Here is a 56885-nt window from a genome sequence, read left to right on the forward strand (position 1 = left end):
CTGCTCTTCGTCTACATCTTCGGCGACGTGATGAGCGCCGGCATGGGCGGCGGGGACCGCTCCGACTACATCGCCTACCTCGTCCCCGGCCTGCTGATGATGACCATCGGATCCACCGTGATCGGAGCCGCGATCTCCGTCTCCATGGACATGTCCGAGGGCCTCATCGCCCGCTTCCGCACCATGGCCATCCACCGCGGCTCTCTGCTCATCGGGCACGTCGTCGGCAGCGTGCTCCAGGTGCTCGCCAGCCTGCTCCTCGTCGGCGCCGTCGCCGTCGCCATCGGTTTCCGCTCCACCGACGCCACCGCCCTGGAATGGCTCGCCGCCCTCGGACTGCTCGCACTGTTCGCCCTGGCCCTCACCTGGATCGCGGTCGGCATGGGCATGGCCAGCCCGAACGCCGAAGCCGCCAGCAACATGGCCATGCCACTGATCCTCCTCCCGCTCATCTCCAGCGCCTTCATCCCGGCCGACACGATGCCGGGCTGGTTCCAGCCCATCGCCGAGTACCAGCCCTTCACCCCCGCCATCGAAACCCTCCGCGGCCTCCTCCTCGGCACCGAGATCGGCCACAACGGCTGGCTCGCCCTCGCCTGGTGCGTCGGCCTGTCCGCCCTCGGCTACCGCTGGTCCATGACGCAGTTCAACCGCGACCCCCAGTAGTCCACCTCAGCCACGCACCACCCCGAACACGCAAGGGCGGCGCACCCCGACACCATGTCGGAGTACGCCGCCCCTTTCGCGTTACCCGGCCGCCCGCAGGCGGCCGGGACGCGTACGACGTCAGCCTGCGGCCACCGAGGCCAGGTACGCGTTCGCCTTCTCCGGGTCGAAGAAGAAGTTCTCGAAGTCGGCCGGGTCGTCGAAGCCGTTCGCGAAGCGGTCGGCGACGGGCTGGAGGCCGCCGGCCGCACCGAGCAGGTTCAGGACGTGCTCCGGCGGCGGGGCCAGCATCGCGTTCGTCCACTTGGTGACGTGCTGGGCCGTCTGCCAGTAGCGGTCGAAGGCTCCCCGCATCCACTCCTCGTCGAAGGGCCTGTCGCCGTGCTCGACGATGGCGGCGAGGTACGCGGCGGCGCACTTGGACGCCGAGTTGGAGCCCTGGCCGGTGATCGGGTCGTTGGCGACGACGACGTCGGCGACGCCGAGGACCAGGCCGCCGCCGGGGAGCCGGCCGACGGGGTTGCGGACGGTCGGCGCGTACCGGCCGGCGAGGGTGCCGCCGGCGTCGGTCAGTTCGACCTTGGTGGCCCGCGCGTACTCCCAGGGCGTGAACTTCTCCATCAGCTCCAGCGTGAGCGCCAGGTGCTCGGAGGGGTCCTTGACGCCCTGGAAGGCGTCGAGCGGGCCGCCCGGGACGCCCTCCCAGAAGAGGATGTCGGCCCGGCCGCCGGTGGTCAGGGTCGGCATGACGAAGAGCTCGCCGACACCCGGGACGATGTTGCAGCGGACCGCGTCGAACTCGGGGTGCTCGGGACGCGGGCCGAGGCCGTGGACGTACGCGACGGCCAGCGCGCGCTGCGGCTCGCTGTACGGGGAACGGGACGCGTCCCGGCCGAACATCGTGACCAGCTCGCCCTTGCCCGCCGCGACGAGCACCAGGTCGTAGCTGCGGGAGAAGTAGTCGAGGTCGCCGACGGCGGCGCCGTGGATGACCAGCTGGCCGCCGCGCTGGGCGAAGGTCTCCATCCAGCCGGCCATCTTCACGCGCTGGTCGACGGACTGGGCGTACCCGTCGAGCTTCCCGACCCAGTCGATCGCCCGGCTGGAGTCCGGCGCGGCCACGGAGACCCCGAGGCCCTCGATGCGCGGGGCCTGGGACGCCCAGAAGTCGAGGCCGAGGTCGCGCTCGTGCTGGAGCGCGGTGTCGAACATGCACTGGGTGGACATGACCCGGCCGGACCGGATCTCGTCCGCCGTCCGGTTCGACATGAGGGTGACGTCGTACCCCTGCGACTGGAGTCCGAGGGCGAGCTGCAGGCCGGACTGGCCCGCGCCGACTATGAGTATCTTCCGCATGGGTGGTGCTCCTGGCGTGACGGTCGTGTCGGTCGTGACGGTGAGGACTATTCGGGGGTGGATTCGAGCGCGTGCGCGACCATCGCGAGCAGGCTCTCGACGACGCTGTACCGTTTGCGCGCGTCCATGATCACCACAGGGACGTGCGGCGGCACGGTCAGGGCCTCCCTGACGTCCTCAGGCTCGAACAGCTCGGTGCCCTCGAAGTGGTTGACGGCCACGATGTACGGAAGTCCGCAGCTCTCGAAGTAGTCGAGGGCCGGGAAGCAGTCGGTGAGTCGGCGGGTGTCGGCGAGCACGATCGCGCCGATCGCCCCGCGCACCAGGTCGTCCCACATGAACCAGAAGCGCTGCTGTCCCGGCGTACCGAAGACGTACAGCACCAGGTCGTTGTCGAGCGTGATCCGGCCGAAGTCCATCGCCACGGTGGTGGTGAGCTTGTCCGGGGTGGCGGTGAGGTCGTCGGTGTCCTCGCTCGCCCGCGTCATCAGGGCCTCGGTCTGGAGCGGGGTGATCTCCGAGACCGCGCGGACGAAGGTGGTCTTGCCGACGCCGAAGCCGCCCGCGACGACGATCTTGGTCGCGATCGGGGCGCGGGTGTGGTCGAGCTGCCAGTCCTGACCGCCGTCCTCGATGTCCGGGCCGGCGGTATCCCGTTCGAACGGATCGGCCTTGGGCTGCGCGGGGATGCCGGCGACCGACGGAGAATCGGAGACGGCGGAGGCGTCAGAGACGACGGAGTCCACTCAGCACCCTTTCGAGGAGCGCGCGGTCGGGCTGGCCGGTGCCGTGACCGGTCCCGTACACACGGATCTTTCCCTGGTCGGCCAGGTCGCTGAGCAGCACCCGGACGACCCCCAACGGCATCTTCAGCAGTGCCGAGATCTCCGCGACCGTCCGCATGCGGCGGCAGATCTCGACGATGGCCCGCATCTCCGGCATCAGGCCGCGGGCGCCGGGCCCGCCGTCCGTCAGGACCTTGCGCACGGCGGGCGCTTCGAGCGCCGCCACGAAGGTCTCGACGAGCAGCACGTGGCCGAAGCGGGTACGGCCGCCGGTCAGCGAGTACGGGCGTACGCGCGCGGGGCGCCGCCGTCCGTCTCCGCGTACCGGCAGACGATGGGCGTGATACCCCGGGGAAGCTGACGTCACTGGGTGCTCTCCATCGATTTGCGCAGCTCGCTGCGGACTTCGGGGGTGAGTACGTGACCGGCGCGGCCCACGAAGAGCGCCATGTGGTACGCGACGACGCTCATGTCGCAGTCGGGCGTGGCGTGCACGCCGAGCAGCGAACCGTCGCTGATCGACATCACGAAGACGCTGCCCTCCTCCATCGCCACCATGGTCTGCTTGACCCCGCCGCCGTCCATCAGGCGGGCGGCGCCGATGGTCAGGCTGCCGATGCCGGAGACGATGGTGGCCAGGTCGGCGCTGGAGCCGCGCGGCCCGTCGGAACGGCCGGCGCCGGTGGCGGCCGTCGTGCTCTGCTGGATGGCCGGGTCGGACGAGAGCAGCAGCAGGCCGTCGGAGGAGACGACGGCGACCGAGCGGACCCCGGGTACCTCCTCCACCAGGTTCCCCAGCAGCCATTGCAGGTTGCGGGCTTCCGTGCTCAGTCCGAACGTTCCCGTCGCAGTCAACTGCGTGCCTCCTCGACTGTGTCCCCCGTCATCTCCTCTGTACGTGCAGGCCTTACGTCTTCTGTCCGCGCCGTGTCCCGCTCCGCCTCCACGTCGCGGCGGCCGGCCTCGGCGCCCTTGTGGAAGCCGCCGAGCCGGCGGCGCAGGGCCTCCGCGTCCACGCCGCCCTTGCGGGGCGCGGTGGCGGGACCGGCCGGGCGGACCACCTGCGGGGTGCGCTTGGGCAGGCCCTTGTCCGTGATCCGCTCCCACTGGGCGGGGCGCGGGCCGGGAACCGGCTGGTCGGTGACCGGCTCCGGGTCGGACGGGGCGGGCGGCTCCGCGAGCGGCGCCTCGGCCACGGGGGCCGCGTGTACGGGCTCCGCGTACGGCGCGGGGTCGGCGTACGGCGCGGACTCCGCGTACGCCTCGGGGTCGGCGGTGCGCTCGTGGGTGTCGGGCTCCGGCGGCGGGTCGGGCAGCCGGACCTGGAGCGTGGTCTCCGAGACGGTCTCGCCGAGCGGCTTCTCGTACGACGGGTCCGGCTCGCCGTAGGCCGGTGCGGGCTCGGCGTGCGAGGCCTCGGGCTCGGCGTAGGCCGGCTCGGGTGCCGTCTCCCCGTGCGCCTGCCCGGGCTCGTGCGGAGCCCCAGGGGCCGGCTCCTGCTCGCGCCGTCCCTTCGCCGCGTCCACCTCGGCCGCCAGGAACGCCCGCTCCGCCGCCTCCACGAGCGGGTCCCGGGTCCGGGACGGCAGCGTGTTGGAGTTGGCCTCCGCGGCCGAGCCGGGCAGCTGGAGCGCGGGCGCCGCGCCCGCCACCCGTACCGGCTCCGGCACGGTGGTCGGCGGGGCGGTCGGCAGCAGGGGCTGCGGCAGGACCACGACGGCCGCCGTGCCGCCCGGCTTCTGCTCCCGCAGCTCGACGCGGACGCCGTGGCGGGCGGCGAGCAGCGCGATGACGCGCATGCCCAGGCCCTCGCCCTCGAAGGCGGCCGGATCGGCCTCGGCCAGGCGCTCGTTGAGGTCGGCCAGGCGGGAGGCGGTCATGCCGATGCCCGAGTCCTGCACGGAGAGCATCACCTCGCCGGACTCCAGGAGCCAGCCGGAGAGCTGGACCTCGGCGTCGGGCGGCGAGAAGGAGGTCGCGTTCTCCAGGAGTTCCGCGATCAGGTGGCTCAGGTCGTCGGCGGCGAAGCCTGCGACCTGGGCGTGCGGCGGGAGGGACTGGATGGTGACCCGCTCGTACCGCTCGATCTCGCTGACGGCGGCGCGCAGCACGTCGACGAGCGGGACGGGCCCCGCGTGACCGTGGACGTGCTCGTGGCCGGCGAGGACGAGGAGGTTCTCGCTGTGGCGGCGCATGACGGTCGCCATGTGGTCGAGCTTGAAGAGGGTCGCCAGGCGGTCGGGGTCCTGCTCGCGCTCCTCCAGCTTCTCGATGACGCCGAGCTGCCGCTCGACGAGCCCGAGGCTGCGCAGCGAGAGGTTGACGAAGGTGTGGTGGACGGTGCTCCTGAGCCGTTCGAGGTCGGCGGTGAGGAGGGCGACCCGGCCCTGGAGTTCGGCGCGCTGGGTGGCGAGCTCGGCCCCGAGGGCCTCCTTGGCGGCGGCGAGGTCGGCCTGGCCCTCGGTGAGCCGCTCGGTGTGCGCGGCGAGGCCGGAGAGCTTTCCGTGCAGGGTGTTGAGGGAGCGGACGACCTGGGCGAACTCGTCGTTGCGGCCGGTGAAGCGGACCGGCTCCTCGGTGTGCGGCGCGGGCGCTCCGGCGAGCCTGGCGGCGCCGATGCGGAGCACGGCGAGCGGCCGGGTGAGGGTGCGGGCGACGTAGGTGGAGATGCCGATCGCGACGAGCAGGCAGCCGCCGAGGAAGGCGATGCGCACTTCGAGGGCGGTGACGTCGTCGTCGCGGAGCGCGCCGAGCCGTTCGACCCGCTGGGCGGCGAGGGCGGACTCGACGCCCCGCATCTGCTCGATACGGGCGGAGAGGGCGGCCTCCAGGCCGGCCCGGTCGGTCTCGCGCTCGGTCTCCGTCAGCCGGGGCTGGTCGGTGAGGGAGGCGAGGAGGCGCTCCGCGCTCTTGACGTCGGGCCCCGTGACGGTGGCGGCGAGGGAGTCGCGGGCGGCGGAGCCCGCGGCCTGGTCGAAGTCGCCGAGGGCGGCGAGTTCGCGGACCCGGGCCTGCTGGGCGGCGGCGGTGAGGAGGTCGCGGGCCCGCTCGGCCTCGGCGGTTCCCTCGGGGACGTCGGGCACGTAGGTGCCGGTCTCGGGGTCGTAGTGGACGTCCCCGGTGGGCTCGGGCTGCGGTACGAAGAGCGCGGCGAGGAGCAGGCCGCGGGTGGTGGAGGCCTGTTCGACGGCGCGGCCGAGGGCGGCGGGGGCGCGGGTGGACCCGGTGAGCGCGGTGTCGGAGGCGCGGGCCGGGGTCTCGTCGGCGAGTTCGTCGGCGAGGGCCTGGAGTTTGGTGATGATCTCCGAGTACGCCCGGTGGGCCTCGAGGGCGGTGCCCTTGCCGGTGAGGGCGGCGCGGCGGACGGAGGGCACCCCGGCGAGGTCGCGGCGGAGCTCGGCGGAGGCGCCGGGCCGGATCTCGTCGATCTGGCGGTCGACCCGGGTGGACCGGACGCTGGTGACCTGGCGCTTGTCCTTGGCGTCGCCGGTCTGGGCGTCACGGCCCGCGGCGATGTAGGCGACGACCTCGTCGCGCTCGTCGGCGAGGGAGTGGGCCAGGGTGACGGCCTGCCGGTCGAGTTCGGCGAGGGTGACGAGGCGCTGGGACTCGGTGAGCTCGGTGGAGGCGGCGAGGACCGCGGGGGCTCCGGCGGCGAGGACCGTGATGCCGACGAGGGCGACGCCGGCGACCAGACGGTTGCGGACGCGCTTGGACCGGCCGGCGGGGGCTGCGGCGGGGGCCGTGCCGTGGGTGCTGATGCCGGTGGGGGCCGTGCCGGGCACGCCGGCGCCGGCCTGGCCGGCAATGCCCGCGGTGGCGGTGCCGCCGGTGGGCGCCGTGGCGCTGCCGCCGTCCGGGGTCGTCGTCACACCGGGCGTCCGGCTCCGCGCGCCGTTCTTGCTCCGAGGCCGCTTCATCTGCACCGGTGCTCGCATTCTTGACTCGTCCGCCCACAAAGCAGAGGTGACGGCCGGTCACATGGAGCGCCCCCACCCCTGGTACGGCTTCCGACCATTCCAGCGCTTCCGGGAAGGGGGCGTGCATCGGCCGCTCCGCCACCCGAACGAGTGAACAACACTCTTGAGTTGGGGAACAACTTCTCCGACCGGGGTCCCGGGGCCCCGGCGGGCCCCCGGTTGGATCTTCCGCGCGGGCTTTGGCAAGATGCCCGCCCGCAGCTCCACGGAGGTGGCCGTTCCGCCTCTCGCGCCGCCGCCGCCGGGTTGGTACAGGCCTTTTCCGGTCATTTGCAGGTCTCGTGAAGGAGCGCGCCGGGCAGTTCGCCGGGGCGGGCACACTGGTCGTCATGCGCAGCGACGTCGCCTCCCTCCCCGGCAGCCCCGAACGCCCCAACGAGGACTGGGTGGCCGCCGTTCTGCCCGCCTCGGGCGGCGGAGGAACCGTCGTCCTCCTCGACGGCGTCACACCACCCGCCGGTGATGACGGTTGTGTGCACACCGTGCCGTGGTTCACCGCGCGACTGGGTGGAGCTTTGACCGAACTGTCCGCTTCCCGGCCGGACATGCCGCTGTCCGCGATCCTGTCGTCGGCAATCCGGCGCACTGCGGACGCCCACCGCGAGACCTGTGACCTTTCTCACGTACGCACGCCACAGGCAACCGTGGTCCTCGCCCGCTGGAACGAGACCTCGGTCGAACACCTCGTCCTCTCCGACTCCGTCCTCCTCCTGGAGTCCCCCGACGGGGCGGTACGGGCCGTGCTCGACGACCGGCTCGACCGGGTGCCGGTCGAGGTCCTGCGTTCCCTCGCGGCGACGGACCGGCTGCGGAACCGGGAGGGCGGCTTCTTCACCGCGGCGGCCGACCCGGCGGTCGCGGAGCTGGCGGTGACCGGGACGACCCCGCGTGCGGAGGTACGGTCCCTGGCCGCGCTCACGGACGGGGCGAGCCGCTGGGTGGAGTTGTTCGGCGAGGGCGACTGGGCGGACTGCTTCGGCGTCCTGCGCGAGGAGGGGCCGCTCGGTCTGCTGCACCGGGTGCGGGCCCTGGAGGCGGCGGACGGGCTGGCGGGCGGGGTGCGCCGCTGGAAGCCGCACGACGACGCGACGGCCGCCTTCGTGGAGCTGCCCGACCGCTGAGCGCTCAGCCCTCGGCCCGGACGCCGGACCGGCCCGGCCGCTGAGCGCTCAGCCCTCGAACCGGACGTTGAAGTGGTTGAGGAGGCGGGCGAGTTCGGCGACCTCGGCGCGGTCCCAGTCGGCGAGCTTGCGGACGTACCGCTCGCGCCGGGCGTCGCGTACGCGCCGGAAGCGGCCCTGGCCCTCCTCGGTGAGCCGGACCAGCGAGGCGCGGCCGTCGGCGGGGTCGGGGTCACGGGCGACGAGCCCGAGGTCCTCCAGGGCCCGGAGCTGCCGGCTCATGGTCGCCTTGCCCACCCCGAAGTACCCGGCGAGCTCGGTGGCCCGCTGGGGGCCGGCGTCGTCGAGCCGTACGAAGAGTCCGTAGGCGGCGGGCTCCAGCTCGGGGTGGACCTCACGGGCCATCTCGCCGGACTGGGCACGGGCGCGGCGCAGGAAGACCGCCAGCTCGCGTTCGAGCGCGAGGAAGACCCGGTCGACACCGCCGGCGGCCGGGTGACCGGGCTCGGCGGCACCGCCCGGCGAGGTGAGCGGCTCGGCACCGCCGCCCGGCGCCGCACCCGGTTCCGTACCACCGGAGGTCGGGACACCCCGGCCGGCACCGCCTCCCTGCGCCGCACCCGGCTCGGCACCGCCGAGGGGCGGGACACCCGGCTCGCCGCCGCTGCCCCGTGCCGCATCCGGCTCGGTCACGTCGGCGGGCGGTGCGACCCCGCCTTCGCTTCCCGTACCGCTTCCGTGCACGTCAGACCTCCCACGCGTTCTCCGACGACCCTCCGGCAGCTTTCCGGCCGCTGAAAGTTTCTTCCGGCCGGGGCCATCGCCGCAGCTCCCTCAGTATTTCGCAGGCGTAGACCAACGGCGGCGTCCGGGCCCTCTTCCGCCGTCCCGGTCTACGTGCGTAGCGTCATCCCCGGCAATCGCTGACATGTCCACACCAGGGACCTGTCGACCTCGCTCCCCCACCGATCCTTTCGGAGGCACGGAATGCGTGTGCACAGATCCGGAACGACCGTCGCCGGTGCCGCCCTCGCGGCCCTGGCGCTCCTCCTCCCCCTCGCCGGGTCCGCCGGCGCCGCCCAGGACCCGGGCGGCCGGGTCGCCCCCGCGCGCGGCTCCGCCTACATGGGCATGGGCGTGATCGCGCACGACGGCAAGGGCGTGAAGCCCGGCGGCGGGGCCACGACCCTCGCCACCCAGACGGAAGGCGTGGACGTCTCCAGCCACCAGGGGAACGTCGCCTGGTCGACGCTGTGGAACAGCGGCGTCAAGTGGGCCTACGTCAAGGCGACGGAGGGCACCTACTACAAGAACACCTACTTCAACCAGCAGTACACCGGCTCGTACAACGTCGGCATGATCCGCGGCTCGTACCACTTCGCCACCCCGGACACGACGACCGGCGCGGCCCAGGCCGACTACTTCGTCAACAACGGCGGCGGCTGGTCGAGGGACGGGAAAACGCTGCCGGGCGTGCTCGACATCGAGTGGAACCCGTACGGGGCGACCTGCTACGGCAAGACCCAGGCCGGGATGGTGGCCTGGATCCGCGACTTCGTGAACCGCTACAAGTACCGGACCGGCCGGGACGCCGTCATCTACACGGCGACCAGCTGGTGGACGCAGTGCACCGGCAACTACTCCGGCTTCGGGTCGACCAACCCGCTGTGGGTCGCGCGGTACGCCTCCACGGTGGGCGAACTCCCGGCGGGCTGGCCGTACTACACGATGTGGCAGTACACCTCCTCCGGCCCGACGGTCGGCGACCACAACCACTTCAACGGCGACCTGTCGCGCGTGCAGGCGCTCGCGAACGGCTGACGTCCCCGCCTCGGCGCAACGGTCTCCGCCCCGACGCGGCGGACCCCGTCCTGACGCGGCGGTCCCCGGGTGTGCGGCACCCCGGGGGCCGCCGCTTCGGCTTTTTCGGTCCACCCCCTTGCCCATTGGTATGGACCAATGCGAGGCTCTTCGACGATCACACGGAATTCAACTTCCGTGCGTTCAGCGCGCGTTGCTCGTCCCGTCCTCCCCCACGCACGAGAGAGAGCCCCCGCATGCCGTCCTCCCGCCGCACCGCCACCGGCGTCGCCGCGCTGTCCGCCGCAGCCGCGCTCGTCAGCCTCACCCCCACCACCGCGAGCGCCCACGGAGCCGTCTTCAACCCCGTCAGCCGGGTGGCCGCCTGTTACGCCGAGGGCCCCGAGACGCCCAGGTCCCAGGTGTGCAAGGACCTCGTCGCCGACTCCGGAACCCAGCCGCTCTACGACTGGAACGAGGTCAACATCGCGAACGCCGCAGGACAGCACCAGGCCCTCATCCCCGACGGCAAGCTCTGCTCCGCGAACCGCGAGAAGTACCGGGCCCTGGACTGGGCCCGCACCGACTGGCCGGCCACGGCGGTCACCGCGGGCTCCTTCGACTTCAAGGTCCGGGCGACGGCCGCCCACTCCGGCACGATGACCGTCTACGTCACCAAGCAGGGCTTCGACCCCACGCAGCCCCTGAAGTGGTCGGACCTCGACACGACCCCGGTCGCCGTGTATCGGACCACCCGCACCGCCACCGACGGGTACTACACCTTCACCGGCGACCTGCCCGCCCGCACCGGCCGCCACATCGTCTACAAGGTGTGGCAGCGCAGCGACAGCCCCGAGGCCTTCTACAGCTGCTCGGACGTCACCTTCGGCGGTACGGCGGCGCAGCGGACCACGGCCCAGGCCCCGACCGAGGCGAAGATCGCGGCGGGCGCGGAGCTGTCCACCGTGAGCCACGCGGGCCACGGCGGTGACGAGCGGGCACCGGCCCTCTCCGCCGAGACCGCCGCCGCCCCGTCCTCGCCGCTCCCCCTCGCCCTCGCGGGCGCGGGAGCCCTCGCCGCCTTCGGGGCGGGCAGCCTGCTCCTCGGCCGCCGCCGGAACTCCTCCGCCTCCTAGGAGCCGGAGGTCCCGGACGGGAAGAGGGCGGTGAGCCGGGGGAGCGCCGTCCCCTCCGCGCGAGACCCCCGGGGCTCGCCGCCCTCTCCCCGTCCCCCGGAGACCCCTCTCGGGAACTCTCCCGTGAACTCGTCCGGCAGGCCGTCGAACTCGCCCGGGTGCTCCCCCGGGAACTCGTCCGGCACGTCGTCCGGCAGCCTGTCCGACCGATCGCCCGACAGGCCGTCGAGGAGCTCCCCGAGCTCCTCCGCGAGCTCCTCGGCGGCCTCCTCCACGGCGTCGAGGAACTCCTCGCCGTCGTCGTCCTCCTGGCCCGTCAGCTCGTCGTACGCGTCCTGGGCCACGTAGTCGAGCTCCTCCCACTCCGGCCACTCGTCGTCGTGCCATTCGTTCCGGTGGCGTCCCACGACGGCCCGCACCTCCGGCACGTCGGCCAGCGCGTCCGGGTCGGCGAGGACCGACTCGTACACCTTCCGCCCCTGCCCCACCAGCCACAGCGTGAAGTAGTGGAAGCCGTCGTCGCTGCAGCCACCGCTCTCGATCCGGTCCGCCGCCCGCCACAGCGCGCGCGTGTCGGCCCGCCCGCACGCCCGCTCCAGCCGCACCTGGAATTCCACGATCTCGGGGAGCGGCCGGCGCATCAGCTCGCCGTGCAGCCACTCCTGCCGCTCCTCCCGGTCGCCGGGTCGGCGGCTCAACTCGTCGATGAGAGCCCAGAAGGCGTCGTCGTTCATGCGTACGAGCATGACAGCCTCCAGTGACATCCGGTGACATGCGGGTACGTACGCCGGAGCGGGGCGTCCGGGAAGGACGCCCCGCTCCGGCGTACGCGCCGGGCCCCTGCCGTCACGGCGTCAGGCGGCCACCTCCACCGGCACCGAGGCCGGCGCCAGCGCGATCTCCAGGACCTGCCGGACGTCCGTCACCGGGTGGACCTCCAGCTTCTCCAGGATCTCGGCCGGGACGTCGTCCAGGTCGGCCTCGTTCCGCTTGGGGATCACGACCGTCGTGATGCCCGCCCGGTGCGCGGCGAGCAGCTTCTGCTTCACGCCGCCGATCGGGAGGACCCGGCCGGTGAGGGAGACCTCGCCGGTCATGGCCACGTCCGTGCGGACCAGGCGCCCGCTCAGCAGGGAGGCCAGTGCGGTCGTCATGGTGACGCCCGCGCTCGGGCCGTCCTTGGGGACCGCGCCCGCCGGGAAGTGGATGTGCACGCCCCGGTCCTTCAGGCCGGTGACGGGCAGCTCCAGTTCCGCGCCGTGCGAGCGGAGGAAGGAGAGCGCGATCTGCGCCGACTCCTTCATCACGTCGCCCAGTTGGCCGGTGAGGGTCAGCCCGGCGGCGCCGGTCTCCGGGTCGGCGAGGGACGCCTCGACGAAGAGGACGTCACCGCCCGCGCCGGTCACGGCGAGCCCGGTGGCGACACCCGGCACGGCGGTGCGGCGCTCCGCCGGGTCCTGGGCCGACTCCGGCACGTGGTGCGGCCGTCCGATGAGCTCGCGCAGGTCGTCCGGGCCCACCGTGAACGGCAGTTCCCTATCGCCCAGTTCGTGCTGGGCGGCGACCTTGCGGAGCAGCCGGGAGATGGCCCGCTCCAGGGTGCGGACGCCCGCCTCGCGGGTGTACTCGCCGGCGAGCCTGCGCAGGCTCGCCTCCTCCAGGACGACCTCGCCGGGCTCCAGGCCCGCGCGCTCCAGCTGCCGGGGCAGCAGGTGGTCGCGGGCGATGACGACCTTCTCGTCCTCCGTGTAGCCGTCGAGCCTGACCAGCTCCATGCGGTCGAGGAGGGCCTCGGGGATGGCTTCGAGGACGTTGGCGGTGGCGAGGAAGACGACGTCGGAGAGGTCGAGCTCGACCTCCAGGTAGTGGTCGCGGAAGGTGTGGTTCTGCGCCGGGTCGAGGACTTCGAGGAGCGCCGCCGCGGGGTCTCCGCGGAAGTCGGAGCCGACCTTGTCGATCTCGTCGAGGAGGACCACCGGGTTCATGGACCCGGCCTCCTTGATGGCGCGGACGATACGGCCGGGCAGGGCGCCGACGTAGGTCCTGCGGTGGCCGCGGATCTCCGCCTCGTCCCGTACGCCGCCGAGGGCGACCCGGACGAACTCGCGGCCCATCGCGTGGGCGACGGACTCGCCGAGGGAGGTCTTGCCGACGCCGGGCGGGCCGACGAGGGCGAGCACGGCTCCGCCGCGGCGGCCGCCGACGACGCCGAGGCCTCGGTCGGAGCGGCGCTTGCGCACGGCCAGGTACTCGGTGATCCGTTCCTTCACGTCGTCCAGGCCCGCGTGCTCGGCGTCGAGGACGGCGCGGGCGCCGCGGATGTCGTAGCGGTCCTCGGTGCGCTCGTTCCACGGGAGTTCGAGGACGGTGTCCAGCCAGGTGCGGATCCAGGAGCCCTCGGGGGACTGGTCGCTGGACCGCTCCAGCTTCTCGACCTCCTTGAGGGCGGCTTCCCTGACCTTCTCGGGCAGGTCGGCGGCCTCCACGCGGGCGCGGTAGTCGTCGGACTCGTCGCCCTCGGCCTCGCCGTTGAGGTCGCTGAGCTCCTTGCGGACGGCTTCGAGCTGGCGGCGGAGCAGGAACTCGCGCTGCTGCTTGTCGACGCCCTCCTGGACGTCCTTGGCGATGGTCTCGGCGACGTCCTGTTCGGCGAGGTGCTCGCGGAGCTGGGCGGTGGCGATCTTGAGACGGGCGACCGGGTCGGCGGTCTCCAGGAGCGCGACCTTCTGCTCGACGGTGAGGAAGGGCGAGTAGCCGGCGTTGTCGGCGAGGGCGCCGACGCCGTCGATCTGCTGGACGCGGTCGACGACCTGCCAGGCGCCGCGCTTCTTGAGCCAGCTGGTGGCCAGCGCCTTGTACTCCTTGACCAGGTCGGCGACCTGGCCGGGCAGCGGGTCGGGCAGGGTCTCCTCGACGGTGCTGCCCTCGACCCAGAGGGCCGCGCCGGGTCCGGTCGTACCGGCGCCGATGCGGACACGGCCGAGGGCGCGGATCAGCGCGCCGGGGTCGCCGTCGGACAGCCGGCCGACCTGCTCGACGGTGCCGAGGACGCCGGTCGCGGCGTAGGTGCCGTCGACGCGGGGGACGAGCAGGACCCGCGGCTTGCCCGCGCCGGGCCGTGCGGCGGCCTGGGCGGCCTCGACGGCGGCCCGTACGTCGTTGTCGGAGAGGTCCAGCGGCACCACCATTCCGGGCAGCACGACCTCGTCGTCGAGCGGCAGTACGGGCAGAGTGAGCGGCACGGACGCGGACTCAGAAGCCATGATCTCCCCTTCGGCAGTCAAGTTGAGTTATGTGGACTCAATGCATGTGAGCCGATGAATGTTCCCGGACGCCCGTTCGCTCTGAGCGATCACTCTCCCCTCGATCGGCATCCAGCCGCTGTAATGCCTCCATGGATATAGCGTCTATTACTTCTGCCTGGGTGGCGGGTTGGACCGTCTCCCGGGGAACCCCGGCCGCCGTCACCGAGCCGTGGGGGTACCGGATCGACGTGGGCCTCCCCCGGCACGTCGTACGGCACGTCCTGCCCGCCCCCGACGCGGCCTCCGTCGGCGCGCTCTGCGACCGGCTCACCGCCCCGTACAGCTGGCTCAAGGTCATGGCGGGGCCCGAGGACGTGGCCCCGTGGATCACCGAGGGCTGGACGGTCCCCGACGACCCGGGCTTCATGATGGTCAAGCCGCTGGACCCCGGCGCCCGGCCCGCGCCGCCGGAGGGGTACGCCAGGACCACCGAGGTCAAGGACGGTGTCATCCGGGTCCGCGTCCTCGCCCCCGACGGCACCCTCGCCGCGCGCGGCCAGATCGCCCCGACCGGCTCCACCGCCGTCGCCGACCAGATCGAGACCGACCCCGCGCACCGGCGGCGCGGCCTCGGCGCCAACGTCATGCGCACCCTCGAGGCGGCCGCCGCCCAGGCGGGCGCCGAGACCGGGGTGCTCTCGGCGACCACGGACGGCCTCGCGCTGTACGACTCGCTGGACTGGCGTTACCGGGGCCCGCTGACCGGCATCGTCCGGACGGAGGGCTGACCACGGGGCCGCACGGCCTCGGCCATGGTCCGCCGGACACGGCCTCGGGCGTCCGGCTGCGCGCGGAACCCCGGACGGGGCATGCTCGGACCATGGTGCGAGGCATACGGAAGACAAGGCGCGGTGCCCTGCTCCTCGCGGCGGCCCTGACCGTCGGCGGCGTCGGCGCGAGCGGCTGCGGCTCCGGAACCCCACCGGCACCCGGCGGACCGGCGTCGGACGTCACCGTGCCGCCCCCACCGGCCACGTCCACCGCCCCTCCCGCCCCGGCCGGGACGGTCACCCCCACCGAGGAGCCGCGCGGGCAGGAGGTCCTCGTCGAGGTGGTCGTCAACGGCGGCCTCGCCGGGGTCCGCAACCAGCTCGTCGTCCACTACGACGGCACCTGGACCAGCCGCTCCGGCACCCGACCGCCCCGCACCGGCCGGATGACCCCCGCGCAGGCCGCCGAACTGCGGGCTGCGCTCGAAGACCCCGCCTACGCGCGCGTGCCGTCGCGTCCGACCGGCGACCCGGTCCCCGACGGCTTCCAGTACTTCGTCACCCACCGCCACCGGCTCGTCGTCGCGGGCGACGGCGAGCGCCCGCCCGCCCTCCAGCGGGTCTTCGCCGCCCTCCCGGAGGGCGGCCCGCCCACCGGTCCGTGAGCGCGTGAACCGTCCGGTGCCCACCCGGCGATAGAGAAGGCGTGAGACTGTCGCGCCCCACAGGGGGAGGCCCCTCCGGGGGCGACGAGGACGACTCCGCGCTGCTGCGCGCGGTCGCCCGGGGGGACACCGAGGCACTCGCCGTCCTCTACGACCGGCACGCCGGCTGGCTGCACGCCCGTCTCGCCCGGCGCTGCCCCGACGACGAGACCGTACGGGAAGTCCTCCAGGACACCTTCGTCACCGTCTGGCGCTCGGCCGGCGGCCACCGCGGCCGGGGCGAGGCCGGTGGCTGGCTCTGGGTGATCGCCGCCCGGCGCCTGGTGGACGCGCAGCGGGCCGGCGCCCGCGCCGACCGGGCCGCCGCGCACGTCGCCGCCCGGGCCGCCTCGCCCTCCGAGGTGCCGGCCGCCGCCCCCTCCGCCGAGGACCGGGTCCTCGCGGGCCTGGAGTACGGGGAGGTGGGCGCCGCCCTCGACCGGATCTCGCCCGAGCTGGCCGAGGTCCTGCGGGCGACGGTCGTCGACGGCCTGACGACCCGTGAGACCGCCCGGCTCCTCGGCATACCCGAGGGCACCGTCAAGACCCGCGCCCTGCGCGCCCGCCGCGAGCTGCGCGCCGCCCTCGCGGCCGGGCACCCCGGGAGCCCGCACGCCCTGGGAGGCACCGCATGACGGCACCCCGCCCCGCACCCGGATCCGGCCCTGGACCCGACCATGGATCTGGACCCGGCCACGGATCCGGACCCGCCCATGGACCCCGACCCGCAGCCGTACCCGGGCCCGACCACGGCCCCGCACCCACGCCCGGCCACAGCCCCGCACCCCGATCCGAGCACCGACCCCCACCCCGGTCCCCCCGGCCGTCCTGGCACGTCACCGACGCCCTGGCGCTCCGGTACGCGGAGGGCACCGCGGCCGAGACCGACGCCTGGTCCCTGGAGAAGCACGTCGAGTCCTGCGCCGTCTGCGCGGCCCGCGTCTCGGCCGCCGTACGCGCCGGTGCCGCGGGCCCCGCCCTCGCGGCCGTCCGCACCGAACTCCTCGCCTCGCTGGGACACCGGCCCGCACCCGCCGCGGCCGCCGGAAGCCCCCTCGGACGGTGGGCGCGGCTCTGGTGGGCCGTCGGGCCCGCCCTCCGCGGGTCCTGGGTGATGGCCGTGGTCCTCGTCGTCGGCGGGGCCTTCGGTCTCGCCCACGGCGCCGGGTTCCGGGGCGCGGGGAGTCTGCTGCTCGCCGTCTCCCCCGTCCTTCCGCTCGCCGGTGTCGCCGTCTCGTACGGCCCGCACGCCGACCCCCTGCACGAGATCACCGCCGCCAGCCCCTCGGGCGGACTGCGGCTGCTGCTCACCCGTACCGCCGCCGTACTCGCCGTGTGCGTGCCGCTGCTGACCGCGGGCGGGGCGCTGCTGCCGCCGGTGGCCGGGGTGCCGGGAGCCGCCGCCTGGCTGCTTCCCGGACTGGCGCTGACCCTGGCCGCCCTCGCGCTCGGCTCGTTCGTCGGCTGCCGTGCGGCGGCCGCGACGCTCGGCGGCGGATGGCTGCTCGCCGTGACGGGTCCGCTCCTCGGCGGACCCGACGCGGACCCGGGGGCGGGGGCCGCCGCGCTCGCCCCGTACTTCTCCGGCGCCGCCGTGCAGGGGGGGTGGGCCGCCGCCGCGCTCGCCTGTGCGGCCCTCCTCGCGCTGCGGCGCCGTTCCTTCGACCACCTGGAGCCCCGTTGAACACCTCGGCCGCCGTCGCGGTGACCGGACTGACCGTCCGTCACCGCCGTACCGTCGCCCTCGACCGCCTCGACCTGACCCTGGGGCCCGGCGTGCACGGCCTGCTCGGCCCGAACGGAGCCGGGAAGACCTCTCTCATCCGGGTCCTCGCGACCGTCGCCGCGCCCTCCTCCGGCCGGGTGGAGCTGCTCGGCGGGGACGCCACGAACCACCGCGACCGCACCGGCGTCCGGCGCCGGCTCGGCTATCTGCCGCAGGAGTTCGGCTACTACCCGGCCTTCACGGTGAGGGAGTTCGTCGCGTACGTCGCCTGGCTCAAGGAGCTGCCCGCCGACCGGGTCCCGGCGGCGGTGGAGCGCGCGGTGCGGCGGGTCGGGCTCGCCGACCGGATCGACGCGAAGATGAAGACGCTGTCGGGCGGCATGGTCCGGCGCGCCGGGATCGCCCAGGCCATCGTGAACGAGCCGGACCTGCTGCTGCTCGACGAGCCGACCGCCGGCCTCGACCCGGAACAGCGGGTGGACTTCCGTGAGCTGCTGCGGGAGCTGGGCACGGAGGCGACGGTGGTGGTCTCCACGCACCTGGTGGAGGACGTGGCCGCCGCGTGCGGCGAGGTCGCCCTCATCGAGGCGGGGCGGCTCGCCTTCCAGGGCACGACGGCCGAACTCACCGGGCTCGGCGGGGAGTCCGGAGGGCCGGACGACTCCACGGCCCACGCCGTGGAACGCGGCTACACGGCCGCCCTGCGCGCCCACCGGGTCACCGTAGGGGGCCACCCGGAAGAGGCACTCCGATGACCGCCGCTCCCCGCCCCACCCCGTACCCGGAAGGCACGCCGACAACCGCCGGGGCCCCCACCCCGCCCGGCTCCGCCCCCGGCCCAGCCCCGTACGCGGGAAACGCCCCGCTCCGTACGCAGGAGGCACTCCGATGACCGCCACCCTCACCCCGCCCCGCACCGGGGGGACCACGCCCGCGCGTGCCCCCTCCCCGCTCCGCACCGAGCTGCGGCGCGGTCTCGGGCCCTGGACCGGCGCCGCCGTCGCCCTCACCGTCCTCGTCACGATGTACGGCAAGGCTCCCGACTGGCAGGGCCGCTGGGCCGATGCCACGAACCTGCTGCACGTCGTCGCCGGGCTGCTCGCCGGGCCGCTCGCGCTCGCGGCGGGCGGCTGGCAGGGCGGCCGCGACCGGCGGCGGAGCACGACGGACCTGTGGGAGTCCGTTCCCCGCTCCCCCCTGCGCCGCCTGCTCGTCGCCGTCGCCCCGTCCGCGCTCTGGCCGGCCGCCGGACTGCTCCTCGCCGACGCCGTCTGTCTCCTCGCGACCTGGCCGTACGTCTCCGCCGGCCGCCCCTACCTGGAGCTCGTCGCCGCCGACGCCGTCGCCGTCGCCGCCCTCGGCGCGCTCGGCCATGTCGTCGGGCGGGTAATCCGTTGGCGGCTGACCGCCCCGCTCCTGGGGATCGTCGGGTACGTCGTCCTGGGCTTCGGCGCCTACCGGGAGGGCCCGGCGCGCTGGCTCGGTCCCGCCGGCGAGCACCAGTTCTTCTGGGACCGGCCGGTGTGGTGGTTCGGTCCTGTGTCGATGGCGTGGACGGCGGGGATCGCGGTCTCCGTACTCCTCGCGTACGGGCTGCGCCCGGCCCGGCTGCGGATGCTCGCCCTGGTCCCGCTGGCCGTGGCGGTCGCCGCCGCCGGCCTGGTCCTGCGCCTGCCGCCGGACGAGGGACCGTGGCGCCCGGACCCGGCCCTGGCCCGGCAGGTCTGTGACGACGGCACTCCGCAGGTGTGTCTGACGGCCGTGGACGAGAAGCTGCTGCCGGACGTGTCGGCGGCGCTCGCCCCGTTGAACGCCCGCCTCGAGGGGCTGCCCGGCGCCCCGGTCCGCTGGGTGAGCGGACTCGGCGACACCCGTCCCGGGGACGTCGCGCTGCCCAACACCGACCAGGAGGCGGTGCGCGGCCGGCTCGTACGCCCCGACCTGTATCTGAACTCGGCCGTGAACTGGCTGTTCTCGGACACCTGCCGGCCCGGTGAAGGCACCGGCCCGAACATGGAGCGGGCGAGCGTCATCCACCTCGCCGTCGCCGAGTGGCTGGCGCCCACCCCGGACGGCTACGGACCCGATCCCACCGCCGCCCGGCCGTACATCGACCGGCTCGAGACCAAGTCACCCGCCGCCCAGCGCGACTACCTCGCCCGCTACCTGGCGGCGGACGGCTGCCGTCCCGACGAGGTGCCGGTCCCGTGAGGCTCTATCTGCGCTCCCGCGGGATGCCCGGGGCACTCGCCGCCCTCGCCGGGACGGCGGCGGCCGCCGCCTGGGCGGCCCGGTGGCTGGTGTCGCTGCCCGGCTTCGACCACACGGCCCGGCTGCCGGTCGTCGTCCTCGGCCCGCTGCTCGCCGCGGCGGCGGTCGGCGCGGGCCTGTACACCCCGAGCGACGAGCTGGACCGTACGGCGGTCCGGCCGTGGTGGCCGCGACGGCTCGCCCAGGTGCTCGCCCCGGTCGTGCTCGCCGCCGCCCTGTTCGCCCTCGCGCTGCCGGACCACCCGGAGGCGTACGGGGCGCCCGCCGCCGTACGGAACACGCTGGGGCTCGTGGGGGTGGCGGCGGGCGCCGCCGCCGTCGCCGGCGCCCGGCTGAGCTGGCTGCCGCCCGTGTTCCTCGTGGGCGTGGTCTATCTCGCGGCCCCGGCGGCGCCGGGTGGCGCGGCGCAGTGGTGGGCCTGGGTGATGCAGCCGGGTCCGCAGGCCGGCGCGTGGACGGTGGCGGTCGCCGTGTTCGTGACGGGCACGGGCGGGTACGTGTGGTGGGGTGCGCGGCGCGCGACCGGTGAGTCCTGACGGCCCGGGGGCGTAACCCGGGAGCTCCGTAAGGTGTTTGTCCGGGTCGGCCCGTCCCGCCGGGGCGGGCGGGCCGACCGCCGACCACGAGACGACGAGAACGGAGTGACGAACGATGTCAGGACCCGTGACCCTCGACCGCCGCGAAGGGCCGTACGGAGAGGTCGTGCTGCGCCGCCGCGACGAGCACTACGAGATCATCGCCAACGGCACCTTCCTGATGGACACCTCCGACGGGCGCTCCGAGCGGCTCCTGATCGACGCGGCGCAAGGCGCCCTGCCCGAGGAGGTCCGCACCGGCGCCTCCGTCCTGATCGGCGGGCTCGGTGTCGGCTTCTCCCTCGCGCACGCCGCCGCCGACCCCCGCTGGGGCCGGATCGCCGTCGCCGAGCGTGAGGAGGCGGTCATCGACTGGCACCGGCAGGGGCCGCTCGCCGCGATCTCCGGGAGGGCGCTCGCCGATCCGAGGACGGTGATCCTGCACACGGACCTCGTGGAGTACCTCCTCACCTCCACGGACACCTTCGACGCACTCTGTCTGGACATCGACAACGGCCCGGACTGGACGGTCACCGAGGACAACGAATCCCTTTACGCGGCCGAGGGGTTGGCGCTGTGCGCGGCCCGGCTGAACCCGGGCGGAGTGCTCGCCGTGTGGTCCGCCCGGCCCTCCGGCGATTTCGAGCAGACGTTGCGGAATGCCGGATTCAGCGGGGTACGGACGGAAGAGGTCCCCGTTGCCCGGGGCGTCCCCGACGCGGTCCACCTCGCCGTCCGTCCCTGACAGCTCCGGGGCGGCCCCCGGACGGCTCCTGGATAGCCGGGACGCCGCCGGTACCTCTAGGCTGCTGCACCGACATCGGCGACGCGAGGCGGGGCAATGGAGCAGACACACACCACTCACCACGGTGCGGCGGCCACTCCGGGGGCTCAGCGACGTGTCCTGGTGGTCGAGGACGACGCGACGATCGTGGAGGCGATCTCCGCGCGGCTCCGCGCCGAGGGCTTCCTCGTGCAGACCGCGACCGACGGCCCCGCGGCCGTCGAGGCGGCCGAGGCCTGGCAGCCGGACCTGATGGTCCTGGACGTCATGCTGCCCGGTTTCGACGGCCTGGAGGTGTGCCGCCGGGTCCAGGCCCAGCGCCCCGTCCCGGTCCTCATGCTGACCGCCCGCGACGACGAGACCGACATGCTGGTCGGTCTCGGCGTGGGCGCGGACGACTACATGACCAAGCCGTTCTCGATGCGGGAGCTGGCCGCCCGGGTGCACGTGCTGCTGCGCCGGGTGGAGCGGGCCGCGCTCGCGGCGGTCACCCCGCGCAGCGGCATCCTGCGCCTGGGCGAACTGGAGATCGACCACGCGCAGCGCCGGGTCCGGGTGCGCTCCGAGGACGTGCACCTGACGCCGACCGAATTCGACCTCCTCGTCTGCCTGGCGGGCACGCCGCGGGCGGTCCTCTCCCGCGAGCAGCTCCTCGCCGAGGTGTGGGACTGGGCGGACGCCTCGGGCACCCGGACCGTGGACAGCCACATCAAGGCGCTGCGCCGGAAGATCGGGGCCGAGCGCATCCGCACGGTCCACGGCGTCGGTTACGCGCTGGAGACCCCGGCGCTGTGAGCCGGCCGGGGCCCGGGGGGCCGCAGGGGCGGCGGGAGCGGTACGGACGGCTGCCCGGGCGGGGCACGGACGGGGCGCGCAGGCCGCGCCGGATCGTGATCTCGATCAAGACCAAGCTGGGCGCGCTGGTCGTCGGGGCGGTCCTGCTGACCTCCTGTCTGGCCCTGGTCGCGATCCGCACGTCCACGGAGTTCCGGTACATCACGATCTTCGCGATGATCGCGACCCTGCTGATCACCCAGTTCGTGGCCCAGTCCCTGACGGCTCCGCTCGACGAGATGACGACGGTGGCCGGGACGATCTCGCGCGGCGACTTCAGCCACCGGGTGCGGGGCGCGGACCGGCGGGACGAGCTGGGCGACCTCGCCTCGACGATCAACCGCATGGCGGACGACCTGGAGGCCGTCGACCGGCACCGCAAGGAGCTGGTCGCCAACGTGTCGCACGAGCTGCGCACCCCGATCGCCGCGCTCAGGGCCGTACTGGAGAACGTCGTGGACGGGGTGTCCGAGGCGGATCCGGAGACCATGCGGTCGGCGCTGAAGCAGACCGAGCGGCTCGGCCGGCTGGTGGAGACGCTGCTTGACCTGTCCCGTCTCGACAACGGTGTCGTCGCGCTGCGGGCGGGCCGTTTCGAGGTGTGGCCGTATCTGTCGGGGGTGCTGCGGGAGGCGAACCTGGCCGCGTCGCAGCGGGGCCTGTCGTCCACCTCGGGGCTCCACAACCGTACGGACGTGCATCTGCACCTGGACGTGTCGCCGCCCGAGCTGGTCGCGGTGGCGGACGCGGAGCGGCTGCACCAGGTGATGGCGAACCTGATCGACAACGCGGTGAAGCACTCGCCGCCGCACGGCCGGGTCACGGTCAGGGCCCGGCGCGGCCCGTACCGGGACTCGCTGGAGCTGGAGGTCGAGGACGAGGGTCCCGGCATCCCGGAGTCGGAGCGGCACAAGGTCTTCGAGCGCTTCAACCGGGGCGCGGCGCCGCTGCGGCAGGGGCCGGGGAGCGACGGCGGCACGGGGCTCGGTCTCGCGATCGCCCGCTGGGCGGTGGATCTGCACGGCGGCGGAATCGGTGTGGCCGAATCCTCACGTGGATGCCGCATCAGAGTCACTCTTCCGGGCAGCCTCCCTCCGAGAGATTGACGTAGGGTTCGAACCGGAAGGGCGCATTCTGCGTGTACGTCGGTAAGACCTGCGTGCACATGAGCGGGACGCGGTCAGGGGTGCGGTCGAAAAGGGCCGTACCTGCGCTTTCTCGTACCCTCACAGCTTCGCAACCACGCTTGTTTCCCGCCATTCACGACCCCGAAACACCTCGTCAAGTGTGACTTGCGCGACGTTGGAGCGCCCGGCCTGCACCTCCCGGCCGGACAGGCGTAGCCTTTATTTCCGCTGTCCATCACCTTGTGAAGCGGAAGAGGGCGGTTGCCGCCGTGTCGTCTCAGTCCCCCAGTACCCCGAGCTCCCCGACCGACCAAGACGGGCAGGGCCAGAACCCTGCGACCGCCTTCGGTGCCAATGAGTGGCTCGTCGACGAGATCTACCAGCAGTACCTCCAGGACCCGAATTCGGTCGATCGTGCCTGGTGGGACTTCTTCGCCGACTACAAGCCCGGAGCGTCGGAGACCCCGACCGCCCCGCCGGCACCCACCACTCAGACCACTCAGAGCGCGCCCGCCGCGCCGCAGGCGGGCCCCGCACAGGCCGCGCCTGCCGCTCCTGCGGCCGTTCCGGCTCCCGCGCCCGCCCCGGCCGCGGCCCCGGCTCCTGCTCCCGTGAAGCCCGCGGCGGCCCCCGCCGCGCCGGCCCCGGCCGCCGCGAAGCCCGCGGCCGCCGCCGCTCCGGCTCCCGCGAAGGCGAAGGAAGCCACCACGGCCGCCGCCGGCCCCGAGCTGGTCACGCTGCGCGGCCCCGCCGCCGCGGTCGCGAAGAACATGAACGCCTCCCTGGAGGTGCCGACGGCCACGTCCGTCCGCGCCGTCCCGGTGAAGCTGCTCTTCGACAACCGGATCGTGATCAACAACCACCTGAAGCGCGCCCGGGGCGGGAAGATCTCCTTCACGCACCTCATCGGCTACGCGATGGTGCAGGCGATCAAGGCCATGCCGTCGATGAACTACTCCTTCGCGGAGAAGGACGGCAAGCCGACCCTGGTCAAGCCGGAGCACGTGAACTTCGGTCTCGCGATCGACCTGGTGAAGCCCAACGGCGACCGCCAGCTCGTCGTCGCGGGCATCAAGAAGGCCGAGACGCTCAACTTCTTCGAGTTCTGGCAGGCGTACGAGGACATCGTCAAGCGCGCCCGCGTGGGCAAGCTGACGATGGAGGACTTCACCGGCGTCACGGTCTCCCTGACGAACCCCGGCGGCCTCGGCACCGTCCACTCCGTGCCGCGTCTGATGCCCGGACAGTCCGTCATCATGGGCGTCGGCTCGATGGACTACCCGGCCGAGTTCCAGGGCACCTCCCAGGACACCCTGAACAAGCTGGGCATCTCGAAGGTCATGACCCTGACCTCGACGTACGACCACCGGGTCATCCAGGGCGCCGCCTCCGGCGAGTTCCTGCGCGTCGTCGCCAACTTCCTCCTCGGCGAGGAGGGTTTCTACGACGACATCTTCAAGGCCCTGCGCATCCCCTACGAGCCGGTCCGCTGGCTCAAGGACATCGACGCGTCGCACGACGACGACGTCACCAAGGCCGCGCGGGTCTTCGAGCTCATCCACTCCTACCGGGTCCGCGGCCACGTCATGGCCGACACCGACCCGCTGGAGTACAAGCAGCGCAAGCACCCCGACCTGGACATCACCGAGCACGGCCTCACCCTGTGGGACCTGGAGCGGGAGTTCGCGGTCGGCGGCTTCGCCGGCAAGTCGATGATGAAGCTCCGCGACATCCTCGGCGTGCTCCGCGACTCGTACTGCCGCACCACCGGCGTCGAGTTCATGCACATCCAGGACCCGAAGCAGCGCAAGTGGATCCAGGACCGCGTCGAGCGCCCGCACTCCCGCGTGGAGCGCGAGGAGCAGCTGCGGATCCTGCGCCGGCTGAACGCGGCGGAGGCCTTCGAGACCTTCCTGCAGACGAAGTACGTCGGCCAGAAGCGCTTCTCCCTGGAGGGCGGCGAGTCCGTCATCCCGCTGCTCGACGCGGTCATCGACTCGGCCGCCGAGTCGCGCCTCGACGAGGTCGTCATCGGCATGGCCCACCGCGGCCGGCTGAACGTCCTGGCGAACATCGTGGGCAAGTCGTACGCGCAGATCTTCCGCGAGTTCGAGGGCAACCTCGACCCGAAGTCGATGCACGGCTCCGGCGACGTCAAGTACCACCTGGGCGCCGAGGGCACCTTCACCGGTCTCGACGGCGAGCAGATCACGGTCTCCCTGGCCGCCAACCCCTCGCACCTGGAGGCGGTCGACCCGGTCCTGGAAGGCATCGTCCGCGCCAAGCAGGACGTCATCAACAAGGGCGGCACGGACTTCACCGTCCTGCCCGTCGCCCTGCACGGTGACGCGGCCTTCGCCGGCCAGGGTGTCGTCGCCGAGACGCTCAACATGTCGCAGCTGCGCGGCTACCGCACCGGCGGCACGGTCCACATCGTCATCAACAACCAGGTCGGCTTCACCGCCGCCCCGGAGTCCTCGCGTTCCTCGATGTACGCGACCGACGTGGCCCGCATGATCGAGGCGCCGATCTTCCACGTGAACGGCGACGACCCGGAGGCCGTGGTCCGCGTCGCGCGGCTCGCCTTCGAGTTCCGCCAGACGTTCAACAAGGACGTCGTGATCGACCTCATCTGCTACCGCCGCCGCGGTCACAACGAGGGCGACAACCCCTCGTTCACCAACCCGCAGATGTACAACCTGATCGACAAGAAGCGTTCGGTGCGCAAGCTGTACACCGAGTCGCTCATCGGTCGCGGCGACATCACCCTGGAAGAGGCCGAGCAGTCGCTCCAGGACTTCCAGGGCCAGCTGGAGAAGGTGTTCGCGGAGGTCCGCGAGGCCACCGCCGCCCCGTCCGCGGCGACCGTGCCGGACGCCAAGGCCGCCTTCCCGGTCAGCGTCACCACCGCGGTCTCCCAGGAGGTCGTGAAGCGGATCGCCGAGTCGCAGGTCAGCGTCCCGGAGCGGATCACGGTCCACCCGCGTCTGCTGCCGCAGATGCAGCGCCGTGCCGCCTCCATCGACGACGGCACCATCGACTGGGGCTTCGGCGAGACCCTCGCCATCGGCTCGCTGCTCATGGAGGGCACCCCGGTCCGGCTCTCCGGCCAGGACTCCCGCCGCGGTACCTTCGGCCAGCGTCACGCGGTCCTGGTGGACCAGGAGACCGGCGAGGACTACACCCCGCTGCTCTACCTGACCGACGACCAGGCCCACTACAACGTCTACGACTCGCTGCTCAGCGAGTACGCGGCGATGGGCTTCGAGTACGGCTACTCGCTGGCCCGTCCGGACTCCCTGGTCATCTGGGAGGCCCAGTTCGGTGACTTCGTCAACGGCGCGCAGACCGTCGTCGACGAGTTCATCTCCTCGGCCGAGCAGAAGTGGGGCCAGACCTCCGGCGTCACGCTGCTCCTGCCGCACGGCTACGAGGGCCAGGGCCCGGACCACTCGTCCGCGCGCCCGGAGCGCTTCCTCCAGATGTGCGCCCAGGACAACATGACGGTCGCCATGCCGACGCTGCCGTCGAACTACTTCCACCTGCTGCGCTGGCAGGTCCACAACCCGCACCACAAGCCGCTGATCGTCTTCACCCCGAAGTCGATGCTGCGTCTGAAGGCCGCGGCGTCCAAGGTGGAGGAGTTCACCACCGGCGGCTTCCGCCCGGTGATCGGCGACACGGCGATGAACGCCGCGGACGTCCGCAAGGTCGTCTTCTGTGCCGGCAAGGTCTACTACGACCTGGAGGCCGAGCGTCAGAAGCGCGGTGACACGGAGACCGCGATCATCCGTCTGGAGCGTCTGTACCCGCTGCCGGGTGCCGAGCTGCAGGCCGAGATCGCCAAGTACCCGAACGCCGCGAAGTACATCTGGGCGCAGGAGGAGCCGGCGAACCAGGGTGCCTGGCCGTTCATCGCGCTCAACCTGATCGACCACCTGGACCTGGCGGTCGGCGCGGACATCCCGGCGGGCGAGCGCCTGCGCCGGATCTCGCGTCCGCACTCCTCCTCCCCGGCGGTCGGCTCGGCCAAGCGCCACCAGGCGGAGCAGCAGCAGCTGGTCAACGAGGTCTTCGACGCCTGATCAGCGCAGTACGTGAGGAGGCCCGGCACCCACCAGGGGTGCCGGGCCTCCGGCGTTCTCCCGTACGGCTCAGAGGTTGGCCTCGAAGTCCCAGTACGGGCGGTTGCGCTGGCGGGCCGAGAGGGTGTGCGGGTGCTGGGCGCCGAGGGTCCTGGTGAGGGTGAGGAGCGCGTCCTCCTCCAGCTTCCCGGCCTCGTCGGTCTCGCGCAGACCGCGCAGGTCGGTGGCGAGCGCGACCTGGCAGGAGAGGGTCAGGGGGTGCTCGTTGCCGAGGACGTGCCGGGCCCGGCGCAGGGTGTCGCGGCTGAGGTCGGCCGCCTCGACGACCCTGCCGTTGAAGTTGCGGGCCGCGGTGGCGTTGAGGGCGCAGCCGAGCACCCAGGGGTGGTCGGGGTCGAGGGAGGCGGTGAGTCCGGCGAGCGCGGACTCCAGCATGGTCAGGGCCGAGGCCCGCTCGCCCGAGGCCTGCATCACGAGGGCGGTGTTGGCGAGGACGCCGGTGGACACCGGGTGGGCGGGGCCGAGGAGGGCGCGGTAGCCGGCCTCGGCCTCGGTGATGAGCTCGCGGGCCCGGTCGAGGTCGCCGTGCTCGCGCAGGTAGTTGGCGTAGTTGGTGACGGCGGAGAGCGTGATGTAGTGGCCGCGCCCCAGGGCCTGTTCGAGGTGGTCGAGGACCCCGGTCATGACGGCGCCGATGTCGTCCTTGAAGCCGCCTTCGCGGCGCCGGCAGAGGGCGAGCTGGCTGCGGGCGTAGAGGGTCTGGAGGTGTTGCGCGCCGAGGATCTTCACGTGGAGGCGGACGTTGGCCTCCTGGCGGCCGAGGGCCTCGCGGTAGCGGCCGAGCAGCCGGAGGTCCTGGGCGACGGCGTTGTTGGAGTTGAGGGTGGAGGGGTGGTGGGGGCGCAGGATGTTCTCGCAGCGGGCGAGGGTGTCGGCGTCCTGCTCGTACGCCTCCTGGTAGCGGCCCAGCATCCGCAGGACGACGCCGACGTTGTGGCGGGCGGCGAGGGTGAGTTGCTGGGTCTCGCCGAGGAGGCTCTGGGCCTCGGCGAGGACTTCGCGCTGGAGTCGTTCCGATTCCTTGTACTGGCCGAGGAAGCGCAGGTCGCGGGCGATGCAGATCTTGGACTGGAGGTCGCTGAGCTCGTCGGTGTGGTCGGCCGCGGCGAGCAGGTTGCGACGGGCCAGGTCGAGTTCGTACGCCTCGCGGAAGCCGCCGCTGCGTCGCAGGATGTCGCCTTCGAGGGTGGTGAGTTCCTGCATGGGCGGGGAGAGGGGGTCCATGAAGCCGGTCCAGCTGCCGCGGATGCGTTCGGCGAGGCGGGTGCCCGCCTTGTACTCGCTGCTGCGGTCGCAGTAGCGCAGGCAGTTGAGGACGGTGGTCTGGATGCGCGGGTCGGTGCTGCGCAGCGCCCCGGAGGGCTCCAGGTGGGGCAGGAGCTCGGAGTAGCGGGGCCAGTTGCGGCTGTCCGTCGGGTTCCCGGGGTCGGCCTCGGCGAGGAGGGTGCGGACCGCCTTGCGGTGGGCGTCGCGGTGCTCGCCGTCGGTGAGCCGGGAGACGATGTCGTGGACGAGCCGGTGCATGTGGACCGACTCCTGCTGGGGTGCGGCCTCCTCGCTGGTGACGGGGCCGCGGATCTCCCGGGTGAGCACCGAGTAGTTGACGAGGGTGTCGAGGGCACGGGACCAGGCGGGCAGGTCGGTGGCCATCCACCGCAGGTCCTCGGGGAGGGGGGCCTGCGGGTAGGCGCGGACGATGCCGAGGGGGATGCGGCCGGGGGCGAAGGAGGCGCAGAGGCTGAGGATGTCGATGGCCTGGGGCTGGGCGCGCCGGAGCCGGTTGATCAGTATCGACCAGGAGGTGAGGGAGGTGTTGGGCATGCCGTCGCCGGTGCTGGGCGCGTCGACGGTGGAGAGCCGCCCTTCGCGGACCATGCGCAGGTACTCGGAGGCCTCCATGCCGGACTCGCCGAGCCAGGCGGCGGCCTGGACGAGGGGCAGGGGTACGTCTCCGAACTCGGCCGCGACCTCGTCGGCCTCGGCGGCGGTGATGTGCGGGGCCCGGCGCATGAGGTAGCCGGTGGATTCCGCGCGGTCGAAGTTGCGGACCGGGAGCACGTCGGTGTGTTCGCGCCAGCCGTGGTTGCGGGAGGTGATGAGGACGTGTCCCGGCCCGTGCGGGAGCATGACGTTGACGCCCTCGATGTCGTCCCAGCCGTCGAAGACGACGAGCCAGCGGCCGTGCGGGTCGCCGCGGCGGAGGGCTTCGCGGACGGCGCGGATGCGTTCGCCGGGTTCGCTGCCGGTGGGCAGTCCGAGGGCGACGGCGAGTTCGCCGAGGCGGTCGCGCTGGACGTTCCGGTCGTCGGAGCTCACCCACCAGATGACGTCGTAGTCGGAGCTGAAGCGGTGGGCGTACTCGGCGGCGATCTGGGTCTTGCCGATGCCGGACATGCCGAGGAGGGTGTACGCGGCGTTGCCGCGCTCGGCGTCCATGAGCCGTTCCTGGAGCTCGGTCAGGAGGTCGTCGCGACCGGTGAAGCGGGGGTTGCGGCGGGGCACCTCGCCCCAGATGTCCGGCGGGGTGTCGGGGTAGCGCACGAGGGCCCCCGGCGGGATCCGGCGGGCGGGGGAACGGCGCGGTTCGATGCCGAGCCTGCTGAGGAGCCGGGCCTCGGCCTCCTCCTCCCCGACGCCCCAGAGGCTGACGGGTTCGAGGACGGCGGTGGCCGGGAGCAGGCTGCGGTTGGTGAGGTTGACGGCGGCGAAGCGGTCGGCGTGGCCCGCGACGAAGCTGCGCAGGACGTCGTTCCACTCGCCGGAGGGGCGGGGGCCGAGTTCGAAGAACCAGTCGTCGAGGACGAGGAGGACCTGGCCGCGGGCGAGGAGCAGGTCGCCGAGCGAGTCCTCCAGGGGGACCTCGCGGGGCGGGTCCCAGCGTTGCAGGGTGGCGCGGACGCCGTGGGTGTCGAGGCGCTGGTTGATCCAGGCCGCCCACGGCCTGTGGTAGCCGGGGAAGACGACGAGGACGTGCTCGGGGGCGGCTCTGCCACCGTGGTCCGCCGAAGCGCCGCCCGACCGCTGTTCCGCCATGTGTGCATCTCCCGTCCCGCTCACGCGCAACGCAGTGTCATGTGCCGTGGGCACAGTGTTACCCAAGGGCTCGCCGACCGGAGCCGAGACTCGCATGATGCTTTCGCATGTGACCGGCGAACTCCCTCCCCAATCCGGTCAGTTCATCGGATTCAAGCAGGATCGCAAGGGCCTCTGCCACCTGATCGTGGACATGGTCGAACTGTTGCGCGGACCGTACGCGCCACTGTTCGGGCACACCGGAGGCGCGGGTGACCCTGGCCGCCCGGTGCCACAGGTCGGCGAGCGCCAGATGGGCGTAGGCGCCCTGGAGGACGCCGGCGACCGGGCGGGCGTCGGTGCGCCAGCCGACCCGGTAGGTGGGAGCCGCCCGGTCCGGCGGGCGGGGCCGGTAGAGCGGGACCAGCTCGTGGAGCGTGGCGAGCTTGCTGTGGTGCAGTTCGTGGACGAGGGTCTCGGCCATGTCCGCCCCGCCGGCGGAGGGCGTCATGAGGACGGCCCCCGGGGCGGCGCTCAGCGTGGCCCCGAGGGAACGCGTCCCGCGCGGGACGAGCGGCACGACGGCGTCCACCGAGCGGCCCACCTCGACGGCCCGGACCGGGTCGGTCCCCCGCAGCAGACCGTGGGCGGCTGTCCAGCGGCCGGCCCAGCCGGCGTGGTCGGTGTCGGCGTGGTCGGCCGCCGCCCCGGCCGGGATGCCCATGGCCGGCGGCAGCCGGTACGGGTCGAGGTCCTCGAGACGGGTCGCACCGCCGGGCAGGGCGCGCAGCCCCCGCCAGCCGGGACCGCTGCCCGTCATCGCCCCCGCGGGGCCGTCCGGCCGGCGGCGGAGCACGGCGCGGGAGCCCGTACCGTCGCCGCCCCCGATCCGCACCGAGCGGGAGCGGGCGTCGATCCGGACCCGCTCCGCGCCGCCCGCCTCGACCCGGCCGACGCCGGTGAGTGGGAGCACCCCGCCGGGTGCCTCGACCACCAGGTCCAGGGGCAGTCCGGCGCGCAGGGCGGCGGTGACGGCGAGCGGTTCGAGATGGGCGAGGTGGCGGTCGAGGCCTGCCCCGAGCGGCTCGGTGAGCGCGGCGGCGAGCCAGGCCCCGGTGGTCGGGTAGTCCAGGACGGCGCGGACGACGGCCGGACCGGCCCGCTCGGCCCTTTCGAGCAGGAGCCAGCCCGCCTCGAAGCGGCGCAGCACCGTGGGCGCCACCGCCTCGCGGTGGCGTTGGACCCGCACCAGGAGGGTCTTGAGGAGGAGCAGCCGGCGGCCGTGCAGCCCGGACCGCAGAAAGGACGCCCCGGCAGCTCCGGGGCGGGTGGTGGCGATCTCGGCGAGGACCGCCGGGTCCGGCGGAGCCGCGATCACTCCCGGCTCCGGACACACGCCCGACCACCGGGCGGGCCGGACGACGGGACGACGGGCGATGGGGCGGAGGGCGCGCAGGACCTCAGGGCGCCGGACCGCAGGGTGCCTGACCGCAGGGCGCCGGACCGCAGGGCGCCGGACCTCAGGGCGTCGGCCGGCCGGCCGGCGGGGGCCGGGACAACGGCCGAAACCGAGCGCCCCGTACGGACGTCCCGCGGGCGGGCCCGGCCGTCAGCCGACGGACTCGTCCTCCTGCCAGGACTCGACGAGATCCGAGGGGCGGAGCAGCACTCTCTCCACCGCCGCCCCGAGGGCGGCGTCGTCCATGACCCGCAAGGTACGCAGGTCGACGGCCGCGAGATCGGACAGATGCGGGGACCTGACGGCATCCCGGCCGACACCGGTCGCCCACCCCGTGCGCTCGAACACTCTCGGCTCCTCCTCACCGACGCTGTCCCCCACGGTCGTAGCGGTGCGGCGGTTCTTCCCGACACCACGAGACCGGAAACCCATTCGATTCAACTGCCCCCATGTGCGCCCCCGTTATCCAGCCGTCCAGGACCACCACGGAGGCGCGACGCGGCGGCGCTCCTCGGACGTGAGCGCCACCCCCTCCCGCCCCTTCGCGCTCTCCACTTCCGCGAGCAGCGCCCGGGTCCGTTCCACGTCGTCCCAGTCGACCTCCACCAGTTCCCCCGTGAGCCGTCGCCACTGCTCGGTCGCGGCGAGCAGCGCGGTCCTGGCCCGCCCCGGCCGGCCCATCAGCAACAGGACGGCGCCCTGGGCGTGCAGGGCGCGGGCGCCGGTGACCGTGCCAGGCGTGTCGCCGTGGGCGGTACGGGAGTCCTCGCCGGCGTTGCGGTAGGCGGTGAGCGCGTCGCCGATCACCCCGTCCCGCGCCGTCTCGGCCAGTTCCAGCCGCACCCGGCCCAGTTGCAGCCACACCCCGGCGCGGTCCGCGGGGTCGTCGGTGCCCCGGAGCGCCTGTTCGAGCAGATGACGGCTCTCGAAGAGGTCGGGCAGGAATCCGGCGCGGTGGAAGCGGAGCGCGAGGACGCTGCCGATCAGGGTCCGCGCCCTGGCCCGCTCGGGCGCCCCGGCGGGCAGCCGGGTGAGGGCCTCGCGCAGGACGCCCTCGGCCCGGTCGACGGGGGCCGTGCCGGTGCCGGCCGCGGCGCGCCGGAGGAGCGATCCGCCCCAGGTGAGCAGGAGCGGGCCGCGCTGCGCGCTGTCGGCGGGGGCGAGCAGGGTGGCTTCCTCGTACGCCGCGTCGGCGGCGGCTCCGTCGCCCTGGGCGTCGTACAGCCGGGCGCGTGCGGTGGTGAAGCGCAGCCGCAGGGCGCGGCCGTCGCCGAGGAGGGGTTCGGCGCGGTCGAGCACGAGGCCGATGCGGGCCGGGTCCGCCTCGGCGAGGCGGAGGGCGTCGGCGAGGTCGAGGAGGGCGGCGGCGTTCTCGTGGAGGGCGAGGGCGGCGGTGAGTTCGCCGGCCGCCGCGTCGCCGTCGCCGCGGGCGAGGAGCAGCCGGCCGCGGCGCAGGTGGAGGGTGTGGCGGGCGGTCTCGGGCCAGTGGTCGGCGTCCTCGGCGAGGGCGGTGAGGGCCGCGTCGAGGTGGCCGGTCTCGTCGGTTTCGCGCCACAGCGCGTGGTGGACGACGGCGAGTTCGAGCCGCGCCTCGGCCCAGGCCTCGTCGCCGGGCGGGGCGATTTCACCGGCCCGTACGAGGGTGTCGGCGGCCTGGCCGAGAAGCTCCTGGCGCCGGCCGGTGCGCCGGGCGGCCGCGGTGCCCGCTTCGGCGTACAGGGCGCGGGCGAGGACGATGCGGGCCTCGACCGGTTCGGCGGGGAGCGCCGCCTCGGCGCGCTCGCGGGCGCCGGCGAGGAGAGCGGGGTCGGACTGGCCGCGGCCCTGCGCGAGGAGGCGGCGGGCCTCGGTGAGCGGGTCGGGAGTGACGAGGTCGGGGTGGTAGAAGCGGAGGACGCGCGCGGGGATCCGGGCGAAGAGTTCGGTCTCGGCGCCGTCCGGCCCGAGGGGTTCGTCGGTCTCGTAGGTCGCGTCGGTCCCGTGGGCCGCGCGGGCCGTGTCGGTCTCGTGGGGGAGGTCGCCGGCCCGTCCGGCGGCCCTCCGGGCGGCCGCCCCGGCGCCCCGGCCCGGGCCGGCTTCCGTACCGTCCTCCGTGCCGGTTCCCGCGAGGCGGGCGGCGGCGAGCGCCGGGAAGTTGCGCATGCCCTGGCCGAAATTGCGCTCCACGTAGGCGGAGCAGTGTTTGAGGACGAGGGCGGCGGCGCTGGGGTCGAGCGAGCCGAGGAAGTGCTGCTGGATGCCGGGCGGATAGCTGAAACAGGGGTACGGGGTGGGGCCGGGCAGCCGTCGCAGCAGCCCGCTGAGCAGGACCTCGGCCAGTTCCATCGGCCCGGTGTCGGGCAGCATGGCGCGCTGCACGAGCTGCATGACGGGCAGCGTCAGGGGGGCCGCCGCGAGGTGGACGGCGAGGCGGAGCGCGCCGGGTGAGGCGCCGGCCCGGAAGGCGCGCAGGAGGTCGTCGTCGCTCCGGGGCGCGCGGGGTGTGCGGGACGCGTGCGGCCTCACCGGCTCGGGGCCGAGCCAGGCCGCCCAGCCTCGTACGGTGTTGCCGCCGTGTCCGGTGTGGAGCCGGGTCCAGGAGGCGAAGGCCTCGGGGGTCGGGGTGAGCACGGGGACGGCCCGGCGGCCGGTCTCCCGGGGTCCCCAGGGTTCGTCGTCGGAGCGGAAGGCGCTGTGGCCGCCGGGGGTCGCGGAGCGCTGGAAGGTGCCGGGTTCGGCGGGGAGCGCGGTACGGGGCCAGAGGCGCGGCGGCAGGGGCTGGACGAGGGCGAGCGGGGAGTGGCGGGGCCACTGGCGCAGGAAGCGCTGGGCGGCGCCGCGCTGCCAGAGCGGTCCGACGCAGTCGCTGACGACGAGGGTGAGCCGGCGGCCGGTGGGGTCGTGGAGCTGGTCGACGGGGCGCAGCCGGGGCCGGCCGTCGGCGCCCGAGGTGGTGGTGACGAGCGGGGGGCCTTCGCCGGTGTCGTACAGGCGGTGCACCTGGACGTCCCGGAAGGCGCCGGACTGCTGGCAGGCCTGGCGGAGTTCCTCGACCATCCGGCTCCAGACGACCATGGCGGGGCCGGTGTCCATGAGGAGCTGGATGTCGGGGCGGCGTCCGGCGGCGGGGCGCAGGACGGGGGTGAGGATGCCGGCGGCGGCACTGCGTTCGGCGGTGGCCTCCTCGTCGAGGGTGCCCTCGCCGGGGCGGTGCGGCGCGAGGGTGTAGCCGCGCAGGGGGCGGAGGGCCTTCTGGAGGCCGAGGAGTCCGGGCAGGGCGTTGGCGCCGGGGGCGCGGACGGGCAGGGTCGCGCCCCGCTCCGTACGCCCTGGTCCGCCGTCCGTGCCGGCGGCTCCGCGGGTCCCGGTGACCATGTGCAGGGAGACGGACTCGCGGGCGCCCGGCCCCGGCGGCCCGCCCGCCCTTCCCGCCGCTCCCACGCCGTCGCGTACGGCACCGTTCTCGCCCCGGTCCGGGTCCCCGGCGGACCGGCGCGGACCGTCGGAGGCGTCCTCGGCCGTCTCCCGCGGTGGGTCGGTCTCCGGGCTCCGCGGCCCTTCCGGCCCGCCCGGCTCCCCCGGGGTGGGGCCGGGGAGCCACTGGGCCAGCCAGAGGGCGTCGGCGACGTCCTCGGCGGTGGGGTCCTGGCCACCGTCCCGCAGTCTGCGGGTGAGCTCTTCCAGATGCATCCGGTGCATCCGTCCGTCACCTCGGCTGATCGAGCGGTTGCATGAGCATGTCGGCGATGCGTTCCCTGGTGACCCGTTCGGCGCGGGAGGCGTGCTGGGTCAGGTAGAGGGCGTTGAGGAGCTGATCGGTGGCGATCACCTCGCCGGGCTCGCGGTTGAGGAAGCGCTGGACGAGGCCCTGTTCCCCTTCGCCCCCGGCGGCCTCGGTGCCGAGGTGGGCCTCGATCATGGCGCGGAGCTGCTCCTCGCCGGGCGGTTCGAGTTCGAGGCGGATGCAGCGGCGCAACAGGGCGGCGGGGAAGTCCCGTTCGCCGTTGGAGGTGAGGACGATGAAGGGGAAGGTGGTGCAGCGGACCCGGCCGCCGAACACCCGCACCTTGCGGCCGTCGTCGCTGAGCACCTCGACGACGGGCTCCCGGTCGGCGAGCCGCTCCAGCTCGGGGATGGCGAACTCGCCCTCCTCCAGGGCGTTCAGGAGGTCGTTCGGCAGGTCGAGGTCGCTCTTGTCGAGCTCGTCGATGAGCAGCACCCGGGGCTGCTCGGAGGGGAGCAGCGCGGTGCCGAGCGGTCCGAGCCTGATGTACGAGCCGATGCCGGCCGGGGCCGCGGCGGCGGAGCCGGGCGATCCTGCCTGGGCGCGCTCCAGTTGGACGTCCTGGAGCCGGCCGATGGCGTCGTACCGGTAGAGACCGTCCTGGAGGGTGGTGCGGCTGACGATCGGCCAGCGCAGCACCCGTCCGAGGCCCAGTTCGTGGGCGACGGCGTGCGCGAGGGTGGACTTGCCGGTGCCGGGGTTGCCGGTGACGAGGAGCGGGCGCCTCAGGTACAGGGCGGCGTTGACGGCGTCCGTCTCCGCGGGTCTGGGGTGGTGGTTCTGGACGAGTCTGCGCTTGACGCCGAGCCGCCGGTCGGAACCGGCCAGGGTGTCGTCGGCGCCGCCCGTCGAGAAGTCCCGCCAGGGCGGCGGCGCGGGCAGCCGCCGTATCTCGTCGTGCGGAAGACCGGCACCACGGTAGATCCGCCAATCGTTCACGATGGACTCCTCCTGGCTGTGGTGTCGATGCCGGGTCCGTCGACGGTACCGCCCGGGGGCGGGGCCTGCCGATGGCGTGACCGGACGGATCGCGGGTCGGTCGTCCCGGTGGCCGCTCGGGTCACTGCTCCCCCTCCCCGAGCAGCGTCGGGGCCTCCAGACGCCCGCCGTGCGGCGGCCGGTCGGGCGGGTCGAGCAGGACCGCGATGCCCTCGGCCCACGCGTACGCGGCCCGCGCCTCGGGCCCGGCCGCCCGGTCCGTCGCGCGGGTGCGCAGGGAGCGGACGGGACCGCGTACGCCCCAGGCGGTGAGGGCGGTGGTGAGCAGCCGGTCGGCCCGCTCGTGGAACTCGGCGCAGTCGGTGTGGTCGTGGGCGCCGGTACGCCAGAGGGCGAGCGGGTGTCCTGCGGCCAGGGCCGCGTTCATCGCCATGAGGCCGTCGCCACTGCCCACCTGACCGCAGTAGACGGGGACGGCACCGGCCTCGGTCTCACGGAGCCGGTCGTACGTCTCCGCCCAGGTCTCCCTGCGTACGCGCGGGGTGTGGGCGTCCGGGCCCGCGCCCTGCACCTCGGCGCGCAGCGGGGTGGCGTGGAGCGGTCCGCGCTCCGCCGCCTCCCAGCGCTCGCGCCATTCGGGGGCCGGTTCCCGGTCGTGGCGGCGGGCGTCGCGGATGACCACGATCCTGCGCTGGCCGAGGGTGGTCGCCCAGGCGTCGTCGGGGCCCTGCGGCGGTTCGAGCCGCCAGGTGTCGAGGGGTTCGTCGAAGAGCTCGCGCGGCAGCACCGCCTCCACGGCCGCCAGGTGCGGTCCGCTGTCGCCGCGCCGCAGGGCGTCCGCGAGCGGCTCGCGCAGGGTCTCCCTGAGGCGGGCCCGCTCGACGCCCCGGTCGTCGCAGTGGAGCGGGCTGACGGTGTGCCCGTCGAGGAGGAGCTTGACCCGCCACGGGTAACTCCGGCCCCAGCGGGGGGTGTCGATCTCCAGGAGGACGTCCGCACGCGCGCGGGGTTCGCGTACGGAGAGCGGCGCGGGCCTGCCCGGGGTGACGAGCCGGTCGATCTCGCGCCGGAGGTGGCGGTCGGCGTCGCCCGACTCGTCGACGATCCAGCGGGTGAGCGCCGTGGTGTCGGCCCGGTCGCCGTACCGCCCGCCGACGTGCCGGGCGACATGGGCCGCGTACAGGAGCACCGCGTCCAGGTCGAGGTCGCGGACACCGTCCCTGCGGGGCGCCCGCAGGCCGCGCAGGAGTCCGGCGCCCTCGCTCCAGGTGCGCGGATCGTCCTCCAGTGCGTCCGGCAGGTCGTCGTCCCTGATCCACGCCTTGACCTGGTCGATCAGGTCCATGATCTCGCCGGGCGCGGTGGGCGCGGGCAGTTCGGCGAAGTGCCCGTACAGCTGGGTGCGCAGGCCGGGGCTCACGCCCTGGGCACCGGACAGCTTCCGCTGGGCGCGGGTCCAGTCGGGCCGGTCGTCGAGCGAGCGGTAGCGGGCCAGGTGGTACCGGTCGTGGGCGCGCAGCGCCTCACCCATGGCGTCGCCGCCGGGGAGGTCGTGCAGCGCGCGCAGGGCGGTGACGGGGACGACCGCGCCGCCGTCGCGCCCGCGGCCCTTGTTGAGGCCGACGACGGCGCCCTGCTGGTGGTCGACGACGGGCCCGCCCGAGCAGCCTTCGACGGGCATGACCCAGTCGGTGATGAGGGCTTTCCCGTCGCTGCCGATCAGGGTGCCGTGGACGTGCCGGACGCCGAGCTCGCCGGTCTCCCGTGACCACCCGTGCAGTCCGACGGCGGTCGGCGGGACGGGCGGGCGCTCGCCGAGGCGCACGCAGGACGCCTTCCGCGCGCCCGGCACCCGGACGAGCGCGAGGTCGGGGAAGGCCCACCGGTCCGGCGGGTCGTCGGGCCGGTCGGGGCGCGGCAGGGCGAGCACGACGGTGCCGGTGGTCTCCCGGGTGGTCTTGCCGTCCTCCCAGGTGATGCCGACGGCCGGCTCGCTCCTCCACACCGCGCTTCCCCCCTCGGCCACGACATGGGCGCAGGTCAGCACCCAGCCGGGGGCGATGAAGAAGCCGGTGCCCCAGTACCGGTCGCCGTGCGGGTCATACCCGCAGCCGGGAGCGGCGATGCGTACGAGTGCGGGGCGCACGAGAGCGTCGAAGGCGCTCATGCGCGCTCATCGGCCGCCGGGCGCGCGTGGGGGGCTCTGTCGGTCCCGGGTGCCGGTGCCGTCGCGGGCCCCGTCTCCGGCACGGGTGTCGGCGCGGGGTCCGTCACGGGCGTCGGTGTCGACTCGGGATCCGTCGCCGGTGTCGATGTCGGCGCGGGGTCCGTCGCGGGCGTCGGGCCCGGTTCGGTCCAGGTGAGGGAGACGCTCACGGAGGCCTTGCCCGAGCCGTCCGCGAGGACCCCGATCACCTTGCCGGACTGCGCCGAGAGTTCGATGCCGAAGCTGACGGCGACCTCCACCGGCCCCTGTGGGTCGAGTCCGGCGCGCAGCGAGCCGACCACTCCGCGCACCACGTCCGTGAGCCCGCCGGCCATCGAGACCACCCGGTCCCTGACGCCGGTGTCCTGGAACCCGCCGCCCCTGCCGAGTTCCTGCACGTCACTGACCCGGGCCCACACGGGCGTGCCGTCGTCCAGCCGAATCCGCGCGATCCCGTGTGTCACAGCGCCCCCGCTCCCCGAAACGATGATGAGGAAGGCTAGTCGGTGGGACTGACGGGCGACAGGGGACGGGAGGGGTACGGCCTATCCTGATCGCATGTACTTCACCGACCGTGGCATCGAGGAACTGGAGAAGCGGCGAGGCGAGGAGGAGGTCACCTTCGAGTGGCTCGCCGAGCAGCTGCGGACGTTCGTCGACCTCAACCCCGACTTCGAGGTGCCGGTCGAGCGCCTCGCGACCTGGCTGGCCCGTCTGGACGACGACGAGGACGACGACGAGTAGAGCGCGCCGCGCGCGGAGTCGTATCCGCCCGCACCCGCGCGTAGTCGCGTCCGTCCGCGCCCGCGCGCGTGGTCAGGCCTCCCGCAGCCGGTCGTAGGCGAGGCCGAGCGCGCCGTGCGCGACGAGCAGTGCCCCGGCCGTCGCCCAGCCGCCGCTGCGTCGGCCGATCCCCCAGAGCAGCAGCGGCAGCCCCACCGCGAGCTGCACTCCGCCCAGGACGCGCGCCTCGGGGCCCCGCAGGTACGGGCCGAGGGGGCTGCCCTCCGCCACGTCGAGTTCGGCGCGCACGGCGTCGCTTCCCCAGGCTCTCAGCGCCGCTCGCGCGGGGGAGGCCTCGTCGCCGGACCGTTCGAGCTGCTCGGCGCCCCGGGCCAGGGCGTCGGAGCGGAGCCGGTCGGCGCTCTCGCCGGGGACGAGCCCGGCCGGCAGGGCGAGCCCGGTGCGGCCGAGGACGGCGACGACGCCGACGAGCCGGCGGTGGGCGTCGGCCTCCGGGTCGGGCACGGTGAGCGGGTCCAGGGCCTGTACGTCGAGGACCGGGTCGAGGGCGAGCCGGTCGGCGAAGGTCCGCATGGCCTCGTCCTCGCCGACGGGCGTGCCGTCCGCGAGCCAGGTGTAGCCGACCGTGCGGCGGAAGCCGGAGGCGAGCGTGAGTCCGGCCCTGTCGCGGTCCCACCAGAGCGCGACGACGGGCCAGGTGGCGGCGGAGACGGCGAGGGCGGTGGCCCAGCCGGTGACGACCTGTTCGACGGGTTCCCCGCCGTGGAGCCAGGGCCTGCCCTCCGGTACGAGGACGCTCCAGCCGTCGCCGGCCGGGGCGAGGAGCAGCTGTTCCCCGAGCAGCCGGGCGGGCGGGCGGACCGCCGGAAGATCGGCGCGGCAGAGCAGCAGTGCGCCGTCGGGGCGCGGTCCGGATGTCGCGTTCATGACCCTACGCTAAGCCAGTTTGTCCTTATTTCACCGCGATTGTTACCCCCGTCAGGGAAGAGTCAGGGTTGACTTCCCTTCACCGCGATATAGCGTGTCTTTCGAAAGACGCGATATGTTGCGTTGCCGAAACGGGAGGTCAGCACCATGACAGAGTGGTCCGTCACCGAGCCGACGAAACTGGCGCCGGCCGACCCCGTGACCCGGCTTCAGATCCGCATCGTCAACGGCGCGGTGAACGTGGTGGGGACGGACGAGAGTTCCGCCCGGGTGGAGATCTCGGAGATCGAGGGGCCACCGCTGATCGTGTCGCAGGACGGCTCCACCCTGACCGTGAGCTACGAGGACCTGCAGTGGAAGAGCATCCTCAAGTGGCTCGACCGCAAGGAGTACCGGCGCCGGGCCGTCGTCTCCGTGGCCGTCCCGGCGGGCGTCGACGTCGAGGTGGGAGTGGTCGGCGCCGAGGCCGTCGTCACCGGCATCCGGGGGCGTACGGAGGTGCGCGGCGTCACCGGCGACACCACCCTCCTCGGGCTCTCGGGACCGGTCCGCGCCGAGAGCGTCTCGGGGAACCTGGAGGCGCAGTCGGTGACGGGCGCCCTCCGGGTCAACTCGGTGACCGGGGACGTGACGGTGATCGAGGGCGCGGGCGCCTCCGTGAAGGCGGAGACGGTCAGCGGCGACATGGTCATCGACCTGGACCCGGCCGACCTCGACGGGCCGCCCGCCGACATCCGGCTCGCCAGTGTCTCCGGCGAGGTCGCCATCCGGCTCCCGCACCCGGCCGACGCCCGGGTCGAGGCGAGCACCACGAGCGGCTCCGTGTCGAACGCCTTCGAGGACCTGCGCGTCGGCGGCCAGTGGGGCACCAAGTCCGTGACCGGCACCCTCGGTGCGGGCCGGGGCACCCTCAAGGCGACCACCGTCTCCGGCTCCATCGCCCTGCTCCGGCGCCCCGAGCCGGACGGGGACACCGGCTCCTCCCCCTCCTCCGCCCCCTCCGCGACCGGAAAGGTGCTCTGACATGCCGCCCGTCTTCGCGCACGGCCGCCTCCGTCTCTATCTGCTCAAACTGCTCGACGAGGCCCCGCGCCACGGCTACGAGGTGATCCGCCTCCTGGAGGAGCGCTTCCAGGGGCTCTACGCGCCCTCCGCGGGCACGGTCTATCCGCGGCTCGCCAAATTGGAGGCCGAGGGTCTCGTCACCCACGCCAGCGAGGGCGGCCGGAAGGTGTACTCGATCACCGACGCCGGCCGCGCCGAACTGGCCGGGCGCGACGCCGAACTGGACGACCTGGAGCGGGAGATCCGCGAGTCGGTGTCGGAGCTGGCGGCGGAGATCCGCGACGACGTCCGGGGCGCGGCGGGCCGGGTGCGCAGCGAGATGCGCGCGGCGGCGGGCCGGACCCGTGCGGCGGAGCCCTCCTCGTTCGCCGACGCCAAGGAGGAGCTGCGCCGGGTCGGGCAGGAGTGGAAGGAGCAGGCCCGCCAGGCCCGCGCCGAGGCGAAGTCCGCCCGCCACCAGGCGAAGGAGTTCCAGCGGATCGCCCAGCAGGTGCAGGAGGAGGTCCAGGACCGCTTCTCGCGGGGCGACTGGCCCAAGGGTGTCTGGGAGGGCCTCTCGGACATCACGGCCCAGCTCGGCGGCCTCGTGGCGGGGACGACCCATCCGAAGGCCGCCGCCCAGGAGCCGCCGTTCGCGACGGCCCCGTCGGGCGAGGTGCCGGAGTGGGCGCGGGACACGGAGGGTTCGGGGGACCCGGCCCGTGACCTCGACCGGCTCCTCGACCGTTTCCGTGACGAGATCCGCGACGCGGCCCGCGATCACGGGGTGAGCCAGGACCAGCTGGCCGAGGCCCGTGACCAGCTGTCCACGGCGGCGGTCCGCATCACGGGCCTGCTGCGGTCCCGCCCCAGAGCGTAGGGGGACGGCCGGGCCGACGGTCCAAGTCTCCGAGGCCCCGGAGGACGACGGGCCTCGGCTCCGGGGGACGACCGGCCTCAGCCCCGGGTGACGGTCACTGTCACCCGGGCGCCGGGAGCCGCGAGGATCCAGGCCTTGCCCGCGGTCCCGCGGAGCACCAGCGCCCCGCCCCCGGCCTTCACCCGCCAGGTGCCGGGTGGCAGGGAGAGCTCGCTGATCCGGGGGCCGCGCCGCCCGGCGGAGTCGTACGACAGTCGGTAGACGCCGGCCCCCGGGTCGTACGCGGCGGAGCGGACCGTGCCGGCGACCGCCTCCGCGTACGGCTCGGCGGTCAGCTCCTTGTTCGTACGGAAGGTCCCGGCGCCGTCCACCGCGCAGTAGCCGCCGCCGTAGCACCAGACGTAGCCCGCCCAGCCGGAGCCGTAGCGGCCGAGGGAGGCCATGGCCTCGCGGTAGAAGCGGTTCATGTTCGGCAGGGAGTTGTTGAGCGGGCCCCACTCCCCCACCACCACGGGCACCTTGTACTCCTTGGGGTACAGGGTGACGGCCTGCTCGTAGCTCTCGATCCAGCCGGCGGCGGGGTCGTAGTCGGCGCCCGCCTCCATGCCGGTGTTGTAGAAGTGCGGGGCGTAGACGACCTTCGGGTCGTCGATCCGGCCGAGTCCGGTGGGCACGCCCTCGCCCACGATGGGGGTCGGCTCGACGAAGACCCAGGTGGACGGGTCGACCGACCGGACGGCGTCCGCGAGGCGGTTGTACAGGGGGGTGAGCTGGTCCCGTTCGATGCGCCGGGCCGCCGTCGCCAGGTCCTCGCCCTCCCGCAGCTCACCCATCGGCTCGTTGATGAGGTCGTAGCCGATGACGGCCGGGTGGTCCTCGAAGCGGTCGGCGAGCACCCGCCACATGTCGGCCTGCGCGCGCCGCAGGTCCTCGTCCTCGTAGAGGTGGGTGAAGGCCCGCTGGACGGCGGGTTCGAAGTACTCGGAGAACCAGTCGTCCGGGTGCGGGGTGAAGGGCAGTCCGTCGGTCCTGGTCGCCCACGCGGGCACGCCCCGATGGCCGAAGGCGGGTCCGAAGACGTCCTGGTGGGCGTCGATGAGGACCTTGACGTCGTGCTTCTCGGCCCAGTCCAGGATCCGTCCGATCTTCCGCAGATAGCCCTGGCTGTACTGACCGGGCCGGGGTTCGAGATCGTCCCAGAAGACCAGGAGGCGGGCGAAGTTGAAGCCCCTGGCCCGCATGTCGCGGAAGTGCCGTTCGGTGATCGCGGAGAGGGCGGCGTCGCCTCGGTTCGCCTTGTCCTCGACGTTCCAGCCGCGCAGGGTGAGGGTGCGGCCGTGTTCGTCGGTGAGGGCGGGTATCCGGTCACCGCCGGGGCTCTCGGCGTGGGCGGCGCCGGTCGGGGCGAGCAGCGCGGCGACGGCGGCGCCCGCGGCAAGGGTGGTTCGCAACAAGGAAGACCTCCGGCACGACGAGGTGAACATCGCTCATGTTTCGCGTGCCGGAGATCCCATCAGCACTACTGACGAGTCATCAAGGGTTCGTCACGAGGTCTTCAGGACGATCTTGCCGAAGAGTTCGCCGGAGGCCATCTTCTCGAAGCCCTCCCGCGCCCGGTCCAGCGGCAGGACCTCGTCGACGACCGGCCGGACGCCCGTCGCCGCGCAGAAGGACAGCAGGTCCTCCAGTTCGTCCTTGGAGCCCATGGTCGAACCGACCACCTTCAGCTCCAGGAAGAAGATCCGGGTCAGCTCGGCGTGCGCGGGCCGGTCGCCGCTCGTGGCGCCCGAGATGACGAGGGTGCCGCCCGGCCGCAGCGACTTGATCGAGTGGGACCAGGTGGCGGCGCCGACGGTCTCGATGACCGCGTCCACCCGCCGCGGGAGCCGCGCGCCCGGCTCGTACGCCTCGACCGCGCCCAGCTCCACGGCCCGCTTGCGCTTGGCCTCGTCGCGGCTGGTCGCGAAGACCCGCAGACCGGCCGCCTTGCCGAGGGCGATCGCCGCGGTGGCGACGCCGCCGCCCGCGCCCTGGACGAGCACCGAGTCCCCGGGCCGTACGCCGGCGTTGGTGAAGAGCATCCGGTAGGCGGTCAGCCAGGCGGTGGGCAGGCAGGCGGCCTCCTCGAAGGAGAGCTCCTTCGGCTTGGGCAGCACGTTCCAGCGGGGCACGGTCACCCGCTCGGCGAAGGTGCCCTGGTAGTGCTCGGTGAGGATGGACCGGGGCTCGTCGGGTCCGACGCCGTGGCCCGTCTGGCCGATCACGGAGTGCAGGACGACCTCGTTGCCGTCCTCGTCGATGCCGGCGGCGTCGCAGCCGAGGATCATCGGCAGCTTCCCCTCGGGCAGTCCGACCCCGCGCAGCGACCACAGGTCGTGGTGGTTGAGCGAGGCGGCCTTGACGGTGACGGTGGTCCAGCCGGCCCGCGCCTCGGGTTCGGGGCGTTCGCCCAATTCGAGGCCGTTCAGGGGCTGGTCGCGATCGATTCGGGCAGCATAGGCAGCGAACATGGACCCGACCCTAGGTCGCCGCGGGCGCGTGGCGGAACCACACACCCGTGTGACGCGTGTCCCTCCCCGCCGATACGGTGCGGGCGTGACGGACACGCGCAGGTTCCTGGACGAGGGCGCACCGGACCGGGAGCGGCACGACGGGGGTTCGGGCCACTCCGCGTCGTCCGCGTGGGGTGCGGCGGACGGCGGCCTCGCCGTCGCCTTCGCGGCGGCGCTGCCCGCCTCCGCCCGACAGGTCCTCGACCACCTCGTCGAACGCCCGGGGCAGCGTGTGCACTGCACGGAGCTGTTCGCGCGGGCGTTCGCCAGGACCGACGGGGCCGGTCCGGCGAGCGCCGTGGCGGATGTGATCGGCGGGATGCGGGAGGCGTACGACGCGTCCGGCCGTCGCTACCCGTTCTCCTGGTGGGAGGCGGACGGGGGCAGGACCGGCGCCGACTACGCGGTGAAGCCCTCCGTCGCGGCCCTGTTCCTGACCGCCCGGTACCCCGCCACCCGCGAACCGGCCCCGGCTCCCACCGGCAGGGCCTGCGTCTGAAAGCGGGCCGCCGCCCTCGGCCCCCGGAGCATGCGAGAGGGCCCCGTTCCGACGTACGGAACGGGGCCCTCTCGGCGTACCGGCGGACGGACCACCGGGACGGACCACCGGGACGGACCACCGGGCGGACCGGCGGACGAATCCGCGGGCGTACCGGCGGGCGCGCCCGCACAAGGCGCGCCACCGGACGCACGCGTCAGCGGCGGGCGACGCCCTCGGCGCGGGCGGCGGCGGCGACCGCGGCCGCGACGGCAGGGGCGACCCGCTCGTCGAACGGCGACGGGATGACGCAGTCGGCGGCGAGCTCGTCCTTCACCACGTCCGCGATCGCGTTGGCCGCGGCGATCTTCATGCCCTCGGTGATCCGGGAGGCCCGGACCTGGAGCGCGCCGGCGAAGATGCCGGGGAACGCGAGCACGTTGTTGATCTGGTTCGGGTAGTCCGAGCGGCCGGTCGCCACGACGGCCGCGTACTTGTGCGCGACGTCGGGGTGGACCTCGGGGTTCGGGTTGGCCATGGCGAACACGAAGGCGTTCGGAGCCATGGACGCGACGGCCGCCTCGGGGACCGTACCGCCGGAGACGCCGATGAAGACGTCCGCGCCGGCCAGGGCGCTCTCCAGGGAGCCGGCGAGCCCGGCCTTGTTGGTGAGCTCGGCGATCTCGCGCTTGACGTCCGTGAGGTCCTCGCGGTCGCGGCTGACGATGCCCTTGCGGTCGGCCACGGCCACGTCACCGAGGCCGGCCTCCAGGAGGAACTTGGCGATGGCCACTCCGGCCGCACCGGCGCCGGAGATGACCGCGCGCAGGTCGCCGAGGGTCCGGCCGGTCAGCTTCGCCGCGTTGCGGAGGGCGGCGAGCGTGACGATCGCGGTGCCGTGCTGGTCGTCGTGGAAGACGGGGATGTCGAGGCGCTCCTGGAGCTTGCGCTCGATCTCGAAGCACCGCGGCGCCGAGATGTCCTCCAGGTTCACGCCGCCGAAGGACGGGGCGAGCCGGACGACGGTCTCGACGATCTCGTCGGTGTCGGTGGTGGCGAGGGCGATCGGGACCGCGTCCACGCCGCCGAACTGCTTGAAGAGGATGGCCTTCCCCTCCATGACCGGGAGGGAGGCCTCCGGGCCGATGTCGCCGAGGCCGAGCACTGCCGTACCGTCGGTCACGACCGCGACGACCTGGGACTTCCAGGTGTAGTCGTTGACCAGCTCGGGCTGCTCGGCGATCGCGGTGCACACCTTGGCGACGCCGGGCGTGTACGCGAGGGACAGGTCGTCCTTGTCCCGCAGGGGGACGGTGGCCTGAACGGCCATCTTGCCGCCCCGGTGGAGGGCGAAGACAGGATCGAAGGGCTCCTCCGGAGCCCCTTCCGTACCACTGTCATTGCGAGGATTGACGATCTCCGCTGCCATTGGGTTGTACCCCTTAAGTCTGTTTCATTTGAGGGTGGCCACTCCTGGTTGAGGAGGGGTGGGGAGGCACCGCGGCCGCCGTGTCTGGCAGCCGCGCGGGCGCGCCGCACAACGCGCCCTGAGCCCCGGATGAGGGGTGTAAGGATCCTTCTTACCGGACGGACGGCACCGCAGACGAGTCCATAACCGCTCGGTGACGCGACTCATACCGAGCGCATCCGGACACGGACGGAGAACGACACGTCACCCCATGTCCCGACAGATGCACTCCCCACCCGATTGGCGGCCTTCGACTCGTCCGAATGGCGAGATCCACAGGAGATTTTTCGGTGGCGGGGAAGGGATTCCGAAGAAGATCCGGCCCTGATGTACCGGCCTGTCGGCATTCGGCCGTCACTCGTTACCCGATTTTGACATCCGCGGCAGCCGGTTTGGGGCGGTCCGAATGGCAAGATGCCGTAATCACACGAGGTCACGACACTCGAAGAGATGTACGTGACCACCTGGCAACTCCCTCACACGCCGGAGGAACCCGATCATGACCGCACGCACCACGCGCTGTACGACCGCCAAGACCCGCACGTCCCGTCTTGCCGCGGTCGCCGCCATCGCGGTCGCCGGCTCCGTGCTGCTGACCGCCTGCGGTGACCAGACCGAGGGCGGCTCCGCCACCCCGACGAAGGACGGCGGCTCCGCGTCCACCAACGCCGCCCCGCTCTTCTCGAAGCTCCCCGCCGACATCCAGAAGGCCGGTGTCATCAAGGTCGGCACCGACGCCTCGTACGCTCCGATGGAGTTCACCGAGAACGGCAAGATCGTCGGCGTCGACCCCGACATCGCCGCGGCCCTGGGCAAGCAGCTCGGCGTCGAGTTCAAGTTCACCTCGGGCACCTTCGACGGTCTGATCACCTCGATCTACAGCGGTCGCCAGGACCTGATCATGTCCTCGATGACGGACAACAAGAAGCGCCAGGAGGGCCTGGACGACAACGGGAAGAAGATCGGCAAGGGCATCGACTTCGTCGACTACTTCAGCTCCGGCGTCTCCCTCCTGGTCAAGAAGGGCAACCCGCAGGGCATCAACTCCCTCGACGACCTCTGCGGCAAGACCGTGGCCGTCCAGCGCGGCACGATCTACGAGGACACCTTCAAGGCCCAGGCCACGAAGTGCGGCGCCAAGAAGCTGACGATCCAGGCCTTCGACAGCGACGCCGAGGCGCAGACCCGCGTCAAGGCCGGCGGCGCCGTGGCCGACCTGAACGACTACCCGGTGGCCGCGTACATCGCGAAGACCTCGGGCGGCGGCAACGACTTCGAGGTCGTCGGCAGCCAGAGCGACGTCGGCCTCTTCGGCATCGGCGTCTCGAAGGACAAGCCCCAGCTGCGCGACGCCGTCAAGGAGGCGCTCGACGCGATCATCAAGGACGGCACCTACGCCGAGGCCCTGAAGAAGTGGGACGTCGAGGACAGCGCCGTCAAGTCGGCCACCATCAACGCCGGCAAGTGACCTCCCCGCTCCACTGAAGGGCAGTCGTCGTGACTGACAAGATCAGCAAGGACCCGGCCGCCGCTCCGGCCGGGCCCGGCGCCTCGGGCACTCCGTACGAGGCGATCAAGGCCATCCCCGTGCGGCACTACGGGCGCTGGGTCAGCGCCGTCGTGGTCGTCGTACTGCTCGGCTGGCTCGCCTACGCCTTCTCCCAGGGCAACATCATCTGGGACACGGTGTGGGACAAGGTGTTCGACACCTCGGTCATCAGCGGCCTGTGGAACACGATCATCATCAGCGTCGCCTCGATGGCCCTCGGCCTGGTCCTCGGCGTCCTCTTCGCGGTGATGCGGCTCTCCAAGAACCCGGTGACGGGCGCGGTCGCGTGGCTCTACATCTGGTTCTTCCGCGGCACCCCGGTCTACGTCCAGCTGCTGGTGTGGTTCAACCTGTCGCTGATCTTCCAGTACATCGACCTCGGGCCGATCTACAAGAACGAGACCGTGGACGTCATGACGCCGTTCATGGTGGCGCTGCTCGGTCTCGGCCTCAACGAGGGCGCCTACATGGCGGAGATCGTCCGCGCGGGCATCCAGTCGGTCGACGAGGGCCAGACCGAGGCGGCGCACGCGCTCGGCATGTCCCAGCCGAAGACCATGGGTCGCATCGTCCTTCCGCAGGCCATGCGGGTGATCGTGCCGCCGACGGGCAACGAGTTCATCAACATGTTGAAGACCTCGTCGCTGGTCTCGGCCGTGCAGTACACCGAGGTGCTGCGGGCCTCCTCGAACATCGGCAACACGGCCGGTGCCGTGATGGAGATGCTCTTCGTCGCCTCCATCTGGTACCTCGCGCTGACCAGCGTGTTCAGCGTCGGCCAGTACTACCTGGAGCGCCGTTTCGCCCGCGGTTCGACGCGTAACCTGCCGCCCACCCCGTTGCAGCGGGTCAAGGCGAACCTCACCACGTTCAAGCGTTCCCCGGAGGCATCGGCATGACCGGTCAGCCCATGGTCAAGGCGGAGGGCGTCCACAAGTCCTACGGCGCCGCACACATCCTCCGGGGCATCGACCTGGAGGTGCAGAACGGCGAGGTCTTCTGCCTCGTCGGCCCCTCCGGCTCCGGCAAGTCGACCTTCCTCCGCTGCATCAACCACCTGGAGCGCATCGACGGCGGCCGGCTCTCCGTCGACGGGCACCTGGTCGGCTACCGGCAGAAGGGCGACAAGCTCTACGAGCTGAAGGACAGCGAGGTCGCGGTCCAGCGCCGGGACATCGGCATGGTCTTCCAGCGCTTCAACCTCTTCCCGCACATGACGGCCCTGGCCAACGTCATGGAGGCCCCGATCCAGGTGAAGGGCGAGTCCAAGGCGGTGGCGCGCGAGCGCGCCGAGCGCCTGCTCGACCGGGTCGGCCTGCGGGACAAGATGGGGAACTACCCGACGCAGCTCTCCGGTGGTCAGCAGCAGCGCGTCGCCATCGCCCGCGCGCTGGCGATGGAGCCGAAGCTGATGCTCTTCGACGAGCCGACCTCGGCGCTCGACCCGGAGCTGGTGGGTGACGTCCTCGACGTCATGCGGGACCTCGCCGAGTCGGGCATGACGATGATCGTCGTCACGCACGAGATGGGCTTCGCCCGCGAGGTCGGCGACTCGCTGGTCTTCATGGACGGCGGCGTGGTGGTCGAGTCGGGCAACCCGCGGGACGTCCTGGGCAACCCGCAGCACGACCGGACGAAGGCGTTCCTGTCGAAGGTGCTGTAGGGCGCACGGCATGAGGAGAGGGGCGGTACGGGTCACCCGTACCGCCCCTCTCCCCTGTCCGGCCTACTTCACGGCGAGGAGGAGGGTGTCGGAGGGCGAGGCCCAGACGGCCCTGGCCTCGCCGAATCCCGCGGCGCGGAGGGTGTCGGCGTGCCAGGCCGGGGAGGGCATGTCGCCGTCGGCGTGCTCGCCGTAGATCTCGAAGCGGCGGGCGGTGGGCTCGGCGAGGACGGGGTCCTTGCCGGCGAGGGCCCACCAGTCGGCCCAGTCGAGGACCCCGGCGGCCTTCTCCCGGTCCATGCGCGCGTGCCGCTGGGCGCGCTCGGCGGCGTTGATGCGGGGCGTGGTCGTGTCGATCATGTGGTCGGCGTTCATGAAGACGCCGCCGTCGCGGACGAGGCCGGCGACCTGCCCGTAGAGCGCCGTCAGGGGCTCGCTGTGCAGCCAGTGGAGCGCGGTGGCGGTCAGGACGGCGTCGTACGAGTCGTGGGGCAGCCGCGCGGTCCACGCGGGGTCCTTGAGGTCGGCGTTCACGAAGGTGACGCGCTCGTCGCCGGCGAAGTACCCCTCGGCGATGGCGAGGAGGGCGGGATCGAGGTCGACGCCGACGCTGCTCGCCTCGGGGAACCTCTTGAGGAGCCGATCCGTGATACTTCCCGTACCGCAGGCGAGGTCGAGGACGCGGGGCTTCGCTCCCACCAGTGCCTCGACCATGTCGAGCATCACCCCGAACCGCTCCTCACGGTCCGGCATGTACCACTCCTGCTGACGGTCCCAGCTCTGCTGCCAGCCCGCCCAGTCGGTTCCGGTCATCGTCACCCCTTCCCCTCACGTAATACCCTGACAGGGACAACAGTCGTTACCCCTTCCGCCCCAGACACTAGACCGCCGGAGTAAGGACTACAAGTGGAACTGGCCTATTACTCGGATTACGCCGTGCGTCTGGTCAACACCGAGGAGCCGGCCCGCAACAAGGACGCCCTCACCTCCGTCGAGGTCATCCGCGAGCTCTTCGGCCCCGCCACCCAGATGGCCCGCCGGGCCACCGACTCCGACGTGACCCGCTTCCGCGCGGTACGCGCCCGGCTGCGGGCGGTCTTCACCGCGGCCGACGAGGGCGACCACACGGGGGCGGTGGACCTCCTGAACTCCCTCCTCCTGGAGTTCCCGGTGAGCCCCCAGATCTCCGGCCACGACACCCTCGACGAGGACGGCCGGCCGCGGTGGCACATGCACCTCGCCGACCACCCCTCGAACGCGACCGCGGGATACGCGGCCATCGCGGCGATGGGCCTCGCCTTCCACCTGACGGAGTTCGGCGCCGACCGGCTCGGCCTCTGCCAGGCACCGCCCTGCCGCAACGCCTACCTCGACACCTCCACCAACCGCTCCCGCCGCTACTGCTCGGACCGCTGCGCGACCCGCGCCAACGTGGCCGCCTACCGGGCCCGCAAGCGCCTGGAGGCCGACCGGCCGGAGCCCACCGGCCTGACGGCGGAGACCAGCCAGGAGAGCACCACCCCGGCCGACCGCTGACGCCCGGGCGACACCGGCCGGTAGCGCGCCCGCACCCGCCCGAGAACCAGCTCGGGCGGTACGGCCCCGAAGACCCGGCTGTCGCCCTCGGCGTCCGGGTTGTCCCCCAGCACCCACCACCCGCCGTCGCGTCGCTCGATCAGCCGCTTCACGATGAGCAGATCCTGCTGGAGCGGATGCCGCAGCACGGCCACGCAGCCGGCCCGCAACCGCGCCCCGTAGTGCACGAGCAGCTGGTCACCGTGCAGCAGCGTGGGCACCATCGACACCCCCGTCACCTCGGCGACCCCGAACGGAGCCCCGGCCTCCACCACCCGCTCCGACCCCGATCCCCTCATCCGGCACCTCCCGGTCCGCTCGTCCACTCGTACACGAGTCCCATGGTGACCCTGGACTTTTGACCTAAGCCCCAGGGGGCGCTCGCGAAAACGCCCTTCTCACCGAGTAATGTCCCACCTGAGAAGACGATCACGAGGAAGGACGGCACAATGCTCTCCCGCCTGTTTGCCCCCAAGGTGAAGGTCAGCGCCCACTGCGACCTCCCGTGCGGCGTGTACGACCCGGCCCAGGCCCGCATCGAGGCCGAGTCGGTCAAGGCTGTCCAGGAGAAGTACCTGGCGAACGAGGACGCGCACTTCCGCGCCCGCGCCACGGTCATCAAGGAGCAGCGCGCGGAGCTCGCCAAGCACCACGTGTCGGTGCTCTGGAGCGACTACTTCAAGGCCCCGCACTTCGAGAAGTACCCCGAGCTCAACCAGCTGGTCAACGACACCCTGAAGGCCCTCTCGGCCGCCAAGGCGTCGACGGACCCGAAGACGGGCGAGAAGGCGCTGGAACTCATCGCCGAGATCGACCGCATCTTCTGGGAGACGAAGAAGGCCTGATCCAGGCCCCTCCCGTCCTCCGCTCCGACCCAGGTCGGAGGGCAAAAGGAACGGCCCGCCCGGTCACCCCGGTGCGGGCCGTTCGCGTTTCCAGTACGTAGGGCTGCGAGGCCCTCGTCCGGGGGCGTCCCCCGATGGTCGCGCTCACCCAGGCACATGAGGGACATAGCGGGGCAAACAGGTGTAACCGTGTAAGGGGCCCCGACATCGAGGGCACCCTCGCAGGGCACGGCCCGACCGCACGCGGCCCGGTCCGTGCCCTCATTCCCCAGCCTCCATGGAGATCACCCTCCTGTCCCGTGCTTCACTCATGCCCTTCTCAGGGGGCGCAGACCCGTCCGGATCGGCTCGCCGCCGCCGCCGCGGTCGGCCTGACCGTCACCGTGCTCGGCGGCGTGGCACAGGCCGACATCCCCGGGGCCGACGGCACCTACACCGGTTGCCACAACCAGCGCACGGGAGCCCTCCGGGTCATCGACGCCGAGGCCGGAGAGCAGTGCCGGGGCAATGAGCTCACCGTCACATGGAACGAGACCGGGCCTCAGGGCCCTCAGGGGATCCAGGGCGAGACCGGCCCGTCAGGCACTGCCAATCCGACCGCGGTCAATGGAGGGTTCGTCACGGTGCCGGCGCACTCGACCGCACATAGCCGCGCCACGTGCCCGTCCGGGACGGTGGCGATCTCCGGTGGGTACGTCAAGAGCTCCGGCCTCGAAGTCGGCGGCAGCGTTCGCGACCAGTCCATCAACCGGTGGGACGTCGTCTTCGAGAACCCCACCGGTAAGCCCCTCACCGGCCAGTCCGTCGCGTACTGCGTGACGCCCCAAGGGCTGTCCGATCCTGATCACGCCGGGCCGGCCCGACCGGCGGAACGGCGACCCGGAGGAGCCGGCCGAGGGTGCGCTCTTCGACGTGGAGCGCGGCGGGTTCTGGCACCCCGCCCGGGGACCGCGACCCTCGGGGACGACCGAGGCGCCGGTCCGGGACGGCGCGCGCGAGGCTCCGGCGGGAGCGATCGTCGCGGAGGCCGGGCGGCTGCTCGCCGGGCGCCGGGCGCCGCGCTAGCTCTCCGTGCGGAGGGTGTAGCGGCGCTTCTCCTTGGAGGTGGCGCCCAGGCGGTCGTAGAAGCGGATCGCGCTCTCGTTCCACTCCGGGGTCTGCCACTGGATCTCGGCGAGGCCCAGGGCGCGGGCCTCGGTGCGGACCCCGGCCATCAGGAGGGGGCCCAGGCCGTGGCCGCGGGCGGATTCCGTGAGGTAGAGGCAGTCCATGTGGAGGTACTCCGTGCCGTCCCAGGTGGAGAGCTCCGGCTCGCAGGTGGCGTAACCCGCGAGGGTGCCGTCGGGGAGGGCGGCGACCAGGCAGCGGAGGCGGGGCTCCTCCGGGCCGAAGAGCAGGCGGGTGAGGCGGTCCGCGAGGCCGGGGGCCGGGGGCGCCGCCTTCTCGTACGCCGCGTGCTCGGCGATGAGCTCGACGACCCGGGACATGTCCTCGGGCCGCGCGTGACGCACCACTGCCCGGCCCGGGTCGCCCGGCCGGGCACGCACCGCCTCCGGTTCGGGCCCGGAGGCGCGCATCGCCTCCGGGCCGGGCCCGTCCTCGCGTTCGCTCATACCGCCATCATGCACGGTCCCACCGACAGCCCCGCCGCGGTCCCCTGGCTGCTCAGCCACTCGCGGTACGGGGCGGCGCGCAGGGCCACCTCCCGGTACGCGGCGGCGAGTTCCGCGTACAGCGTGTCCAGGGGTGTTCCGGGGCGCGCGTACAGCAGGAGCCGGACCGCCAGGGGGTCGCCGCGCAGCGGGCGGACGGCCATGTCCTCGCGCGGGACCGAGGTCGGCTGGCAGGGGGCCACGGCCTCGCCGAGGGCGATGAGGGAGGCGGCCGTGTGGTAGTCGCCGTGCAGCAGGGGCGGGTCGATGCCGGCGGCGTCCAGGACCCGGCGCAGGCCGTCCCATTCGCCGTCCACGGTCGGGTCGACCATCCAGTGGTCGGTGGCCAGGTCGGCGAGGTCCACCACGGGCCGGGCGGCGGCCGGGTGGTCGCGGGCCATGGAGACGAACTGGGGTTCGCGGGCGACCAGGACCCGCCGCTCAAGGCCTTCGGGGACCCGTAGCGGGCAGCCTTCCACCTCGTGGACGAAGGCCACGTCGAGCCGGCCCGCGGCGACGGCGCGCAGCAGCGCGTTCGCCGATACGTCCATGCGGAGGCCGATGTCGGTGCCGGGCAACCGCTGGCGGAGCCTGCGCAGCCAGCCGGGGAGCGCCCGGCTGGCGGTGGAGCCGACGCCGAGCCCGGGTCCTCCGGTGCGGGCCGCCGCGGCCCGGGTCTCGGTGACGAGCGCGGCCATGTCGGCGACGAGGGGGCGGGCCCGGCTGAGCAGGGAACGGCCGAGCGGGGTGGGCCGGCAGCCGGTGCGGCCGCGGGAGAAGAGCTCGGCGCCCAGGGAGTTCTCGATGCGGCGCAGCTGGGTGGTCAACGAGGGCTGGCTCATGCCCAGTTGCCGGGCCGCCTTGTGCAGGCTGCCCGTGTCCGCGATCGCGCAGAGCGCGCGCAGGTGTCTCACCTCCAGCTCCATGCCCCCGAGGGTAGGGCGGCTCCCTGAGTCGCACCAGACGCCCGGAGCGGCTCAATCACCCTCCTTTTCAAGGCCGTTGATGGCTCTCGATGCGGCGATGCGATGGAGTTATCGGCGGTTGGCATCATCCCCGCGGGCCCCGGCTCCCCCGAGACTCTCTCCAGTCCCCTATGAGGAGGAGCCCCCCATGCGTCACCCCAAGGTCCTCACCTCCGTACTGACCGCCACCCTCGGTCTCGGCCTCGCCGCCTCCCTCGGAGCCGCCCCGGCGGCGGCCGTGAGCGCCGACCGGACGGGCGGCGCCGCTGTGGCGTACGCCGGTTCGGCCGAGGAGGCCAAGGCCAACCAGGCCTTCTTCGAGGCCGTCGTGAAGTCGGTCGCGAAGAAGCGGGCCGCCAGTCCCGGCGCGCTCGCGGTCACCGTCGTCTACAGCGCCGCCAACGCGCCGAGCTTCCGCACCCAGATCGCCCGCTCCACGCAGATATGGAACAGCTCGGTGGTGAACGTCCGGCTCGTCGAGGGAAGCAACCCGGACTTCCGCTACTACGAGGGCAACGACTCCCGCGGCTCGTACGCGAGCACCGACGGGCACGGCAGCGGCTACATCTTCCTCGACTACCGGCAGAACCAGCAGTACAACTCGACCCGGGTGACCGCCCACGAGACGGGGCACGTCCTGGGTCTTCCGGACCACTACAGCGGTCCGTGCAGCGAGCTGATGTCGGGCGGCGGCCCCGGTACGTCCTGCCAGAACGCCCAGCCGAACGCGCAGGAGCGGTCCCGCGTGGACCAGCTGTGGCGTTACGGCCTCGCGTCCGCCTTCAAGAGCTGAGCGGCCGGACCGTGAAGCACGGCGGCGGCGCCCCCTCCCCGGGGCGCCGCCGTCCTCGTTCCCGGTCCTCCGGAAACAGCGGCTTTCTCCGTTCCCGGTTCGCCGGAGACAGCGGCTTTCCTCGTTCTCGCTCCGCCGGAAACAGCGGTCGTCCTCGCCTCAGGCCGCCTGGAGCAGCCGGCGTGCGAAGTCCGCACCGGGCGGGAGCTGCCGCCGGACCCGCTCAAGGGCTCCGTCGAAGTCACCGCCGGCCACGCACGACTCGAAGGCGGCGCCCCCGCAGTGCAGGGTCAGGCTGAGGTCCGCTCGCTCTCCGAGCGTCAGCAGGCAGCTGAGCGTGGCCGGTTGGGTGGCGCCGTCCACGACGACCGGGAGCGGCAGGTCCCATTCCAGGACGCAGCCGGTGAGCGGCTGCCCGCCCTCGCCGGTCGCGCTGAGCGCGGCGAAGCCCTCACCCGTGTACTCGACCCCCCTGATCCGGGTGGCGACGCGCCGCCCGTCGGCCGTGATGACGATCGCTTCCGCGCCGCTGCGGTCCCGGTACCAGCCGGTCCAGACTTCCGTCGACTCCGATGACATGCGCGGACTGTAGCGGTATGACCGGCTCCGGCGCGCGTCCGGTCACCCCGAGGCCGGACTTCTCCCGATCTCGTCGTTCTTGCCGGTCACGTGCGTGCTCGTGCCTTCCGCCCCCTCGTGGAGCGGGCACGCGGGGTTGCCGCACGGCTGGACCACCCACTCCGGCACCCAGGCCCCGAGGACCTTGTGCCGGGTGGCCACCGTGGTTCGCGGACGGCCGCAGCCCGGGCACGGGTGCTCGGCCCGGGGGTCCCGCGTCGTGCGAGGCGCCTCTTCACCCATGTCTCCAGGGTAGGACGGCCCACGCGGAACCGCTTCCCGCCGCTACCGCTTCCCCGCGCACGGACGGCTATCGCTTCCTGGTGTACGTACGGACGAGCACGCCGTTGTCGAAGGTGCGCACCGTGCCGAGCTCGAAGTCGCGGGGCTCGAAGCCGGCGCCGAACATCGGCATGCCGCTGCCGTAGACCTGCGGATAGGTCTTGATGACCAGCTCGTCGATCTCCTCGATCAGCTCGCCGGCGATGGTCGAGCCGCCGCACAGCCAGATGCCCAGGGGACTGTCCTCGGCCTTGAGCTCGCGGACGCGGCCGACGAGGTCGTCGGCGATCAGCTCGACGTTGGCGTCGGGCGACTCGGCGAGCGAGCGGGTGGCGACGAACTCCCGCAGGTGGCCATAGGGGCTGGTGACGCCGATGTCCAGGGCGAGCTGGTACGACAGCTTCCCCTGCACGACGGTGTCGAACCGCTTGTTCTCGGCGTCGATC

General features: G+C 73.1%; 50 protein-coding genes (1 of these 50 only partly in view). 25 read left to right on the forward strand and 25 right to left on the reverse strand.

Annotated elements, in window-relative coordinates; translation table 11 throughout:
• Nucleotides 1–666 (forward strand): ABC transporter permease (locus tag ACFWUY_RS27980; protein WP_384115328.1); only part of this gene is annotated, 666 nt, incomplete at its 5' end.
• A 120-nt stretch (nt 667–786) separates the two neighbouring features.
• Here ACFWUY_RS27980 and ACFWUY_RS27985 read toward each other — a convergent pair.
• The 5 genes from ACFWUY_RS27985 to ACFWUY_RS28005 all read right to left on the reverse strand — a co-directional run bounded on the left by ACFWUY_RS27985 (nt 787) and on the right by ACFWUY_RS28005 (nt 6745).
• Nucleotides 787–2022, reverse strand: a complete 1236-nt coding sequence (locus ACFWUY_RS27985; RefSeq protein WP_384115333.1) for a styrene monooxygenase/indole monooxygenase family protein — start codon at nt 2020–2022, stop codon at nt 787–789.
• A gap of 47 nt (nt 2023–2069) precedes the next feature.
• Nucleotides 2070–2657: an ATP/GTP-binding protein gene (locus tag ACFWUY_RS27990; protein ID WP_384115520.1), complete on the reverse strand. Its 588-nt coding sequence runs from the start codon at nt 2655–2657 to the stop codon at nt 2070–2072.
• Nucleotides 2658–2748: 91 nt separating this feature from the next.
• The gene (locus ACFWUY_RS27995) at nt 2749–3174 is read right to left on the reverse strand and encodes a DUF742 domain-containing protein (protein ID WP_384115339.1); all 426 of its coding nucleotides are present in this window, start codon (nt 3172–3174) and stop codon (nt 2749–2751) included.
• Entirely contained in the window at nt 3171–3662 is a 492-nt protein-coding gene (locus ACFWUY_RS28000; RefSeq protein ID WP_384115344.1) for a roadblock/LC7 domain-containing protein, read from the reverse strand. The genes ACFWUY_RS27995 and ACFWUY_RS28000 overlap by 4 nt, the downstream gene beginning before the upstream one ends.
• Nucleotides 3659–6745, reverse strand: a complete 3087-nt coding sequence (locus tag ACFWUY_RS28005) for a nitrate- and nitrite sensing domain-containing protein (RefSeq protein ID WP_384115347.1) — start codon at nt 6743–6745, stop codon at nt 3659–3661. The genes ACFWUY_RS28000 and ACFWUY_RS28005 overlap by 4 nt, the downstream gene beginning before the upstream one ends.
• Before the next feature lie 371 nt (nt 6746–7116).
• Here ACFWUY_RS28005 and ACFWUY_RS28010 point away from each other — a divergent pair, with 371 nt between their 5' ends.
• Complete coding sequence (locus ACFWUY_RS28010) at nt 7117–7908, forward strand: hypothetical protein (protein WP_384115351.1); 792 nt, start codon at nt 7117–7119, stop codon at nt 7906–7908.
• 48 nt (nt 7909–7956) lie between these two features.
• Here the strand turns inward: ACFWUY_RS28010 and ACFWUY_RS28015 are convergent, their stop codons facing one another.
• The gene (locus ACFWUY_RS28015) at nt 7957–8355 is read right to left on the reverse strand and encodes a MarR family winged helix-turn-helix transcriptional regulator (protein WP_384115523.1); all 399 of its coding nucleotides are present in this window, start codon (nt 8353–8355) and stop codon (nt 7957–7959) included.
• A gap of 540 nt (nt 8356–8895) precedes the next feature.
• Here ACFWUY_RS28015 and ACFWUY_RS28020 point away from each other — a divergent pair.
• Complete coding sequence (locus ACFWUY_RS28020) at nt 8896–9729, forward strand: lysozyme (protein WP_384115354.1); 834 nt, start codon at nt 8896–8898, stop codon at nt 9727–9729.
• A gap of 236 nt (nt 9730–9965) precedes the next feature.
• The gene (locus ACFWUY_RS28025) at nt 9966–10844 is read left to right on the forward strand and encodes a lytic polysaccharide monooxygenase (protein WP_384115357.1); all 879 of its coding nucleotides are present in this window, start codon (nt 9966–9968) and stop codon (nt 10842–10844) included.
• On the opposite strand, the gene ACFWUY_RS28030 is transcribed toward ACFWUY_RS28025, so the two are convergent.
• Both ACFWUY_RS28030 and lon read right to left on the reverse strand, forming a co-directional pair.
• A complete protein-coding gene (locus tag ACFWUY_RS28030) occupies nt 10841–11578 on the reverse strand; it encodes a DUF4240 domain-containing protein (protein WP_384115362.1) in 738 nt (245 codons plus the stop codon). The genes ACFWUY_RS28025 and ACFWUY_RS28030 overlap by 4 nt on opposite strands.
• Before the next feature lie 120 nt (nt 11579–11698).
• Entirely contained in the window at nt 11699–14107 is a 2409-nt protein-coding gene (gene lon / locus ACFWUY_RS28035) for an endopeptidase La (RefSeq protein WP_384115365.1), read from the reverse strand.
• A gap of 131 nt (nt 14108–14238) precedes the next feature.
• Here lon and ACFWUY_RS28040 point away from each other — a divergent pair, with 131 nt between their 5' ends.
• From ACFWUY_RS28040 to ACFWUY_RS28090, 11 genes are all read left to right on the forward strand, one after another.
• Nucleotides 14239–14877 carry a GNAT family N-acetyltransferase gene (locus tag ACFWUY_RS28040; protein ID WP_384115369.1) on the forward strand — a complete coding sequence of 213 codons (639 nt, stop codon included), beginning with the start codon at nt 14239–14241 and terminating at the stop codon, nt 14875–14877.
• A gap of 92 nt (nt 14878–14969) precedes the next feature.
• Nucleotides 14970–15524 carry a hypothetical protein gene (locus tag ACFWUY_RS28045; protein ID WP_384115373.1) on the forward strand — a complete coding sequence of 185 codons (555 nt, stop codon included), beginning with the start codon at nt 14970–14972 and terminating at the stop codon, nt 15522–15524.
• A gap of 41 nt (nt 15525–15565) precedes the next feature.
• On the forward strand, nt 15566–16198 hold the full coding sequence (locus tag ACFWUY_RS28050) for an RNA polymerase sigma factor (RefSeq protein ID WP_384115376.1): 633 nt from the start codon (nt 15566–15568) through the stop codon (nt 16196–16198).
• A complete protein-coding gene (locus ACFWUY_RS28055) occupies nt 16195–17247 on the forward strand; it encodes a zf-HC2 domain-containing protein (RefSeq protein ID WP_384115379.1) in 1053 nt (350 codons plus the stop codon). Before ACFWUY_RS28050 ends, ACFWUY_RS28055 begins: the two co-directional genes overlap by 4 nt.
• Nucleotides 17244–18044: an ABC transporter ATP-binding protein gene (locus ACFWUY_RS28060; RefSeq protein WP_384115384.1), complete on the forward strand. Its 801-nt coding sequence runs from the start codon at nt 17244–17246 to the stop codon at nt 18042–18044. The genes ACFWUY_RS28055 and ACFWUY_RS28060 overlap by 4 nt, the downstream gene beginning before the upstream one ends.
• Before the next feature lie 133 nt (nt 18045–18177).
• Nucleotides 18178–19500 carry a hypothetical protein gene (locus tag ACFWUY_RS28065; RefSeq protein WP_384115387.1) on the forward strand — a complete coding sequence of 441 codons (1323 nt, stop codon included), beginning with the start codon at nt 18178–18180 and terminating at the stop codon, nt 19498–19500.
• Nucleotides 19501–19523: 23 nt separating this feature from the next.
• Nucleotides 19524–20096, forward strand: a complete 573-nt coding sequence (locus ACFWUY_RS28070) for a hypothetical protein (protein WP_384115526.1) — start codon at nt 19524–19526, stop codon at nt 20094–20096.
• A 115-nt stretch (nt 20097–20211) separates the two neighbouring features.
• Nucleotides 20212–20880, forward strand: a complete 669-nt coding sequence (locus tag ACFWUY_RS28075) for a spermidine synthase (RefSeq protein WP_384115390.1) — start codon at nt 20212–20214, stop codon at nt 20878–20880.
• A 96-nt stretch (nt 20881–20976) separates the two neighbouring features.
• Nucleotides 20977–21714, forward strand: a complete 738-nt coding sequence (locus tag ACFWUY_RS28080; RefSeq protein ID WP_384115393.1) for a response regulator transcription factor — start codon at nt 20977–20979, stop codon at nt 21712–21714.
• Between the two features lie 50 nt (nt 21715–21764).
• On the forward strand, nt 21765–22859 hold the full coding sequence (locus tag ACFWUY_RS28085; protein ID WP_384115529.1) for an ATP-binding protein: 1095 nt from the start codon (nt 21765–21767) through the stop codon (nt 22857–22859).
• A gap of 290 nt (nt 22860–23149) precedes the next feature.
• The gene (locus tag ACFWUY_RS28090) at nt 23150–26965 is read left to right on the forward strand and encodes a multifunctional oxoglutarate decarboxylase/oxoglutarate dehydrogenase thiamine pyrophosphate-binding subunit/dihydrolipoyllysine-residue succinyltransferase subunit (RefSeq protein WP_384115396.1); all 3816 of its coding nucleotides are present in this window, start codon (nt 23150–23152) and stop codon (nt 26963–26965) included.
• Nucleotides 26966–27034: 69 nt separating this feature from the next.
• Here ACFWUY_RS28090 and fxsT read toward each other — a convergent pair whose 3' ends face one another.
• From fxsT to ACFWUY_RS28125, 7 genes are all read right to left on the reverse strand, one after another.
• The gene (gene fxsT, locus ACFWUY_RS28095; RefSeq protein WP_384115399.1) at nt 27035–30058 is read right to left on the reverse strand and encodes an FxSxx-COOH system tetratricopeptide repeat protein; all 3024 of its coding nucleotides are present in this window, start codon (nt 30056–30058) and stop codon (nt 27035–27037) included.
• 58 nt (nt 30059–30116) lie between these two features.
• Nucleotides 30117–31415, reverse strand: a complete 1299-nt coding sequence (locus tag ACFWUY_RS28100; protein ID WP_384115402.1) for an aKG-HExxH-type peptide beta-hydroxylase — start codon at nt 31413–31415, stop codon at nt 30117–30119.
• Nucleotides 31416–31646: 231 nt separating this feature from the next.
• The gene (locus ACFWUY_RS28105; protein ID WP_384115406.1) at nt 31647–31844 is read right to left on the reverse strand and encodes a hypothetical protein; all 198 of its coding nucleotides are present in this window, start codon (nt 31842–31844) and stop codon (nt 31647–31649) included.
• 114 nt (nt 31845–31958) lie between these two features.
• Nucleotides 31959–35165: an SAV_2336 N-terminal domain-related protein gene (locus ACFWUY_RS28110; protein WP_384115409.1), complete on the reverse strand. Its 3207-nt coding sequence runs from the start codon at nt 35163–35165 to the stop codon at nt 31959–31961.
• A 16-nt stretch (nt 35166–35181) separates the two neighbouring features.
• Nucleotides 35182–36198 (reverse strand): AAA family ATPase, encoded by a 1017-nt coding sequence (locus tag ACFWUY_RS28115; protein ID WP_384115412.1) that lies wholly within the window; start codon nt 36196–36198, stop codon nt 35182–35184.
• A gap of 121 nt (nt 36199–36319) precedes the next feature.
• Complete coding sequence (locus ACFWUY_RS28120) at nt 36320–38365, reverse strand: trypsin-like peptidase domain-containing protein (RefSeq protein ID WP_384115415.1); 2046 nt, start codon at nt 38363–38365, stop codon at nt 36320–36322.
• Nucleotides 38362–38868, reverse strand: a complete 507-nt coding sequence (locus ACFWUY_RS28125) for a CU044_2847 family protein (RefSeq protein WP_384115418.1) — start codon at nt 38866–38868, stop codon at nt 38362–38364. Before ACFWUY_RS28125 ends, ACFWUY_RS28120 begins: the two co-directional genes overlap by 4 nt.
• A gap of 94 nt (nt 38869–38962) precedes the next feature.
• Between ACFWUY_RS28125 and ACFWUY_RS28130 the strand changes: the two genes are divergently transcribed.
• Entirely contained in the window at nt 38963–39148 is a 186-nt protein-coding gene (locus ACFWUY_RS28130; protein WP_024761804.1) for a DUF6104 family protein, read from the forward strand.
• Between the two features lie 72 nt (nt 39149–39220).
• Here ACFWUY_RS28130 and ACFWUY_RS28135 read toward each other — a convergent pair whose 3' ends face one another.
• Nucleotides 39221–40075, reverse strand: a complete 855-nt coding sequence (locus tag ACFWUY_RS28135; RefSeq protein WP_384115421.1) for a hypothetical protein — start codon at nt 40073–40075, stop codon at nt 39221–39223.
• 147 nt (nt 40076–40222) lie between these two features.
• Between ACFWUY_RS28135 and ACFWUY_RS28140 the strand changes: the two genes are divergently transcribed.
• Both ACFWUY_RS28140 and ACFWUY_RS28145 read left to right on the forward strand, forming a co-directional pair.
• Nucleotides 40223–41098, forward strand: a complete 876-nt coding sequence (locus tag ACFWUY_RS28140; protein WP_384115424.1) for a DUF4097 domain-containing protein — start codon at nt 40223–40225, stop codon at nt 41096–41098.
• A gap of 1 nt (nt 41099) precedes the next feature.
• Nucleotides 41100–41999 (forward strand): PadR family transcriptional regulator, encoded by a 900-nt coding sequence (locus ACFWUY_RS28145; protein ID WP_384115427.1) that lies wholly within the window; start codon nt 41100–41102, stop codon nt 41997–41999.
• A gap of 77 nt (nt 42000–42076) precedes the next feature.
• On the opposite strand, the gene ACFWUY_RS28150 is transcribed toward ACFWUY_RS28145, so the two are convergent.
• The gene (locus tag ACFWUY_RS28150) at nt 42077–43483 is read right to left on the reverse strand and encodes a cellulase family glycosylhydrolase (RefSeq protein ID WP_384115430.1); all 1407 of its coding nucleotides are present in this window, start codon (nt 43481–43483) and stop codon (nt 42077–42079) included.
• A gap of 60 nt (nt 43484–43543) precedes the next feature.
• A complete protein-coding gene (locus ACFWUY_RS28155) occupies nt 43544–44509 on the reverse strand; it encodes a zinc-binding dehydrogenase (RefSeq protein ID WP_384115433.1) in 966 nt (321 codons plus the stop codon).
• Between the two features lie 85 nt (nt 44510–44594).
• Between ACFWUY_RS28155 and ACFWUY_RS28160 the strand changes: the two genes are divergently transcribed.
• Entirely contained in the window at nt 44595–45050 is a 456-nt protein-coding gene (locus ACFWUY_RS28160) for a DUF6416 domain-containing protein (RefSeq protein ID WP_384115436.1), read from the forward strand.
• Nucleotides 45051–45246: 196 nt separating this feature from the next.
• Here ACFWUY_RS28160 and ACFWUY_RS28165 read toward each other — a convergent pair whose 3' ends face one another.
• The gene (locus ACFWUY_RS28165; protein WP_384115439.1) at nt 45247–46458 is read right to left on the reverse strand and encodes an NADP-dependent malic enzyme; all 1212 of its coding nucleotides are present in this window, start codon (nt 46456–46458) and stop codon (nt 45247–45249) included.
• A gap of 538 nt (nt 46459–46996) precedes the next feature.
• Here ACFWUY_RS28165 and ACFWUY_RS28170 point away from each other — a divergent pair.
• From ACFWUY_RS28170 to ACFWUY_RS28180, 3 genes are read left to right on the forward strand one after another with little or no spacing between them, the layout of a single operon-like run.
• The gene (locus tag ACFWUY_RS28170; RefSeq protein ID WP_384115442.1) at nt 46997–47965 is read left to right on the forward strand and encodes an ABC transporter substrate-binding protein; all 969 of its coding nucleotides are present in this window, start codon (nt 46997–46999) and stop codon (nt 47963–47965) included.
• Nucleotides 47966–47994: 29 nt separating this feature from the next.
• Entirely contained in the window at nt 47995–48945 is a 951-nt protein-coding gene (locus ACFWUY_RS28175; RefSeq protein ID WP_384115445.1) for an amino acid ABC transporter permease, read from the forward strand.
• Nucleotides 48942–49709: an amino acid ABC transporter ATP-binding protein gene (locus tag ACFWUY_RS28180; protein ID WP_384115448.1), complete on the forward strand. Its 768-nt coding sequence runs from the start codon at nt 48942–48944 to the stop codon at nt 49707–49709. The genes ACFWUY_RS28175 and ACFWUY_RS28180 overlap by 4 nt, the downstream gene beginning before the upstream one ends.
• Nucleotides 49710–49772: 63 nt before the next feature.
• On the opposite strand, the gene ACFWUY_RS28185 is transcribed toward ACFWUY_RS28180, so the two are convergent.
• Complete coding sequence (locus ACFWUY_RS28185) at nt 49773–50522, reverse strand: class I SAM-dependent methyltransferase (protein ID WP_384115451.1); 750 nt, start codon at nt 50520–50522, stop codon at nt 49773–49775.
• Between the two features lie 93 nt (nt 50523–50615).
• Between ACFWUY_RS28185 and ACFWUY_RS28190 the strand changes: the two genes are divergently transcribed.
• Nucleotides 50616–51245 carry a CGNR zinc finger domain-containing protein gene (locus ACFWUY_RS28190; RefSeq protein ID WP_384115454.1) on the forward strand — a complete coding sequence of 210 codons (630 nt, stop codon included), beginning with the start codon at nt 50616–50618 and terminating at the stop codon, nt 51243–51245.
• On the opposite strand, the gene sodX is transcribed toward ACFWUY_RS28190, so the two are convergent.
• Entirely contained in the window at nt 51149–51583 is a 435-nt protein-coding gene (sodX, locus tag ACFWUY_RS28195) for a nickel-type superoxide dismutase maturation protease (protein ID WP_384115456.1), read from the reverse strand. The two genes, ACFWUY_RS28190 and sodX, sit on opposite strands and share 97 nt — an antisense overlap.
• Nucleotides 51584–51733: 150 nt before the next feature.
• On the opposite strand from sodX, the gene sodN reads away from it, so the two are divergent.
• Complete coding sequence (gene sodN / locus ACFWUY_RS28200) at nt 51734–52129, forward strand: superoxide dismutase, Ni (RefSeq protein ID WP_015036129.1); 396 nt, start codon at nt 51734–51736, stop codon at nt 52127–52129.
• 1061 nt (nt 52130–53190) lie between these two features.
• Here sodN and ACFWUY_RS28205 read toward each other — a convergent pair.
• Together ACFWUY_RS28205 and ACFWUY_RS28210 are read right to left on the reverse strand one after the other, a co-directional pair.
• On the reverse strand, nt 53191–53616 hold the full coding sequence (locus tag ACFWUY_RS28205; protein ID WP_384115532.1) for a GNAT family N-acetyltransferase: 426 nt from the start codon (nt 53614–53616) through the stop codon (nt 53191–53193).
• A gap of 122 nt (nt 53617–53738) precedes the next feature.
• Complete coding sequence (locus ACFWUY_RS28210) at nt 53739–54707, reverse strand: LysR substrate-binding domain-containing protein (protein WP_384115460.1); 969 nt, start codon at nt 54705–54707, stop codon at nt 53739–53741.
• Between the two features lie 187 nt (nt 54708–54894).
• On the opposite strand from ACFWUY_RS28210, the gene snpA reads away from it, so the two are divergent.
• Nucleotides 54895–55539, forward strand: coding sequence for a snapalysin (gene snpA / locus ACFWUY_RS28215; protein WP_384115463.1), 645 nt, complete (start codon nt 54895–54897; stop codon nt 55537–55539).
• Between the two features lie 159 nt (nt 55540–55698).
• Here snpA and ACFWUY_RS28220 read toward each other — a convergent pair whose 3' ends face one another.
• Both ACFWUY_RS28220 and ACFWUY_RS28225 read right to left on the reverse strand, forming a co-directional pair.
• Nucleotides 55699–56118 carry a DUF6304 family protein gene (locus tag ACFWUY_RS28220; protein WP_384115466.1) on the reverse strand — a complete coding sequence of 140 codons (420 nt, stop codon included), beginning with the start codon at nt 56116–56118 and terminating at the stop codon, nt 55699–55701.
• Nucleotides 56119–56467: 349 nt separating this feature from the next.
• Nucleotides 56468–56885: the 3' portion of a dihydrofolate reductase family protein gene (locus ACFWUY_RS28225; RefSeq protein WP_384115469.1), read on the reverse strand. 164 nt of this gene lie beyond the right edge of the window; only the last 418 of its 582 coding nucleotides appear in the window; its start codon lies beyond the right edge, outside the window; its stop codon occupies nt 56468–56470.

The organism is Streptomyces sp. NPDC058664 (genome assembly GCF_042716635.1).
In the GTDB taxonomy this organism is placed as follows: Bacteria; Actinomycetota; Actinomycetes; order Streptomycetales; family Streptomycetaceae; genus Streptomyces.

Bases quoted from the DNA above. Each gene is read 5' to 3' on its own strand.
- ACFWUY_RS27985 (WP_384115333.1), bottom strand. From the start codon at position 2,022: ATGCGGAAGATACTCATAGTCGGCGCGGGCCAGTCCGGCCTGCAGCTC.
- ACFWUY_RS28005 (WP_384115347.1), bottom strand. From the start codon at position 6,745: ATGCGAGCACCGGTGCAGATGAAGCGGCCTCGGAGCAAGAACGGCGCG.
- ACFWUY_RS28010 (WP_384115351.1), top strand. From the start codon at position 7,117: ATGCGCAGCGACGTCGCCTCCCTCCCCGGCAGCCCCGAACGCCCCAAC.
- ACFWUY_RS28020 (WP_384115354.1), top strand. From the start codon at position 8,896: ATGCGTGTGCACAGATCCGGAACGACCGTCGCCGGTGCCGCCCTCGCG.
- ACFWUY_RS28025 (WP_384115357.1), top strand. From the start codon at position 9,966: ATGCCGTCCTCCCGCCGCACCGCCACCGGCGTCGCCGCGCTGTCCGCC.
- ACFWUY_RS28030 (WP_384115362.1), bottom strand. From the start codon at position 11,578: ATGAACGACGACGCCTTCTGGGCTCTCATCGACGAGTTGAGCCGCCGA.
- lon (WP_384115365.1), bottom strand. From the start codon at position 14,107: ATGGCTTCTGAGTCCGCGTCCGTGCCGCTCACTCTGCCCGTACTGCCG.
- ACFWUY_RS28040 (WP_384115369.1), top strand. From the start codon at position 14,239: ATGGATATAGCGTCTATTACTTCTGCCTGGGTGGCGGGTTGGACCGTC.
- ACFWUY_RS28045 (WP_384115373.1), top strand. From the start codon at position 14,970: ATGGTGCGAGGCATACGGAAGACAAGGCGCGGTGCCCTGCTCCTCGCG.
- ACFWUY_RS28055 (WP_384115379.1), top strand. From the start codon at position 16,195: ATGACGGCACCCCGCCCCGCACCCGGATCCGGCCCTGGACCCGACCAT.
- ACFWUY_RS28065 (WP_384115387.1), top strand. From the start codon at position 18,178: ATGACCGCCACCCTCACCCCGCCCCGCACCGGGGGGACCACGCCCGCG.
- ACFWUY_RS28070 (WP_384115526.1), top strand. From the start codon at position 19,524: ATGCCCGGGGCACTCGCCGCCCTCGCCGGGACGGCGGCGGCCGCCGCC.
- ACFWUY_RS28075 (WP_384115390.1), top strand. From the start codon at position 20,212: ATGTCAGGACCCGTGACCCTCGACCGCCGCGAAGGGCCGTACGGAGAG.
- ACFWUY_RS28080 (WP_384115393.1), top strand. From the start codon at position 20,977: ATGGAGCAGACACACACCACTCACCACGGTGCGGCGGCCACTCCGGGG.
- fxsT (WP_384115399.1), bottom strand. From the start codon at position 30,058: ATGGCGGAACAGCGGTCGGGCGGCGCTTCGGCGGACCACGGTGGCAGA.
- ACFWUY_RS28110 (WP_384115409.1), bottom strand. From the start codon at position 35,165: ATGCATCTGGAAGAGCTCACCCGCAGACTGCGGGACGGTGGCCAGGAC.
- ACFWUY_RS28120 (WP_384115415.1), bottom strand. From the start codon at position 38,365: ATGAGCGCCTTCGACGCTCTCGTGCGCCCCGCACTCGTACGCATCGCC.
- ACFWUY_RS28130 (WP_024761804.1), top strand. From the start codon at position 38,963: ATGTACTTCACCGACCGTGGCATCGAGGAACTGGAGAAGCGGCGAGGC.
- ACFWUY_RS28135 (WP_384115421.1), bottom strand. From the start codon at position 40,075: ATGAACGCGACATCCGGACCGCGCCCCGACGGCGCACTGCTGCTCTGC.
- ACFWUY_RS28140 (WP_384115424.1), top strand. From the start codon at position 40,223: ATGACAGAGTGGTCCGTCACCGAGCCGACGAAACTGGCGCCGGCCGAC.
- ACFWUY_RS28145 (WP_384115427.1), top strand. From the start codon at position 41,100: ATGCCGCCCGTCTTCGCGCACGGCCGCCTCCGTCTCTATCTGCTCAAA.
- ACFWUY_RS28150 (WP_384115430.1), bottom strand. From the start codon at position 43,483: ATGTTCACCTCGTCGTGCCGGAGGTCTTCCTTGTTGCGAACCACCCTT.
- ACFWUY_RS28155 (WP_384115433.1), bottom strand. From the start codon at position 44,509: ATGTTCGCTGCCTATGCTGCCCGAATCGATCGCGACCAGCCCCTGAAC.
- ACFWUY_RS28165 (WP_384115439.1), bottom strand. From the start codon at position 46,458: ATGGCAGCGGAGATCGTCAATCCTCGCAATGACAGTGGTACGGAAGGG.
- ACFWUY_RS28170 (WP_384115442.1), top strand. From the start codon at position 46,997: ATGACCGCACGCACCACGCGCTGTACGACCGCCAAGACCCGCACGTCC.
- ACFWUY_RS28180 (WP_384115448.1), top strand. From the start codon at position 48,942: ATGACCGGTCAGCCCATGGTCAAGGCGGAGGGCGTCCACAAGTCCTAC.
- ACFWUY_RS28185 (WP_384115451.1), bottom strand. From the start codon at position 50,522: ATGACCGGAACCGACTGGGCGGGCTGGCAGCAGAGCTGGGACCGTCAG.
- sodX (WP_384115456.1), bottom strand. From the start codon at position 51,583: ATGAGGGGATCGGGGTCGGAGCGGGTGGTGGAGGCCGGGGCTCCGTTC.
- sodN (WP_015036129.1), top strand. From the start codon at position 51,734: ATGCTCTCCCGCCTGTTTGCCCCCAAGGTGAAGGTCAGCGCCCACTGC.
- ACFWUY_RS28205 (WP_384115532.1), bottom strand. From the start codon at position 53,616: ATGTCCCGGGTCGTCGAGCTCATCGCCGAGCACGCGGCGTACGAGAAG.
- ACFWUY_RS28210 (WP_384115460.1), bottom strand. From the start codon at position 54,707: ATGGAGCTGGAGGTGAGACACCTGCGCGCGCTCTGCGCGATCGCGGAC.
- snpA (WP_384115463.1), top strand. From the start codon at position 54,895: ATGCGTCACCCCAAGGTCCTCACCTCCGTACTGACCGCCACCCTCGGT.
- ACFWUY_RS28220 (WP_384115466.1), bottom strand. From the start codon at position 56,118: ATGTCATCGGAGTCGACGGAAGTCTGGACCGGCTGGTACCGGGACCGC.